Origin of the sequence: Facklamia sp. P12932, from assembly GCF_050409545.1 — a bacterium.
Classification (GTDB): Bacteria; Bacillota; Bacilli; order Lactobacillales; family Aerococcaceae; genus Facklamia.
Genome location: NZ_JBNUPG010000005.1, coordinates 57,234 through 114,904, shown reverse-complemented (window position 1 = coordinate 114,904; position 57,671 = coordinate 57,234). Strand labels below are relative to the sequence as shown.

Here is a 57,671-nt window from a genome sequence, read left to right as displayed (position 1 = left end):
GAGGTAGTTTTTCTCTAAAAGAAAGTCTTTCAACTGATTGGGTTCTAATTCAATTAAGTGATAGGGATAGTTCCCAATTCGTTGGTGAATAGATTGGGAATAACTATGACCTAATTTACGTCCGATTAAGCCACAAAGAGTGGGTTTTTTATTTTTTTGAGATGTCTGTAACATAAGAACCTACTTTCTAAAGGCGGCAATTAATTTTTTGTTGAAATAGTTGGCCATTGACCGTCCATCATCATTAGGTCTAAAAGGCAAATAGCGGTCATTGCTTCAATAACGGGAACAACCCGAGGGACGATACAAGGATCATGCCGGCCCTCAATCGTCAATTCTTGATTAACTTGTTTATCAAGGTTGACACTTGCTTGGGATTGACCGATAGAAGAAGTAGGCTTAATTGCTACTCGCATAATCAAGGGCATGCCAGTGGTCAAACCACCGATAATACCGCCGTGATGGTTGGTCAGCGTTTTAACCATCAGGTTATTATCCAAATAATAAGGATCGTTGTGCTGGCTGCCGCGTAAGTTTGCTCCAGCAAAGCCCGTTCCGAATTCTACGCCGCGAGTGGCGGGAATGCCAAACATGGCATGGGCTAATTTAGCTTCACACGAATCATAGAGGGGTTGACCGATACCAACTGGCAAGCCGTCAACGATTACTTCGATTTGCCCTCCTACAGAGTCTTTATCTTCTTTAGCGGCTAGGATAGCTTCCTTCATGGCTTGGCCTTGCAGGTCATCAATTACGGCAAATTCTTTATTAACTAATTCACTTAAGGCTTTAAAATCAGGTTGCGCAAAATCAACTAACCGGTCTTTTATACCAGCGATTGAATGAATGTGGCTATAAATTTGGATGTCGCTTGTTTCTAATAAATAGCGGGCAATACTACCAGCCATTACAATTGGAGCAGTCATGCGCCCTGAAAAGTGTCCGCCCCCACGAATGTCATGGTGTCCCTCATATTTAATGAAAGCAGGATAATCAGCATGTGAGGGGCGAGGGAGATAGTGATGTTGGGCATAATCCTTGGACTGCATATCTTGATTCCTAATTTCTAAGCAAAGGGGCGCCCCACAGGTTTTACCGTCTACAATACCTGCTTTGACTTCAAATAAATCAGTCTCGTTACGGCTAGTTGACCAAACCTTTTTACCAGGACGACGACGTTCGAGAGCTGTTTGAATGGCTGCATAAGGGAAATCTAAACCGGCAGGAAGGCCATCAATGACTACCCCAATCGCTTTAGCATGGGATTGTCCGTAAACAGTGAGACGAAAATTTTGACCGAGACTAAAGGACATGATAGATACCTCCTAATTTTTGAAAATCATCGAAGAAGTGGGGATAAGATTTAGAAACACAGTTCGCCCCTTTAATAATCACAGGTTCTTGGGCAAAACTACCCGCAATGGCAGCTGTCATTGCAATACGGTGGTCTTGAAAAGTATCCACAATTCCGCCATGAAAGCCTTGCCCTCCTTGCAAGATGAACCCATCAGCTTCAGCTTGTATGTAGACACCTAAAGCTTGCATAAGAGCTACGGTAGATTCTATTCGGTCACTTTCTTTTAAGCGGAGGCGTTGGCCGTTAACGATGCGAGTAATCCCAGTTTTTCTAGCGGCTGCTAGGGTAAGGATAGGAATGGCATCGGGCAATTGACGGGCATCGATTTCCACTATTTGATTACTTGCAGTTGAAGTCTTACTGGGATGATAGTCAGTGGATTGTCTTGCCGGCTCGGGGATGGGATAGCCCAATTTATCCAAATAGGACAAAGCCTGACGGTCTGCTTGGAGACTGTCAAAAGTAAGATTTAAGACCTGGACGCCTGCTACTAAGAAGAAAAGGGCGTTGGACCAATCGCCTTCTACTTGGTAGGGCGCTGCTTGTATAGGTCCAGCGAGTAAGTGATAGGCTTGAGTTTGATGAGAAAAATCAATCCTTTTACTAAATTCTTTTAAGCTAGCTAAGGTCATGTCGACATAGGCAGCGGATTCCAAAGGCGAAGTTAATTTTATCTGACTTGCTTTATTTAAATGAGCGAGAGCCAAAGCTAATCCTGAAATAAATTGAGAAGAAACATTACCTGGAAGTTGGTAATTTCCTGCTTCTAACTTGCCTGAAAGCCAGATACTAGGGCCTTCTTCTTGCCAATAAATACCTAATTGGTCAAACAAGTCCCAATAAGGTTGGTTGGTTCGATTGATCAAACTCCCTTGGCGAAGGATTTCGACCTGTTGGTTCTTTTCTAACCGACTAGCTAAGATAGGAATTAGAAAGCGTAAGCTTGTTCCCGACTCGCCCACATTGAAGTGGCGCTTCATAGAATGAGCATCTGGCAGGATATGGTATGCTTTTTGATCTGAATCATGGTGAACCAGGCAACCTAGTCCTTCAATACAAGTCAATGTTGCTTCTAAATCTTTTGAAAGACGGTCTAAATAGATGGTAGAGGGACCATTGGCTAAGCTGGCTGCAAAGAGTGCTCGATGAGCGTCTGATTTAGAAGGAATTGCAGAAATACTGCCTTTTAAAGAGTGAGGCATAATTTGAATATCCATCTACAATCGACTCCCTGCTTCAATCCATTGGCCTAATTCATGAATAGGAATGGCTTGTCGGACACAATTTCCTATTTCAACAGGAATAATTAAGTGAATCGTTTGGTCTTGTTTTTTCTTGTCGTGATTAATGGCGTTCAGTAAATCATGGTTATCACAGTAATAAGTCTGGAATAGTCCTTGTTTTTGGTATAAATCTTCAAGAAGAGGAACAAATGATTGGCGGGCCCAACCCAATTTAAAACTAGCACGAGCCATCCATAATAGGCCGATTGCGACTGCTTCACCATGGTTCACTTGGTGGTTGCTAATACTTTCAATGGCATGGGCGAAAGTATGACCTAAATTAAGGAATTGTCTTTTACCTTGATCGTGAAAATCATTAGCAACATAGGCGTGTTTTATTTCTAAAGACCGTTTAATTAGATTCAAGTAGTTGAGTTGACTTTTATCTCGTCTGATGTCCTCCAATAAAGCGGGGTCAGTAAGGATCGCATATTTTATAATTTCTGCTAACCCATTGTTAATTTGTCTGATATCTAAGGTGTCTAAATAGGCAATATCGATATGAACCCAAGCGGGATGATAGAAAGTACCCACTTGATTTTTATAGGCACCAAAATTAATGCCATTTTTACCCCCAATGGCAGAGTCAACCATAGCTAAAAGAGTCGTCGGAACTTGTATAAAGTTGATTCCTCTTAAATATGTGGCGGCTAAAAAGCCCCCTAAGTCACCAATGACGCCACCACCAAAGGCGATTAGGCAATCAGACCGAGTAAGTTTTTCTTCTACCATACGATTCATCACTTCTTGATAACAAGCTAATGACTTTGACGCTTCACCGGCAGGAACAATATGGTAAGAAAAGGATGCTAACTGACCAAGTTGATCAATTTGTTCTTGGTAAAGGGTCGCCACATTTTGATCCGTTAGTAGAAACTTTTTTCCGCTCATTTGGCTTAAGCGTTTTTTTAATTGACTAAAATGATGGTGTTCTAGATAGATTGGATAAGGAAAAACATTCAATTGGATGTCCAAAATGTACCCTCCTAAACAAAAATAGGAGCTCTGAGAAATTCAGAGCTCCGCTAAAGATGGATAATAAAACAGCGGAAGATAAAAGGCATCGCATGATTGTTCATTTCGTTTTACAGCAACTTCCCATCTGTAAATACTTTACGCACCTTTTATACTCTGTTCAAAGTTCTCCTTCATTATAGGTGAATGATAGCACTTGTCAATCATTGACAAGGATTAAATGCTATTCTTTTTAAATTACTTTTCAGGTATTTTTACTAACTACAAATTGTGATAAAATAGGACAATAACCAGTTGCATAGATATCGTTGAAAAAAATGTTAGGAGAAACCATTATGAAGTTTGTTATCATTGATAATTATGATTCCTATACTTATAATCTGTTTCAATTAATAGCCAAAGTGACGCAAGAAGTTCCGTTGGTTATTAAGAATGATCAAATGTCATATGAAGAATTCAAATTGTTAGATTTTGATGCGGTGGTTATTTCACCAGGTCCTGGAAGTCCTGAAAATCCTGAAGATTTTGGTCTTTGCCGTGAAGTAATCGAAAAAGAAGAACGTCCCATATTGGGCATCTGTTTGGGTCAGCAAGGAATTTACTATCTGAATGGAGGAGAAATTATATTGGCTCCTCAGCCTGTTCATGGGCGGCTGAGTGAAATCAGACATAATAATCAAGGGCTTTTTAAAGGACTACCGCAAGATTTTAAAGTGACCCGTTACCATTCTTTAGTCTGTAAAGAAGAGAAATTGGAGAACATTCAAGTGGATGCGAGAACGCACGATGGCTTAATTATGGGGATTTCTCATCGTAGCAAACCTCAATACGCCGTTCAGTTTCATCCAGAGTCAATTGCTTCACAAGAAGGTGAGCGTCTAATTGAGAATTTTGTAGACTTGATCCACACCTTCCAAATACAGACAAATCCTTTGCGTGTTACAAAAGTTCCTTATCAAGGCAATGCACAAGCGTTGTTTAATCAGCTTTATCAAATTAATAAACAAACGCAATGGTTAGACTCTAGTCAAGTGACAAAAGCTTTGTCTCGTTTTTCTATAATTGGACAAGCGGGTCCTCGCCATGGCCATCGTCTGACCTATGATATTACGGATAATTTGGTTATCAAGACAGATATAAAGGGAAGAGAAGAAAGAATTCATCAAGATATATTCACTTATTTAGAAAAACATCAACCTCAATGGCCAATCCATCAAGATTTACCATGTGATTTCCAATTAGGTTATATTGGTTATTTTGGTTATGAGCTCAAAAGTTTAATGGAAGGGCCTAATCAGCATCAGTCATCGTATCCTGATGTCATATTAGATTATATTGATCGAGCGGCTGTTATCGATCATCACGAAAACCAACTTTATTTACTATCCTATAAAGATGACAAAGACTGGATCAAAGATTTAGATTTTTCACAGGCTTATATTTCAGTAGGTGAAAAAGAAGAGCTTATCATGGAGGCCTTCGATCAACCAACTATTGCTTGGGCTATGGCTCGCAGTGACTATTTGAAAGCTATCCACCAATGTCAAGACTACATTCGAAAAGGAGAGTCCTATGAAATATGTTTGACCAACCGCTTGGATATCAAAGACCAGCTAGATGCCTATATATATTACCAAACCTTACGCCAAGCCAGTCCAGCCCCTTACGCAGCCTTTTTAACTTTTGATCATTTTGCTGTTGCGTGTTCTTCTATGGAAAAATTCTTAACCTTGAATCGTGATGGTAGAGTTCAAACCAAGCCCATCAAAGGAACGGCTAAAAGGGGTCAAAACCCAGCAGAAGATCAAGCGATTATTCATGCTTTAGCAACCGAGGAAAAGACCATGGCTGAAAACTTGATGATCGTAGACCTATTGCGAAATGATTTAGGTAAGGTCTGTCAGATTGGAACAGTAACGGTTCCCAAGTTGATGGCTGTTGAGAGTTATTCAACCCTTCATCAATTAGTGACTACCGTTCAAGGCTTTCTTGCAAAAAATGTTTCAGCTATTGATCTGTTTAAAGCTTGCTTCCCTGGTGGTTCAATGACTGGAGCGCCGAAGTATCGTACCCTCGAATTAATTGATCAATTAGAAGGACGTCCACGAGGTATCTACTCAGGGGCTATTGGCTATATTGCTAATAATGGTTGTATGGATTTAAATATTGTTATACGCACGGCGGTTATTGAAGAAGAAAAGACTAGTCTCGGTCTAGGGGGAGCAATTATTGCCCTTTCAGATCCAGAAGAAGAGTACCAAGAAACTTTAGTCAAAGCCCAAGGAGCTCTTAATGCCTTAAAAGCCTATTACCATCTACCTTCAACTTACGAATTTAAAATTGAAGGGGCCTAAAAGGATTCATTAAAGATAAATGAGTTTGTTAAACGAAGAAAACCAGCAAGCATACCATTATTATGCTTGCTGGTTTTTTTATTATTTAACTTTCCCAAGTGTTCGCAAACTATTAAGAACTGCAAGGATGGTCACACCAACATCGGCGACAATAGCCATCCACATGGATGAGAAGCCTAAAGCGGCGAGGCTTAGGAAGAGTACCTTAATTCCAAGTGCAAAGGCTATATTTTCTTGAGCAATGCGTAAAGTTTTTTGAGCAATTTTAATAGCTTGAGGGAGTTTAGCTAAAGAATCATTCATAATGACAATGTCTGCTGATTCAATAGCTGCGTCAGATCCCATTCCTCCCATGGCAATTCCAATATCTGCACGGGCAAGAGCCGGGGCATCATTGATGCCATCACCGATAAAGGCTACATTAGAGGATTTTTTATTAGACGTTGATTGCTTAACGTTAGCTAAAATATTCTCCAGTTCGATCATCTTTTCTTGTGGAAGCAAGTCACCTTTTGCTTGATCAATCCCAACAAGTTGAGCGATTTCGTCGACGGTTGCTTGATTGTCACCAGAAAGTAAGATGGCAGAGGAAATACCCAATTGATGTAATTCTGTCAGCGCGGACTGAGAATCTGGTTTGATCTGGTCTTTAATGAGGACATAGCCTTGATATGCTTGATTAATACTGAGATAAACGACAGTGGCAGCAGTCTTTAATTCTGGCACTTCGATCTTGAATTGATCCATCAAGTCCTTGTTTCCAGCAAGTAAACTTTTACCGTCCACAATTCCTTTAAGACCTTTACCGGTGATTGTTTCTACTTCTTGCACACGATGAGGATCTAAGGGCTGATTATAGGCTTCTTGAATGGAGAGTGCAATAGGATGGTGGGATTGGCTCTCCAAGTGAGCCAGTGCTTCTAAAAACTCATTTTTGCTTAAATATAAGGCCTCTACTTTGTCAATCGCAAAGTTACCTTGAGTGATTGTTCCGGTTTTATCTAAAACTAAGGTCTTAATCTTTGTTAGGGTTTCGAGGAAATTTCCGCCTTTAACCATGATACCTTCACGTGCTGCTGCACCAATTCCACCATAAAAACTCATAGGAACAGAGACAACTAAGGCACAAGGACAAGAGATAACTAAAAATTGTAACGCACGGTAAAAGCTTGTTGACCAAGAAATGTCACTAAAAAAGATAGGAGGCAAAGTAGCCAAAAGAACTGCTAAGGCAACTACAACCGGTGTATAAACGCGTGCGAACCGAGTAATAAATTTCTCAGTAGCTGCCTTTTTGGAAGAAGCATTTTCAACTAAGTCGATAATTTGGCTGACCGTTGAATTTTGGAAGGTCTTAGTGACTTTAACTTTCAGCTGAGAACTTAAGTTGATCGAACCTGAGTAGAGGGTGTCGCCTTCTTTTAAACTCTGAGGAAGAGATTCTCCAGTAATAGCTGAGTGGTCTACTTGAGATTGACCTTGGATAATTTGTCCATCTAGAGGGACCTTGTCTCCGACAGCTACGATAAACTCTTGACCTTCAACTAACTCGCGGGGGTCAATTTTGGTTAATGTACCATCAGTTTGTTGAATACGGGCAAAGTCAGGACGAATTGCCATCAAGGATTGAATTGATTGGCGAGATTGGTTAACGGCACGGTCTTGAAACCATTCTCCGATAGAATAGAACAGCATAACGGCAACTGCTTCAGGGTACTCACCAATCACAAAGGCACCTAAGGTAGCAATCGTCATTAAGAAATTTTCTTCTAACCAGTCCTTATTTTTAATTTTATTCCAAGTAGTTTTAAGTACATTCTGACCTATGAACAGATAGGTCAGACCAAAATAACCCACTAGAAGCCATTCAGAAGAAATATAATTTGTTAAAAAGAATCCTAAGATAAATAAAGGAATGGTAATTAAAATACGCCAGCCTTCGCTATCAAGTAAGCCTTGACTGTCCTTATTTTTATCAAGGTTTAGATTTGATTTTTCTTCTAGCTCAAAGAGCGGAACCAATTTTATCCCTTGTTCGACTTCTTGTACATTTTGTTCCAAGCTTTGAATGAGATTAGACTCCATCACTTGGTCCGTGTCGATTGTTAATTGTCCTTGTGCGAAATTAACGGTCGCTTCAACTTGATCCGAATTGTTTAAGCGAGTTTCAATTTTTTGAGCACAGTTAGCACAAGACAAACCCTGCATTTTAAATTTATAAGTCATTATTATCATTTCCTCCTTCTGCTGCATGTTCCAATGCATTGTGATATAAAATACGCACATGGTCATCAGCAATTGAATAATAAACAATACGTCCTTCTTTGCGCTTTTTAACTAAATTTAATTTAAATAGATAAGCGAGTTGATGAGAAGTGGCAGATTTGGACATGCCTATTAGATGGCCTAAATCGCAAACACACAATTCTGTCTTAAGCAAATACCATAAAATTTTTGCTCGAGAGGGTTCTGCTAATGCTTTAAAGAGTTTGATTAGAATTTTAAAATGTTCTGGATTGAGAGGCACTTCTTGAGCTTTCTTAATCGCTTCAGGATGAATTGCATTCTCTTGACAGCTATCCATGGCATGACCTACTTTCTGTTTATAAATAGTAAAAATTATCATTTATAGTTGAACAGCCGTTCAACCTTTACAACTTAAATATACCACGCACTATTATTTTTGTCAAATGAATACTAATGGTTGATAAACGGCTTGCTAAACTATAATAAACTGACCTCTAAATGAATAGAAATCAGGTAGAAAGAGTAAACGATTAAAAAATAATAAGTAAAATAGTATATAGATTGAGGGCCTTTGAGTAGACGTTAGTGAGTTTAATTGACTGTTTTAAAAGGAAATTTAATAAAGTAGAGGTTAGTTTATGAATCTTATTTATCATTTCATTGAAATAAGATTCTTTGACTAAGAGCCGGTTGACTGATAATGATACAAGCCAAATCGCCAAACACCATAAACAGGTATAGCAAAAACTAGACTCAAAAAAGGAAATAGAGCTAATCGCCAATCATTACTCTTACCTACTAAATATAAAAAGGGATAATACTGGACCAAAGCCAGAGGGAGAATAAAGGTTAGAAACTTTAATATCTTCTTTCCATAAATAGAGAAGGGATATTGACCAAATTCACGTCCGCCATCTGTAAAAATATTCATAATCTCTAATCCTTGAATGGTAAAAAAAGAAAGGCTTGCTGAAAGAAAATATAATAAGGAAAATAACAAGCTGGCTGTTAAGATCATTATGAATAAAGTAGCAATCTTATTCCACGACCATACCATCTTGCCTCTTTCAATGACGAAAACTAGTAGTAAGGCTGCTTGGATTAAGCGTCCTATACGTGAAAACTCAAATTTTGATCCAATAACTTGGAGTAAGGGGCTTTGGGGGCGAGTGAGGACACGATCAAATTCACCATTAGCAATCATCTGAGGAAAAGAATCGAATCCCCTGGCTAGCATTTCAGCTAAGGCGGCCGCAAAAGTGAAAATTCCAGCACATAAAAGCACTTCATCTTTTGAAAACCCTTGTACGCTGTGAAATCTTTCTAACATAAAATAAATGCCTAGTACAGAGACAAAGGTTGCTAAGAATTGCCCCATAATTAATAACAACATAGAAACAGGGTATTGCCATTGAGCCTGCCAATTGAGTTTAAAATAAAGACCTAAAATTTTAAACACTGCATTTAACCTCCTTGAATAACGAATTTAGATAGAGCATGTTGCATCAGCCACCAACCGGCCACCAACAGAAGAATCAGCCAAAAAGCTTGAGGAATGATAATATTCCAAGAGCTAATGTCTAGAGAATAGACTCTAAGAGGAATGTTTTGCATATAGGCGAAGGGTGTCCAATGGATAAAGGTTTGTAAAGGCTGGGGTAAAAAGGGTAATGGAATGATTGCTCCGGTTAGAAATTCCCCGATCGTAGCAACAATCACTCGAATTCCCACGTCCGTTAAGAAATAAAAGACACTAATATAGACTAACATTAAGAAGGCAATGATTAATAAAGTAGACAGAATCATCGTCACTATAAAAAGTAGGAGGTGGTTTGGCGGCAAAAGCTTATAAGGTTCTGGCAGAAAGCTTGCTACAATTATCATTGGCAAACACCGTAATAAAGTGCGAGCAATTCGCATGGCAAGGTTAGATATAAACCAATGGGGATAGAGACCGAGAGGACGCGTCAATTGATAGGCAACATTGCCTGAAATGATTTCTTCGAAGATAGTACGGTCATAAATCCATAAAGCAAACAAATTAAGACCGGCTTGTTGGATCCATATATAAGCGCAGACTTGTTCAAAAGTCATAGGTTGACTTTGTGCGTTGGTTTGATAAAAAGATTCGAACATTTTGATGAGAAGTAGGCCCCAAGCAAATTGGGTAAGAATACCTGCTAAAGCAGCCGTTCGATATTGAATGGCTGATTGAAATTGAATGCGAAATATTGCGCTATAAGTTTTCATAATTGATACTCCCGATAAAGCTGGATTACTAGGTGATCAAGGTTAGTAGCATGAGGGCTTATAGATTGTAAATCAAGATTTTGATTTAATAAAGCAATAAATTCATTTTTGGATAGAAGATCCGAATCAAAAGATAATAAAGCTTCTGATTCAGTCGCTTGATAAATTTGAATACCCGGGTGATGAGGTAGTCTTCCTTTATTAAATTCAATGTTCCAAATCTGTTTTTGTTGATTTTTGTTCTTTAATTCCTCCAGGGAACCGTCGAGCAGTATTTTTCCTTGACCAATCAATATAATCCGTGAAGAGAGTGCTTCAATATCTTGCATGTCATGCGTGGTTAAAATAACTGTTGTCTGTTCTTCTTGATTAAGATCGATAATGAATTTTCGAACAGCTAATTTAGAAACTGCATCTAAACCAATAGTAGGTTCATCTAGAAATAGAATGGCTGGCTGATGAATTAAAGCAGCGGCAATTTCACACCGCATTCTTTGGCCTAAACTGAGTTGTCTAACGGGAGTATCCAGTAAGTTTTCGATAGCTAAAGCATATGCTAACTTATCAATTTGTTGATGATAACGCTGTGGATCCACACGGTAAAGGTCACGGATCAGGTCAAAAGAATCCTTAACTGGTAAATCCCACCATAGTTGAGAACGTTGTCCAAAAACGACGCCGATATTTCTAACATGGTCTATCCTGTTTTTCCAAGGCGTTAGGCCCATTATTTGGCACTCACCAGTATCTGGATGGAGGATACCTGATAGGATTTTAAGTGTGGTACTTTTACCAGCTCCGTTTGGGCCAATATAGCCTATCATTTCGCCTTTTTTAACATTAAAAGATACTTGGTCTAATGCCTGATAGTATTCAGTCTCTCTCTTTAAATAAGATAAACCAGGCATTGAGGAGTGTTTTTTTCGTTTGGCTATTTTAAATTGTTTTGAAATGTTTTCAACCTGAATCATCTAATCTCTCCTAAGTTTTTTGATTATTTGAATTATATAGCTAGCGAACTAAAGAAGTAAAATTGAGCCTTTGAATTGTATAACAAGAAGCCTTTCAAGTCAACGAAGAGAAGGTTTTCAATCATAATCTGTTAATAAAGATGATATAATAGGTAAAAGTGGAAAGGGGTGGATCAATGACTTCTGTTTCCATCGAAAAATTGTATACTTATCTTCTGCAAGAAATGGGTCCCAGTGGTTGGTGGCCGGGGGATTCTAAATTAGAAATCATTTTAGGTGCTATTCTGGTTCAAAATACCAACTGGTCGAATGTTGATAAAGCCTTAACTCAATTAAAGCTGGCGACTGGGTTTGATCCGCAAAGGATTCTAAGGTTGGAAAGTAGTCAGTTAGAACAGCTGATTTATTCAGCTGGTTTTTATAAAAATAAAGCCCTAGCTATCCAAGCCGTTTTGAATTGGTTCCAAGAACACCAGTGGAATTATAGCCATATAGTAGAAAAATACGGATCTGATTTAAGAATAGAATTACTTAAGCTTCGAGGTATCGGCCAAGAAACGGCTGATGTCTTCTTAGTCTATATTTTTGACCAAGTCGCCTTTATTTCAGATGCATACGCTCGCAAGTTGTTTTCTTATATCGATCAAAAAGACTATAAAAGCTATCAGCAATTACATGCAGTCGTGCAAATGCCTGAATCATTCACTTATCTTCAAGCTCAAGACCTGCATGGACTGATTGATGAATTTGGTAAAAATTATTTAAAGGATCCTGTTAGGATGGAACGGATAGCTGGAGAGGTGAAGAAAAAGTTACTGTATTTTTATGATCGATGCTAAAGCATTTTAGTCGGAGATGAAGGGCTGTTAACTTATAATTTGAAAAAGGAGTGGTTTGATGAAAATTAAAAATTGGTTACTTGTAGGAGCTCCATTGGTCGGTGGAACAATTATTGGTCGTTTAACGGCCGATAATGCCAAAGCAGACTATGAAAAGTACAAACAGCCCCCATTTGCACCTCCCAAAGAGACTTTTGGCATTGTTTGGCCATTATTATATACCATGATGGGGATTGCCCGAATAATCATTGATGAAAGTAAAGAAAAAGACGAAGCCATTATTGCCTATCGAACGCAATTAGGCCTTAATTATCTTTGGTCACTCTTATACTTTAAGTATAAATATCGCGGCACCGCTGTAATTGAAAGCTTTTGTTTATTCACAGCTGTTCTAGTCACAGCCATTAAATTTTATCAAAAGAACACTTGGGCGGTATTACTCTTATTGCCCTATGTAATTTGGTCGGCTTTTGCTTCTTATCTTAATGGAGCTACTTGGTTCTTAAATCGAGATTAAGTGTCTTATTGCAATGAATAAATTAGGAGGGAAACAATGCGTTTATGGCATGAAGATTTGATTCCCTTATTACCTCGACAACAACTCTTAGGACAACATCGAGAATGTTGTGCCTTAAGAGGGAAGGGGTGGGGCAAGCCACATTCTACTGTAAACTATGTTTTTAGTTATCATCCCTATAAATTATACCAATACCATGTTTTAGTAATGGAAGAAATGATAGCCAGAGGCTATCAGCCGGATAGCCTCTGGCTAGATCCCAAATACCGTGGCAAATCAGCTCCGTCTTATAAGGATTTAGAAGAACGCTAATTAGATTGTCCCATCTATCCAGAACATGATGAAGTTTATCTTCAAGCTTGTTTGATGAATTTAAAGGATAAGGGGATTGCTATTTAAATAAAAAACAATTAAGACTGTTGCAAAAAATTTTCTTTTGAGAATAATTTTGTTTAATGGGCTAAGAATAACTATTTATTGACAAAAAATTAGTTATAATAGTAAATTGAAAAAGAGGAGGTAGACTATTAAAATAGTGGTTTATTGTGGTGCTTCCTAATGGAACAGGGATATCGGATGAAGTAGTGGAAGCCGTCTCTTGGAGTCGGGTGGGTCAAAACACGAATCCCTGTATATTCATGAATGTTAATGGTTATTACAATGGACTACAAAAAGTTTACCAACAAATGGTTGAAGAAGGATTTCTCTTAACGGAAGATTATAAGCAAATTGAAGGATTCATTAAAAACGAATCACGATTGTAAATAAGTGAAAATCAGCCTCTAGTACAAGTCGCTTAGTAATTGATTCTGGTAGAATAGATATACTATTAAGAAAAGGAGACTAAAATGAAAAACAAACACACTTTTAAATTATCTATCCTATTAATAATGGTTTTAGCTTTGACTGGCTGTCAGGCTATAAGTGAATTTGTTTCTGGCTTTAAACAAGATTTTATTGGTTTGACTATGACCGTCCAAACTTATGATGAGCAAGCCCAGATCATTGATTCTATGACGGGAAAATCAGTTTCAATTGAACGAGATGAAGAGTTCGATTCACAAACAGCTGAAGGCTCAACCAAAGCTGACTCACAGGTTTTAGATATTCAAATTGGTGGGCACACGATGACTCATGTAGGATCATCTTTGATTGCTGCTGAGAAGGGGTTAAATGACTTGACGATGGAGGTAGATAATCGCGTTGAACTTTATGATACGAGATCGAACCTTCCATTCATTTCGCGCTTACAGGACAATTTAGGCCAAACCTTTTTTGGTAAAAAGAAGACGATTATGGTGCGAAGCCAAAACGGAACACCTTTAGCCGTTTATTCAGGGAATAAGGTCTCCTATTTTAAAACGGATGTACCTAAGTCGACAGGACTCATAATAGATGGCAAGTATCTCTTTATTTACCGTTGTGATTACACGATCTATGACAATGAGTTACTCGAAAATAGTTAGTTATTTAAAGCGATTTTTGAAAATAAAAAAGAGGCGGACGTCAGTCACAGCCTCTTTTTAAACTTTCCATCCTCGGGCATGTTTCATTTCTTGCCCTTGATCATCATATTTCTTTCTTTTGCTCGAAAGGTGCTCTATTTCGATAGCATAGACTTGAACATAATCGAAAGCTGTGTCAATGGCTTTATCAACTAGTGAATAATGTTTAGGGACATATTTTTTGGCGATCAGACGTAAGGCCTTGAGCAATTCTTTTTCGTTAGTAACTTTGCGAATTTTACCATAGATAATGGCCGACTCAAATTCAGTAGTAAAAACAGTACGGGCTAAAGTGCCCCAAGCAGTGGGATCAGCAGCAATCGTTTCGACTTCGCTTTCGCTATATAGATTTGGAACCTGAACCTGTCCAACAAAAGTGACACAGACAGCCATACCGTCTTCAAGTAAATCAACCTTTTTACCGGCTCTTGCACTATGAAAATAGAGGGTTTGATTGTGACGTATCATTGACAAAGGAATTGCATAAGGATAGGGTTGATCGGGCATACTTAGTACACCGTATTGAGCTTGATCGATAACTTTTTCAGCAAAATCATTGGGCATGGCACGGTCTTGACGGCGCATGGCTTGATGGATATCAGACATTTGAGACCTTCTTTCTATGGAGGTAGAGGATAAAAGCGACTTCTAAAAGAAAACATCAGGGGGTTTAGACCTGATGTTTTCTATTGATAGCTTATAAGTCTTTGAATAGAGTGTCAATAATTTGTTGATTACTGATGTTGTGAATTAAATCTTGCGGATAGTTATCATTAAAATGGTCTTGCATGGTTTTTTTATTAAAGCTAATCCCTTTTACAGAATGCTCAAAACCCCTTAAATCGTGCGTGCTAAAGAAGTCTCCTTCAAAAAGGAGTGATTGAATGACACCTTTTTCCACTTTGCAATGAAGTTTGAGGAGACCTCCGGGTAATACCGCTTCGTTAACTAAAGAAAACGATGGATTACGGCCGAAGACCCACTCCCAGGACTCAAATTTTTCTTTTTTAAGTTTTTGAACGGCTAGTTCGTCTGCTTCACTAAGGTAGAAAGAGTTAGGCTGATCTCCTACTATTTGTTTAATCAAAGCTTCTTTAAAAGACAAGGCTGTCCAATCGTCTGGGCAGTAATTCTTAATATTAGTGGTTCGGACTTTCACAGATTTGATCCCCTTGGAAATTAATTTATGTTTAGCTGGATTGAGATAGTTTGCCATGGCTGTCAAGTCAGTCTCAAATAAAAGTGATCCATGATGCAGAATGGAATTTCCTTTAAAACATTGTGCATTGCCGGAAATCTTTTTACCATGAATCATTAAATCATTGCGGCTATTCATTTCAGCAGGGATTCCTAAACTTTGCAATGCCTGAATGATGGATTGCATGAAGCGTTCAAAATTAATTGCTTCATGCCGCTTGTCGCCTTGAGGACGAGGTGTGATAAAACTAAATTGCCAGCCACCTCGGTCGGTGAAGATAGTACCGCCCCCTGTATTACGTCGTGTAATAGCGACTTGATCTTTTTCTAGTTCTGGTAAGTTCAGTTCAACATATGCATTCTGGTAATTACCCAGCATGACTGTAAAATCGGTTTGCCAGATCATGAAAAGGTCTTCTTTTAAAGCTTTTTGGGTCATTAAGTATTCTTCTAAGGCAAAGTAATAGTTAGGATCAAGTGAATCAGTCGGTAAATATAACATGGGTCTTTATGCTTCTTCTTTGGCTAATTGAGCCACTAAGCTATTTTCAGCATCAAAGTTATGGTCAACACCGACGGCATCCAAGGATTCATGAGCCTTGTAGGAGCTTCTTACTTGAGGTCCAGAGGCTACGAACTTGAAGCCCTTTTTCATCCCCATTTTATTGTATCTACCAAATTGTTCAAGCGAAATATATTCTTCTAGTTTGTAATGCTTAGGGGAAGGCTGAAGGTATTGTCCAATTGTAAAGAAATCTACGCCTACCGCTAAACTATCATCCATAGCTTGAGCAACCTCTTCTTCAGTTTCACCTAAGCCTAGCATTATCCCTGTCTTTGTATAGATATGGGGTGCTTGTTTTTTAATATATTTTAAAACGTCAAGAGAACGTTCATAGGTAGCGCGGTGACGAATTCTTGGAGATAAACGCTCTACCGTTTCGATATTATGATTAATAATTTCAGGATTTGCTTCAATAACAAGGTCAAGACTTTCTTTGTTACCTAGGAAATCTGGTATAAGCACCTCGATCGTTGTGTCTGGGCATTTTTCTTTAACAGCACGAATTGTGCGAGCAAATTGTTCAGCTCCACCATCTTCTAAATCATCACGTGCCACACTGGTCACTACCACATGGCGAAGCCCCAGTGTTTTACAAGCATCGGCTAAGTTTTCAGGCTCCTTGTCATTCACTTCTTCCATATTGCCTGTCAGAATATCACAAAAACGACAAGCTCTTGAGCAATGGCTACCAAGGATCATGAAGGTGGCTGTACCATTTTTGTAGCACTCACCTAGGTTAGGACAGGTAGCTTCGGCACAAACGGTATTAAGTTGTAGGCTAGAAAGTAAGTTATTAACTTGATCGACGGATTCATTGTCAAAGCGGATACGTGGTTTTACTTGGGTTGATGAAGAGGCAGTGATTTTCATTTAAGCTTCCTCACTTTCTTCAATGGTCGCAATTAAATCACCAGCAGTCACTTTGTCACCTAGCTCTTGATGGATAGCTATTAGCTTTCCAGAAAAAGGCGACTCAATCTCATGAACAGCTTTATCGGTTTCGACTGAATATAATACTTCACCTTTTTGAATGCTTTGGCCAACCTCTGTGGTCCATTCAATAATGACCCCTGACAATACTTTTGAACTTAATTTTGGAAATACAATTTCTTTTTTCAAAATGACTCCTCCAATCAATTAATTTAAAGTTATTTCCTAGGAAATCTCTACGCTCCATTGTAGACATTCCGCTATAAATGTTCAATACTTTTCACAAAAATTTAATCCAGTTCTTGCCTTCCCACCCAAGTTCATAAAACCTAGCGTACAGGCATTTTTATACCAAATACACTTAAGTTCGTGAAAAAAATAATAAGAAAAGTCCGAAAGATTGTGATAAAAATTCAAGAACTAGGTCTTGATTAATCATCATAAAGAGAGGTAAGAATTTATTTTGTGAATGTCTACTTGTGGAATGGGTAAGAATGTTCTATTCTTAATGGAAGATAGAGTGAAATGAGGAAAGGTGCATATGATAGAAAGCTTAAAACTATATTTTGAAGATCAAAAATCTTGGTGGGTATTTGTTTATAATGTTATACTTGCTTTCTTTTTAGCGGTACTTGTTATGTTAATGGATGTGCGCTATTGGGGAGACCTAGATGCGCTACCGAGTGTGTTACTAACCAGTCAAAACTTTGCGCAAATGATATTAAGTTCTTTAGCAGGCTCCCTTTTTGCTGTGGCAACTTTTACTTTTGCTACCATGCTGAGTGTGATGTCCTATTATACTTCTAGTTTTGGGCCGCGAACAATTGAAAATTTTCTTTTTCGTAAATCGTCTACTCAAACTTTGGGTATTTATTTAGGTGGTTTTGTTTATTGCCTGGTTTCCTTATTTTTCATGCGCGAATCTCAAGGCGAATATTTAGTGATGTCGGGGACAGTGGCTTTAATGTATGGGATTACAAGTGTTTTATACTTTATTCGTTTTGTTTTTGATATCTCACAATCTGTTCAACACAATCAGGTCATTAAAGGACTATTTGAAAGAGCTTCAAAAATTATCTCGGAAAATAAAGCCTTTTTTGAAGCAGCAACATTTGTGGACCAATTGCCTTCTATTAAAGGGGCAGCCAGTCAAAGTGTGCAGTCTTTGAAACAAGGTTATCTAGATTTTGTCGATATTGATCGTTTATTTGATTTAGCAAAAGAATGTAAATGTGTGATTGTTTTGAAGGTTAGAAATGGTGATTTTGTAGGTAAAGGAGCTGTTTTAGCTGAGGCTTATTCTTTGAAGAAACAAAAAGATTGGGAAAAGTTTGAAGAGAAATTGAATCGGTCTTTTATTTTTCAACACGAACCTTCTTCTATGTACAATCCTGATTTTGCTCTTTCGAAGTTAACAGATATCGCTTTGCGGAGTGCCTCACCTTCTATAAATGACCCCAACACCATTAGTCATGTTTTTCGTTACCAGTCCATTTTATTAGGTGAATTAGGGCAAGCTCCGGCCAGGTATGCAGTCTATTTAGAAGAAATAGAATTACCTTCGTCACAAACACTAGAAGTAGGCGTTTGTTATGACTACTGCCCTTTTCAGAAGATTCTATTCCAAAATTTTGGTCAATTGGTTCAGTATATTAATCAAGACGCCTATTTAATTCGTGATCTTTATGAAGCCTTATATTTCATTGGCCTTAATTCTTCTCATAAGCATCAAGAGGTTATTAAAGGGTTTATATCATACTTATCAAATAAAATAACCGACCATTTTGAGTCTGAATATGACCAAAGAATGTTTAACGAAGTGATGGAACCTATTGCTAGGTTAAGGCCTAAAGAAACTGAGAAAAATGAGGAATAAAGGTGTAAAAAATTGCTGTAATTTGTTAGACTATTGGTGTGAGCAAAGATTTTAGTTTTTTAATGAGGCCGATCACAACGAATCAGCTTTATCAGTTTTAATGTGCGATTAAAAGACACCGTTAGTAAATAATGGCACTGTTTATCAAAAAAAAGCATAAAGCCGTTGAAAACGCTTAAATAATCAGCTAATATAGATTCTATAAGAGTAATTATTTGTGATTTATTATATGGAGGGTGACTAATGAGTAAAAAAACAATTATGTTGGTGTGTGGTACTGGAATGTCTACAACCATGTTGGTTAATAAGATGAATAATATTGTAAAGACTGAAGAACTAGATTATGAGATTATTTCATCTTCGGTCCATGAAATGGAAGATTATGTAAACAATGAAAATATCGATGTCTTATTATTAGGACCACAAGTTTCTTATTTATCAGAAGGTTTGTCTAAACGCTATGCTCCAAAGCAAATCATTGTTGAAAGTATTGATAAAAATGATTACGGCTTAGCAAACGGTAGAAAAGTCTTGTTGCAAGCCGAATCGCTTTTAGACTAAAATGAAAGTAGAAGAAGTACAAGAAATTGCCATGCTAATGATTGCCAATGGTGGCGATGCGCGCAGTCAATCAATGGAGGCTATCCGCTTTGCTAAAGAAGGCAATTTTGATTTGGCTCAGCAGAAGTTCGCATTAGCCCAGGAGTCAATCTTAACTGCTCATCAATTGCAGACAAAGTTATTGGTAGGCGAAGCTCAAGGGAATAGCTCGGAATTATCTTTATTAATGATTCATGCCCAAGACCACCTGATGAACGCAATGACTGTTAACGATATGGCAAAAGAAATCGTCGATTTATATCAATTAATCCTACCGAATCATAAAAACTTTAAATAAATATTTATTTAAACCTTCTTTTTCTTTAAGAAGGTTTTTCCTTTCCATGGGAGAAGTTCACCAGCCCTATGTTGAAGCTAGCAGCGATAATTGATAAAATAAAGAATATCAAAAATGATAGGAGTGGTTAGATGTTATCTGAATCGATTCAAAGATTAAAAAGACATTATGGCTATTTTATGGGGACTATTCTTATTGCAACTGTAGGATCCTCCGTAATCAATAGAATTCTCAATATGTTCTCTCCGGTTAATGATCAATTGAATACATTTATTACCAGTGTTAATGAAACGATGACACCCGATCAATTAGTTCAATTTAGTCAAGATTTTTTTAAAGCACAATATACAGGTGTAGGAGGCTTAATAGCCTTAATCACTATGATATTATCGGTATTCCTACGCATTATGCAAAGAAGATCCTATTTTCAAAAGCTAAATTTTCCTGAAATGCGAATAGCAGATTCAGCTTTCTTTCATACCTCTCCTGTAAAAATCATTACACTTCCGATCAAGTCATTTTTTGCCAATGTCTTGGGTTGGATCGCCGGGTTCTTACTATTATTTGTTTCTGGCTTGATATTTTTTCAACTAAGCCAATATGGCAATACGGCTAGCTTAGTTTTTGTTTTGATATTTATGCTGTTGGCATTGGCCTTAAGCGTGTTTTTAGTACCTATTTCATATCTAATAGCATATGATGTGGAAGGCAAGTATAATTTCTGGGCAACCTTTACTAAAAGTTTAACGGTAGCTAAAAATAATTTTGGCCGAATCGCAAAAAGCCTAATAGTTATTCTTTTAATCTTTATTGTCTTTTTTATTTTGATAGGTCTTCTAGGCTTCGTTATGATGGATGGAGTTGGAGCGATTGTTACTGTAGGGTTGTTAGGGCTTCTAACAATAATTGGGTTAATTTTTTGGGTAGGTCCTTTAGTTGAAGTGTATATGGCTCAAACTCTAAATCATATTTTTAACAGAGAATATTAATTTCAATTGTTTTTTAAGGAGAAAAAAGATGAACATCGAAAAAATTATGGATATATTTCAAAATGATATGAAAGTCGCTGTGCTAGCAACGGTTGACAATGAAAATAAACCGCATGCTCGACATGTTCATGTTGGTCTAGCAAACGATAAAGGAATCTTTTTCATGACCAATCCTAAAACAAAACTTTATCAACAACTCCAAGACAATAAAGCTGTTGCAATGACAGCTATGAAGGAAGAAGATTATTTGATTCAGGTGATTCGGATTGAAGGGAAAGTACGAGAGTTAGGTAAAGAAAAATTAACAGAAATTTTAGGTAACAATCCTTATGTCGAAATAGTTTACCCTGATCAAGCAGATCAAGTGGGTGCCCAAGTGTTTCAAATATATGAAGGTAAAGGCTTCTACCACTCAATGACTCAAGGTCATAAGTATGAGTTTGAAATTGGTGGAAAATTATCTAAGATGTAATGATAAAGCCCTTTGAAAATGTAGAAGTTACATTTTCAAAGGGCTTCACTAATTGTTCAATTAGAAAGAATGCTGGAGGGATCTTGCTCTCAGTCAAAGATAGGTGGAGCTATACTTTATTAAAGCCAAAATCTCTCAAAGGTAAAGATTTTTTCATATAGCTATTTAGTAATCGAAGTGATTTTATTTAATCGGTTTTTAATCCTAACAAATGTTTTAAAAGGTCCTCTATTACGCTAGCAATTATAAAGGTCACCCAAGAAATTGCCCAAGCGCTACTGATAAACGACCAGAGAAAATAAATAACAGTGACCAATGGCCAGTATATATCATCAAATATTTTATCTGTTTTTTTAAGACGCTCTCGACTGTTGATTTCTTGAGGGCTAACCTGTGATGAAAGGCCAGATTCCAATAACTTTTTATAAGTTGATTGATTTCCTCCTAAATAGATGAAAAGGAAGACTGCGCTAGCAACACAGATCAAGAGTCCGGAAATAGTCAAATCTGCTAGACTAGTTGCTACATTTAGACTGTCAACTATAACGATAGGTATAATGGGTAGAAGAATTAAGGCGATACCAGCAATGAATCCATAAGAGCTAACTTTCTCTTGTTGTTTCAAGTCGTTTTTTAGTTGCCTTTCTAAGTTCTTAGATAAACGATATTCTCCCTTAGCTACTTTTTTTGGTTTGCCATTAAATTGGCTAGCTGTTACATAGAAACCAACAGCAATTACAATTGACACTATGATGATACTAATTCCGAAGCTATCGGCTAAGGTGCTGTTTTCACCTAAGACACTTTCTAAAGTCATGAAGACTGATGAAGAGGCAATCATCAAAAAGGTACCGAGGGCTGTTAATAAATTTGACTTGGTGCTATTGGTAATAAAAGCATTGATTTCTTCTTCTGTGAGTAAGGGATAGTGTGGCAGTTTGTTTTTATCTTGTGTTTTGAATTGATAAGCATCAATCAGTTCCTCAATACTGCCAAATTCAGTAATCACTTTACCAACGGCTTCATGCTCACTCAGACCTGAATCAATTAAGTCTTGGTATTTGTCTTCCATATTTGCCAAGATTTCTGCCTTCAGTTGAAGCATTTCATCATTGACTTCAATCTTGTTAAACATAGAATCAAGATAGGTTTTTATTACGTCCATAATTAAGCTCCTTTAATAATATTTTCCACGATTGCTTTAACGATTGTCCATTCTTTGACTTTATCTTGTAAGACTTCTTTCCCTTTTTGCGTTAATCGATAGTAGGTTCTTGGACGACCATTTGTTTTCTGGCCGGGATAGTCTTCGATTAAACCATCTTTTTTTAAGCGGTTAAAAATGGAGTAAAGAGTTGTTTCTTTCATGATGTATTTTTCATTGGATAAATGAGAAATTGTTTTGCCAATTTCATAACCATAGGAATCACTCTTATCTAAAATAGCTAGGATGAAAAGGTCGTTATACCCTCTAAAAATATCACTATTTATCAATGAATCACCTCACTCTTTTTACTGTATCTGATGGAGTATTTAAATTATAAAACAATTACTACGGCAGATAAAGTAGTTTTTTAAAAAATCAGACCATAGTCCTAGGAAAATAGGAATAAAACAAGCGCCTCTCGATTATTTAATCGAGAGACGCTTTGATTTTATTATTTGGCTTAGATTTAAAATAGGAATTAAGCTTTAAATAGTAATTGGTGTAATTTCAATGGTTCAATATATTGGCCGTCTTTATAGACACGCATATTACCACCAGAGATTTCATCAATTAGGACAACTTCATCGTTGTTTTGTAAAGTACCAAATTCAAACTTAATATCATAAAGATCAAGACCATGAGCTTTTAATTCATCAGATACAATGGTTGTAATTTGACGAGTGAGCTCAACGGTGCGGTCTACTTGTTCAGCGGATAAAATATCAAGAACAACTAATCCGTCTTTAGTGATTGGTGGATCTTGACGATCATCATCTTTAATTGTGAACTCCACGTATTGAGGAAGATCACTGCCTTCTTCAATATAATCACCGTAGCGACGGAAGAAAGAACCCACTGCTTTTTGGCGGCAAATCACTTCTAAACCTTTACCAAACACTTTAGCAGGCTTAACCTCCATTGTTTGTTCATCCATGTTTGCATTAACAAAGTGTGTTGAGATTCCAGCTTGATGGATTTTATCAAAGAAAAATTGAGACATTTCTAAACCAGCACGACCAACGCCTTCGATAGATAGACCAACAGAGTTCGCCCCAGGGTCAAAGACACCGTTTTCTCCAGTGACATCGTCTTTAAATTTTAAGAGGTAGTTTCCATTTTCCAAGGAGTAGACGTCTTTTGTTTTGCCTTTATAAACTAATTGCAATTTCAACACCCTTTCTTATTAACATAAGTTAATTTTAGCACACCCCTATCTTAAGGAGTATAAAAAGTTAGATGAATAAACGAAATTCCAGTTAAACGTTCGGGAAAACATACGAACAAATTTTCTGGTTTAGAAAGTGACCTGTGTTATAATGAGGTGAAGAGTTTTTTTACGGACAGAGAAGAGAGGGATTATTTTGACTAAAGATAAAATTACCATCAAGGGTGCAAGAACCCACAATTTAAAAAATATAGACATAGAAATACCTCGTGATCAATTAGTTGTAGTGACTGGATTATCGGGGTCTGGCAAGTCATCACTTGCCTTTGATACCCTATATGCAGAAGGCCAAAGAAGGTATGTAGAAAGTTTGTCAGCCTATGCACGTCAATTTTTAGGGCAAATGGATAAACCGGAAGTCGATTCGATTGAGGGTCTGAGTCCCGCCATTTCAATTGATCAAAAGACAACCAGTAAGAACCCGCGCTCAACCGTAGGAACAGCTACTGAAATTAATGATTTTTTACGTTTGCTTTATGCCAGAGTAGGGACTCCCTACTGTCCTCGTCACAACTTACCCATTGTTAGACAATCTGTTGAACAGATGGTGGATCGCTTATTGGAATTACCAGATCGCAGTAAAATTCAAATTCTTTCACCACTTGTAAGGAATCAAAAAGGGCAGCATAAAAGAGTGTTGGAGCAAGTAGCTAAAGAAGGTTATGTTCGTGTAAGAGTAGATGGAGAAATATTTGATTTAACCGAAGTTCCCGAACTTTCAAAAAAAGTCAGTCATACTATTGAAATTGTGGTCGATCGAATTGTGATTAAAGAAGGGATTCGATCTCGACTTTATGACTCCGTTGAAACAGCAGTGAATGCTTCTAAAGGTTATTTAGTTGTAGATGTAATTGATGGAGAGGAACTTTATTTTAATGAGCATTATACTTGTCCATACTGTGATTTTTCTATTGAAGAGTTAGAACCAAGACTTTTTTCTTTTAATGCACCCTTCGGTTCTTGTCCGGCTTGTGATGGTTTGGGTGCTCGTTTAACTCCTGATGAAGATTTAATTATTCCTGATCCAACCTTAACTTTGCGTGAGGGAGCCTTTTTACCTTGGGGCAAAGAAGGTTCGGGCTACTATGCTTCTATGCTAGAACAATTTGCTAAAGCTTACGGTATCCCAATGGACCTTCCTTATGAAGAATTAACCAAGGACCAACAAGAAGCGCTCAAATATGGGCAACCTAACTTTCACTTTAAATTTACCTTTGAACCCATGCACGGTGGTAAGAAGCGAACGGTTGATCAGACATTTGAAGGGATCTTTAATAATGTTGAAAGACGCTATAATCAAACAAGTTCAGATTATATGCGAGATGTTTTGCGTAATTATATGCAAGAGTTAGAGTGTCCAACTTGTAGAGGTCAACGCTTGAACGAAAAAGCTTTAAGTGTAAGAGTGGCTGATAAAAATATTGCTCAAGTGACAGCATTGTCTATTGATATGGCAAAAATACATTTTGAAAATATACAATTTGATGAGCATGACTTGATGATTGCTCAACCGATTATGAAAGAAATCAATGATCGTTTGACTTTTCTAGATAATGTGGGATTGGAGTATTTGACACTCGATCGAATTGCAGGCTCGTTGTCAGGAGGAGAAGCTCAAAGGATTCGTTTAGCTACCCAAATTGGCTCGCGACTAAGCGGCGTGCTTTATATACTGGATGAACCTTCAATTGGCTTGCATCAACGAGACAATGATCGCTTAATTCATTCATTAATGGAGATGCGTGATTTAGGGAACACCCTAATTGTTGTTGAGCACGATGAAGAGACCATGTTAGCAGCTGACTACCTAATCGATATTGGGCCTGGTGCGGGCGATCAAGGAGGAAAAATTGTAGCTGCTGGAACCCCTCAAGAGGTAATGGGGAACCCTGACTCTCTTACTGGTAAATACCTAAGGGGCGAAAAAGGGATTGTTGTGCCTAAAAAACGTAGACAGGAAGACTTAGGTTGGATTGAGGTCAAGGGTGCTCGTGAAAACAATTTAAAAAATATCGATGTTTCTTTTCCAATTGGTCGCTTAACTTGTGTGACTGGCGTTTCCGGTTCTGGCAAATCGTCCTTAGTGAATCGCATCTTAAAAGTTGCCTTAGCTAAGCGGTTAACCTCTACTCAGGAAAGACCGGGTAAATTCAAAGATATCAGTGGATTTGAAGAGCTAGAAAAAGTGATTGAAATTGATCAAAGTCCAATTGGTCGAACTCCAAGGTCTAACCCGGCAACCTATACTTCTGTTTTTGATGACATTCGTGCATTATTTGCGAATACTAATGATGCTAAAATTCGCGGTTACAATAAAGGAAGATTTTCATTTAATGTCAAGGGAGGACGTTGTGAATCTTGTGGTGGAGCAGGTATTAAGAAAATTGAAATGCATTTTCTCCCAGATGTTTATGTTCCGTGCGATGTCTGTCATGGCGCCCGTTACAATTCAGAGACACTCGAAATTAAATTCAAAGGACAATCGATAAGCGATGTCTTAAATATGACAGTCGATGAAGCAGTGGAATTTTTTGATGCGCATCCAAAGATAGCGCGCAAAATGAAAACGCTGCAAGACGTAGGTTTAGGCTATATCCAGTTAGGACAATCGGCAACCACTTTATCGGGTGGAGAAGCACAGCGAATGAAATTAGCCGCTGAACTTCATCGTGTTTCCAATGGCAAAACGCTTTATATTTTGGATGAACCGACTACTGGATTACATGTTCATGATATTGTTAAATTAATGAATGTTATTAATCGATTAGTAGAGGCTGGCAACACGGTAGTTATTATTGAACACAATCTTGATGTAATTAAAACGGCAGACTATATTATTGATATGGGGCCCGAAGGTGGTAGTCACGGAGGTCAAGTAGTGGCTGTTGGTACTCCGGAAGAAATCGCTAGAAAACGAAAGAGTCATACTGGCAAATTTTTAAAAGATATTTTGAAGCGCGATAAAGATAAGGGTTTTCGATAATAGAGAGCATAGGCTGGGAAACTAAGACGTCCGGCCTATGCTTTTTTAATAATAACCGCTATCCTAATAACAGGAATCAGATAACGATTTCTTTAAAAACAAATATCAGCCTAGGGACCTATGATTAAAGAGTAATTAACTAGCATAATAGAAGATGAAGAGGGTCAGTATAAATTAGGAGGATTATTATGAACGAGAAAGAAAGAATTATCGAATTAGTTAGACAAAAAATTATATCTATGGATGAAGCCTTAAGATTACTTGAAGCAGGTGGTATGGCAAACGATTCATCAGAACCTACTGAGGATAGCGCTAAGACAAAAGACACTAAAATTGAGAGCAAGACATTGGTAAAAGATGACCTCAACCGCCTGGTTCGTTCAATGGTAGATCAAGCAGTGAATGCAGGGACAAGTGTAGTGAAAGAAGTAGCTCAAGCAAGCAATCAAGTCGTTAAAGAGGTCAATGATTCACTGGAAAACCGTAAAGAAACAAAAGACAGACCTTCTTTTAAAGAACAGACCAGTGATCAAGAAGAACATGCTTCTTATCAAGCAAAGGCTGAAGCTTTTGAAACAAAAGGGCAGGCCATTCAGCAAGAAATTGAAGAGGTTAATGAGCGACTTCATCAATTTAATGAAGAAAAGATTATTATCCAACAGCGGTTAAGAGAACTAGAAATTCTGGCTGAAATTGAAGAACTGACCACTGAGATGAAAGATCAGGTCAAAGATTTTACCTTACAAGAAAGAGCGATTGACAGTGAAATTAAACATTTAGAACAGCAAGTCGAAGGACTTTATGATCAGCAAGAGGATCTATATGAAGAATGTAAAGAAAATCAACAAGCTGACCCTGAATTTAAACGGTTTATTTCTAATTCCACCCAAGTTCTTACTGAGCAAGCGCACCAATTTAAAGAAGAAGCAAGCAGAGAAGGTAAACGCCTTGGCAAGCAAGTGAAGGATCTGATAAAATCCTCACTCAATAATTTCACCACTAAGGATGTTAATGTATCTTTCAATGTGCCTTGGATTAAGAGTCAAGTATTAGACCATACTTTTTCCTTTGATGGAGCAACTTTAACAGCGATGGATTTTAATGTATTAAATGGTGATTTACAAGTAGAATTCCATGAAGGCGACGACATTTTAGTAGAGGCTGCTATTAAGCTGATGGGTGGACAAGATAAGCTAACGGTTGACTTGTTCAAAGAAAAAGTAACTATAACCACCATTGAAAATAAATTGGTTTTTCATGTGGATGCTATGAATTTAGCTATGGATGCCAAGATCAGCTTGCCTCATAAGCTATATCATTCAGTTGTTTTAAATACCCTTAATGGAGATATAAGAGTCAAACAAATGGAAGTAAACAATCTAATCATTTCTAGTAAGCGAGGAGACATCCGTCTTGCTGATACCAAGGCAGATGAAGTGAATATTGACACAAAATTAGGAGATGTTAAACTTAAAAACATCTCAACTGATATATTAGGTTTGAATCTAGTCAATGGTGATGTAAAAATTAAAAACTCAACCATCCAAACAACTAGTCTTAAAAATATTAATGGAGACTTCCGAATTGTTGGACCAGTTGGTAATATTAAGGCCAGTACAGTTAATGGAGATTGTTACATTACTAAAAAAGATATCGAACCAGCTAACATCTCACTTTCAGCTGTTCATGGCGACCTTAAAGTCAGCTTACTAAAAGAACAGGCTTTCACCGCAAGAGGTAATCTCTCTGAAGGACAAATTAAGCATCGAATGTCTGGCTTAGACCGACAAGAAATTTTTGATGGTGGTAAATCATTTATATACAATCGTCCCGGTCATCTGGATCAGAAAGAAGTTCAGATTGATGCAAGTATTACCTTTGGAGATTTGTACCTAAAAGATGGAGATTCTGAGACAGGAAAGGAAGGTAAATAATGCAACGATTAACACGCTCATCATCCGATCGCCGCATTTTTGGTGTTTGTGGTGGTATAGCAGAATACTTTAATATTGATTCGACTTTAGTCCGTTTAATTTTTCTGATTGCTATGTTTTCAGCAGGAGTGGGTTTTTTCCCATACATTTTAATGGCGGTTATTATACCCTATGATTATCAAGTTGGCAAACCCTCTTTACGTCGTAAAGGAAAGAAATATTCAGAAACTAATTCTCATCAGGTGATTAAAGATATTACTCCTCAAGATGACGATAACTGGAGTGACTTTTAGAAAAATAAAACGAGCCCTCATCTTATTAGGTGAGGGCTCATTTTTAATGATAGCGCCATTTGCTAGTCAGAAGGCTCTTTCTATGATACCATTTTAGAGAAAAATGAATGGAGGATCGGACCGTGGGAAAATATGTGACAGTCCAAAAATTAACTGAAACTTTAGATGTGGAGATTGTCTATGGTCATGAACATGTCGATAAGAAAATTGTTTCCAGTGAAGTTTCAAGACCAGGACTTATTCTGGCAGACTTCAAAGAATTCTATCCGAGTGATCGGATTCAATTAATCGGTCGAACAGAAACAGCTTATTTAGATACCTTGACTAGCCAAGAACGTATTGAGAAATTCCGCTCTATCTGTCGTGAAGATACGCCTGCTATTGTAGTCGCTCGAAAAATATCTATACCTTCAGAACTTATTTTAATAGCTAAAGAACGTCAGGTGCCACTACTTTCAGCTCGTTCTCGTACTAGCCGGGTCTTGGCAAATCTAACCAATTATTTAGAAGGACAATTAGCAGAGCGTTTTTCAAAGCATGGAGTCTTTCTTGAAGTATTTGGGATGGGAGTCTTGTTAACAGGCACCTCTGGAGTCGGCAAATCAGAAACCGCTTTAGAGTTGATTCAAAGGGGTCACCGTCTAGTAGCCGATGACCGAGTAGAATTTTTTATGGTGGATGAGCTAACCCTAATTGGTGAAGCGCCGGAAATTCTACAAAACTTATTAGAAATTCGTGGCTTGGGAATTGTTGATGTAATGAGTCTTTATGGAGTCTCGGCCATTGTACGTTCTAAAAAGTTAGAATTAATTATCGAGATGGTATTAGATGATGGACAAATTGAATATGATCGTTTAGGGTCTGGTCAACAATACGACCGGATTTTTGATGTTCAAATCCCAAGAACGAGAATACCGGTAAAAACAGGACGGAACTTAGCAGCTATTATTGAAGCAGCCGCTATGAATTTCAGAGCCAACAGTATGGGCTTTGATGCTACAGATGCCTTTAATGCTAAATTAGATGCTTTGATCATGTCTAATCGTGAGGTGACTAATGATTAATTCTTTCGGCTCAATTTTTATGAAGATAGATCGCATCGCCTTTCATATTGGAAGTTGGCCTGTCTATTGGTATGGGCTAATCATTGGTTTCGGAATGTTATTGGCCTATTTCTTATATATAAGGGAAGTTAAACGTAAAGGGGCCGATCCAGATAAGGCCTTTGATCGCCTTTTTTGGGCAATTATCATCGGTTTTATAGGGGCTAGAATTTATTATGTAGCCTTTTCTTGGCAGTCCTATCAAGATAATTTGTTGAGTGTTTTTGCTATTTGGAACGGTGGTATTGCAATCTATGGCGGAATTATTGCGGGCTTTCTAACCTTAATATATTTTATTCGTAAAGATAATTTAAATGCAGCATTAGAAATGGACATGGCAGCACCTGCCTTGATGTTGGCACAAATTGTTGGGCGGTGGGGTAATTTTATTAACCAGGAGGCTTACGGAGGGATTGTGAGTCGCTCCTATTTAGAAAATTTAAGATTACCTACTTTTATCATTGATCAAATGGAAGTCCAAGGGCAATATCGTCAACCCACCTTCTTATTTGAGTCTTTATGGAACTTTATCGGTCTTGTTTTAATTATGACGATAAGAAGGAAGCGTTTCTTAAAAGAAGGAGAAGTCGCAAGCTTTTATGCAGTTTGGTACGGTATAGGTAGAGCTTGGATTGAAGGTTTACGAACAGATAGTCTTTATTGGGGACCTTTTAGAGTCTCACAAGTTTTTTCGTTAATTATCGTTGTAAGTGCTATTTCAATTATGATTTATCGAAGAGTCCACTTGACACTTCCCTTCTATAAGGAATCAGATATTGCAAGATAAGGAGAAAAAAATGAACATTACAATTCTAGGATCAGGTTCGTGGGGGTCTGCTCTAGCAAAAGTCTTATCAGACAATCAACATAGTGTTACTATTTGGAGCATTGATCCTCAGGTGGTTGATGAGATTAATCAACAACATACCAACTCGCATTTTCTTAAAGAATTTGAGCTGAATGAGACTGTTAAAGCAACGCTTGATTTAGCACAAGCCTTAAAGAAAGCAGAAGTCTTGCTTTTTGCAGTACCCACCCAAGCAATTCGTAAGGTTTCTAAAGAAGTAAATAAACTTTTAGTCAAAATGGAGCGACCTCCTTTAATTATTCATGTGTCTAAAGGACTTGAACAAAAAAGTCACTTGCGTATTTCTCAAGTGCTTCAAGAAGAGCTGACCACAGATCTTTACAGAGCTTTAGTCGTCTTATCCGGTCCTAGCCATGCGGAAGAGGTCGCACGCGAAGATCTTACATCCGTTACCGCGGCCAGTGAATCGCTAGAAGCTGCTGAAACTGTTCAAGAGCTCTTTATGAATAATTATTTCCGTGTATACACTAACACGGATGTGATAGGGGTTGAATTAGGCGCTGCCTTGAAAAACATTATTGCTTTAGGCGCAGGAATTCTTAATGGTTTAAACTACGGGGACAATGCTAAGGCCGGTTTAATTACACGGGGCTTGGCTGAAATATCGCGTTTGGGTATACGCTTAGGGGCAGACCCGCTAACTTTTCTTGGTTTAAGTGGAGTTGGAGACCTCATTGTAACTTGTACCAGCATTCATTCACGTAATTGGCAAGCTGGTAATTTGTTGGCTAAAGGCTTAACCGTTGAAGAAGTGACAGAAGAAGTCCAGATGGTGGTTGAGGGTATTTTTACTTGCCTGGCAGCTTATGAGTTGGCACAAGAATATCAAGTCGATATGCCAATTACTAATGGCCTCTATCAAGTTCTTTATCAAGGAGCGGATGTTAAAGAAGTGGTTAGTCAATTAATGAATCGCTCTGGCAAACAAGAAGCCTCTTTAGCCCAACACAATGAAGTGATCACCTCAGAGAAAGGAAGATAAGATGGAAGATACGATTGAAAAGACAATGATTAATGTCGATGTTGTGATAGTAGGCGCTGGCCCTGGAGGAATGACGGCAGCCCTATACGCTTCACGTGCCAATTTAAAAACAATTATTCTTGAGAAGGGTCTACCAGGAGGAGAAGTTAATAATACGGCTGATGTAGAGAACTATCCAGGTTTTTCTAAAATAGCCGGTCCAGAATTAGCTCATAAATTTTTTGAATCTGCTATGGAGTTTGGCGCGCAGCATTCAATGGAAACGGTGGTTGGAATTGAGTTACATGACCAAGTAAAACATGTCATTACCAGCAAGAACATCTATGTAGCACCTGTTGTCATTATTGCTACTGGATCTCAGCATAGAAAGTTAGATATTCCAGGGGAAAATCTTTTAAGTGGTAAAGGAGTTTCTTATTGTGCTGTTTGTGATGGCTTCTTTTTCCGTAACCGCCACTTAGTGGTTGTAGGAGGGGGAGATTCGGCTGTCGAAGAAGGAATTTACCTCACTCAGTTTGCTGATAAAGTAACCATTGTTCACCGTCGAGACAGTCTTAGAGCTCAACAGATATTACAAGAGCGTGCTTTCAAAAATGATAAAATTGACTTCATTTGGGATACGACTGTTGAAGAAGTTATAGGTGATCAATCCGTAGAAGGCGTGTTCTTACGAAATAGAAAAACCGGCGAACGCTACACATATCCTTGTGAGGGAGTCTTTATCTACATTGGCTTAGTGCCGAACTCTTCGTTGGTTAGCCATCTAGATATTACGGATGAAGAAGGATGGATTATCACCAACGAAAAAATGGAAACGCGGATTCCGGGCATTTTTGCTGTAGGAGATGTTCGCCAAACACATTTACGTCAAATTGCCACGTCTGTTGGCGACGGGAGTCATGCAGGCCATATGGCTTACCAATATATTCAAACCTTAGCAGACTAATTTTTATAATTAATCAGACTTAGCTATTTTTAAAGGTAAGTCTTTTTAAGAAATAACTAAAAACGTGGGAGATTAGTCAAATTTCTACTATTTTATCCCAATCATGATATAATAAATAACAATGAGAAAGGTGGCGAGAATATGCCTTGGCGTGAATTATATAAAAAATGGAAAAACAAAGAAAATCTTGACCAAGCGGTCAAGAAATCTCTAGAAGAACAAGCTGGCGATGAAACAAAAGATGCTTTTAATAATGTTTTAAGCTTTGGTACGGCAGGGATGCGCGGTATTATAGGAGCGGGCCCGAACCGAATGAATATTTATACAGTTAGACAAGCAACAGAAGGTTTAGCCATGTTAATCAATGAAGCAGGTCAAGAAGCAAAAGAGCGTGGTGTTGTTATTGCCTATGATTCGAGACACTATTCCCCCGAGTTTTCAATGGAAGCCGCTTTAGTCTTAGGTAAGCACGGAATTAAGGTTTATTTATATGAAAGCCTACGTCCAACACCTACCTTGTCCTTCGCTGTGCGTTATTTACATGCTTATGCGGGTATCATGGTAACGGCTAGTCACAATCCGGCAGAATATAATGGTTATAAGGTCTATGGTGAAGATGGCGGTCAAATGCCACCAGAAGATGCGGATAAGTTAACTCGGTTTGTACGGTCCATTGAAGATCCACTAGTCATTGAAGTAGGAAATAAGACGGAATTGTTAGGGTCAGGTAAAGTTGAAATTATTGGTGATCGTGTGGATCAAGCTTATCTAGCTGAGATTGCTAAAGTAACGATTGATTCTAATCTAATTGCTGAGATGGCAGAAGAAGTAAAAATTGTTTTTACTCCACTACACGGTACGGGAATGTATCTAGGGATGCAGGCTTTAGAACAAGCAGGGTTTTCTAACATCCATGTTGTTGAAGAGCAAGCAGAACCAGATGGAGGTTTTCCAACTCTTAAATCCCCTAATCCTGAATCGCCTGAATCATTTGACTTGGCTGAACAAATTGGGCGAAATATTGAAGCTGATATTCTTTTAGCAACAGATCCGGATGCTGATCGTTTAGGTGCGATGATTCGTACTCAAGAAGGAAATTATCAATTGCTATCAGGAAACCAAATCGCCTGCTTAATGTTGAACTATATGTTAAAAGCATACCAAGCCAAAGATCAATTACCTGAAAATGGTGTAATCATAAAATCGATTGTTTCAACAGATCTAGCAGAAGAAATTGCTAAAGCCTATAAGGTTGAGACGGTAGATGTTTTAACAGGTTTTAAATTTATTGCAGAAAAAATTAAACAGTACGAAGAATCAAAAGCGCACACCTTCATTATGGGCTTTGAGGAAAGTTTTGGCTATTTATTGAAGAGCTTTACACGTGATAAAGATGCTATTCAAGCCTTAGTAATGTTGGCTGAAATTACAGCCTTTTATAAAAAACAAAACAAAACCCTCGCACAAGCGCTAATGTCAATTTATGAAGAATATGGTTATTATAAAGAAAAAACTTTATCCATCTCTTTTACATCACTTGATGGAAAGCAAGAAATGGAAGCGTTAATGAATGAAACGCGGGCTAATCGCTTGACGGAGGTAGCTGGTATTCCTGTTGCCGAAGCCTACGATTATTTAAATAGTAATTTGATTTATGCAGATGGTAAACAATCCAGTCTTTCATATCCTAAATCCAATGTTTTAAAATATAAATTGAAAGACGGATCATGGATTGCCTTAAGACCAAGTGGCACAGAGCCAAAAATAAAATTATATATGGGCGCTAAAGCTAAAAGTGAACAGGCTGCAAATGACAAAATAGTGAGTTTAGAGGCCTTTTTGAATCAATTGATTAAGTAAGTTAAATCTCTGCTGAAATCTTTTTCTTTTTAAGAAAGTGGATTTCAGCAGCTTTTTTAGCTAAAAGATTCATAGATAGAGTAGAAATTAATTTGTGATATAATAGAGAGTAATAAATATTCACCAAGAAAAGAGGGAGACCATGTCAAATTTGGAATTAGTCATTATCACTGGGATGAGTGGTGCAGGCAAAACCGTTGCTGTTCAAAGTTTTGAAGACCTTGGATATTACTGCATCGATAATATGCCGCCAAGTCTTTTGCCAACCTTTTGGCAATTGATGCGAGAATCAGGTAAAATCACTAAAATCGCTATGGTAATTGATTTAAGAACACGGGAGTTTTTTGATGAGTTATCGGATATAATCGGTACGATGGATAATAATCAAGATGTTACTTCAAGAATTCTCTTTTTAGAAGCCAATGACCAAGAATTGGTTTCTCGTTATAAGGAGTCACGTAGACATCATCCATTATCACAAGCAAATGAAGTCTCAACATTGAGTGCGATTGCTAAAGAAAAAGAGTTATTACGCGATTTAAGAACGCGTGCTCAAATGATTGTAGACACTTCTGAAATGAAACCCAGACAACTAAGAGCTTATATTATGGAACATTTTGCTGAAAAGGAGCAAGTTACCTTTAGAATAGATGTAGTCTCTTTTGGTTTTAAGTATGGTCTTCCAATAGATGCAGATGTTGTCATGGATGTGCGTTTTTTACCTAACCCTTATTACATTCAAGATTTAAGAGGATTAACTGGAGTGGATAATGCGGTTTATGATTATGTTATGAGTCAACCGGAAAGTCAAATTTTTTATAATAAGCTAATCGACTTATTAAATTATTGTGTTCCTGGCTATAAACGCGAAGGCAAAAGTAGGGCTGTGATAGCGATTGGTTGTACAGGGGGGCAACACCGTTCAGTGGCCCTAGCTGAAAGAATTGGCGAACATTTTACTCGCATGAATTATTGTACAAATGTTAATCACCGTGATATGGCAAAAAACCAAAACCAAGTATTAAAGAAGGTTGCTAGAAATGAATCAGATGCGTCAAGCTCGTTATAAAGTTGCGGTAATCGGTGGGGGAACCGGCTTGCCTGTAATTTTAAGAGGACTAAAGAAATTAGATGCCAACATTACAGCAATCGTTACTGTTGCCGACGACGGAGGGTCATCTGGCGTTATTCGTGATTATATTAACGTTGTTCCACCGGGAGATATCCGTAACTGTATGTCAGCTCTTTCCGAAGCAGACCCAGTCTTACTTGAACTCTTTCAATATCGCTTTAACACGGATGATGATTTTTTAGCAGGCCATGCCATTGGAAATCTTTTGATTGCCGCTTTAAAGGAAATGAAAGGCTCACTGTCGGAAGCCATTGATATCTTATCGCAATTTATGAATATTAATGGTCAAATCCTACCAGCAGCTCCTGAACCATTAATTTTGCAAGCTTTATTTGAAGACGGAACGATTGCTGTTGGCGAGTCGAAAATAGCCCACCATCGTAAACGCATTCAAGAAGTTAATGTAATGACTATTGAAGGAAAACCTGCCGTTAAGGCTTCTTCAAGGGTTGTGGAAGCAATCATGGAAGCAGACTTAATTGTATTAGGTCCAGGCAGTTTGTATACTTCTATTTTGCCCAATTTAATGATTGATGAGATTGGACAAGCGATATCAAAAACCAATGCTCAGGTAGTTTATATTTGTAATATTATGACTCAATTAGGAGAAACAGAAAACTTTACGGATGCAGATCATATTGAAGTATTACATAATCATTTGGGAGTTCGATTTGTCGATACCGTTTTGGTTAATACTACAGAAGTTCCCAAAGAATATATTATCAATCAACCAAACAAAGAGTATCTGCTTCAAGTAAAACACGATTTCAATGGTTTGCGTCGTTTAGGATGTCGGGTTATATCTAGTGAGTTTTTAAGTATGAAAGAAGGCGGCGCTTATCATGATACGGATAAGGTTGTTGAAGAATTAGGGCACTTATTGAATAGTGTGCGTTTGCTTGATAAAAATAGTTCTGATTCAAATAAGCACTCAGTTTTATAAATGGACTAAATGTTGGTTAAGGAGAGAGTAGGATGACATTTGCAGCAGAAGTAAAAAAAGAATGTACATTATTAGAAGTTCACAAAGAGCATGCCAAAGCAGAATTAGCGGCATTGATCCGCATGAATGGTGCGGTTTCTATTTATCAACAAAAGCTAATTTTAAATGTACAAAGTGAAAATGCTGCAATCGCAAGAAGGTTATATACCTTACTCAAGGACTACTTTGATGCTGAAAGCGAACTGATTGTTCGGCGCAAAATGAAATTAAAAAAGAACAATGTCTATATTGTGCGCTGTCGTTATCATGTACAAGAAATTTTAGAAGATTTAGAAATTTTTGATCAATTAAGCCTCATCTCAAGAGTGGCTCCCGAAATAATGCAAAACGACCCAAAGAAGCGCTCTTATTTGCGAGGAGCCTTTTTAGCGGGAGGCTCGGTGAATAATCCGGAGTCAAACTCTTATCATTTAGAAATATACTCGAGTTATGAGGATCATAATGAAGATCTTTGTAAAATGATGAATGATTTTCATTTAAATGCAAAAACAATTGCTCGTAGAAACGGATATATCACCTACTTAAAAGAGGCAGAGAAAATCGCTGACTTTTTAGTAATTATTGGAGCCAATCGAGCAGTCTTAAAATTTGAAGATGTGCGGATTGTTAGGGATATGAGGAATTCAGTTAATCGCTTAGTTAATTGTGAAAACGCTAATCTTAATAAAGTAATTGATGCTTCGCAAAAACAAATTGCAGCTATTAAACGGATTGAAGCCAAAAAAGGATTGTCCTCTTTACCGGAAAAATTAGAAGAAATGGCACGTTTTCGTATTGAAAATCCAGATATGAGCTTAAGAGAGTTGGGAGAGCAAATTCCTAACGGACCTATTTCGAAATCGGGAGTTAATCATCGGTTGAGAAAAATTGTTGAATTGGCCGAAAAAATCTAAATAATATATTTGCTTAGCACTTTTAAACTTCTTTTTTGGTATTTAATATTAACACCATTAAGGAGGAATTATATGAATCAAGTAACTTTTGTTGGTAGATTATGTCGAGACATACAGTTAAAAGAGGTTGGCGATTCAGCGGCTGTTACTAATAATGTCATTGCAATCAAACGTCCTTTTCGCGATCGTAATGGTGAATCAGTGACTGACTTTATTCCTTTCGTCGCTTGGAACGGTTTGGCAAAATTGATTCACAAGTATGCATGCAAGGGGCAACGCATTGCTTTATCAGGAATGATGCAAAGTCGCAGTTATCTCAACGCTGAAAAAGAAGAAATTTATGTTATTGAATGTAATGCCAGCGAAATTACTCTCTTGGACAAGCCGAAATCTAAGGCGGTTTCTAATCAAGAGATGGAGATGAAGGCGAAAGATATGCAGGTGTCCCAAGAAACGATTCAGCAAGTGTTAAATGATATTTCAAATTGATTAGCTGTTTTAAAAAAAGTTGCCGAGCAAATACTTGCTCGGTTTTTTGTTTTTATAAAATAATAAGCCCAAAAACTATAATTGTTATATACTACCTTGGACTGAGTGGAGAAGACCTAGTGTCTCTTATAATAAGATTTGTGTATAATAGAAAAAACAGTAGGTTCTTAAAAAGGGGGAAGCCAAATGAAAATATTAATGATTGAGGATAATGAATCCGTTTGTGAAATGATGGGGATGTTCTTTGAAAAAGAAAATTTTGAAGCAAGCTTTCATGGTGATGGAAAAGAAGGATTTGAAGCCTATCGGACGCAACCTAACATTTGGGACATTGTTATTCTGGATTTAAATCTACCTTCTATGGATGGAATGACCATTTGTCGCAAAATTAGACAGATTTCTAAAGAGACGCCTATTATTATGCTAACTGCTCAAGATTCTGAAAGCGACCAAGTGATTGGTTTAGAAATGGGCGCGGATGATTATGTAACCAAACCCTTCAGTCCCTTGACGTTATTAGCGAGGATGAAAGCTCTGCATCGAAGAGCTCAAGTAGTTTCAGCTGATGCAGCTGTTAAAGAAGAAAATGAGTTTGATATTGAAACAAAAACTGTCAAAATCAATACTTCTACACGTGAAGCTTACTATCACGATAAAAAAATAGAGAGTTTAACACCTAAGGAATTTGATTTATTTGTAATGTTTGCTCAGCATCCTAAGCGAGTGTTTACCAGAGAGCAATTACTCAAGAGTATTTGGGAAGATCCCTTTTTTGGTGATGAAAGAACAGTAGATGCACACATAAAAAAATTAAGACAAAAAATAGAGCGTTATGGTTCCCAGTTGATTCAAACAGTTTGGGGAGTTGGTTATAAATTTGAAGAACTAGGTGATTAATTATGAAGTTCTTATGGCAGCAAATAATTGTTTTCTTAATAGTATTATTGACTGCCCTAACGGTTTCTGCATACCGTATTTCCGATTATATGGAAAAGAAGATCTATGAGGATCGTGAATTGCAGCTCTTGCGTTATGGTGAAAATATAGTTGATAATTATTTTTCGAGAGAAGATTTGGTTCGTGCATCCCAGTTACTGTCAAGTGAAAAAATAATTATCCAAGTGAATTTGTCCGATGGACGAATAATTTATCCTACTTATGATCAGCGCTTTGGTTCGAAGTTGAGTAAAGAAGATCTGGAACAGATTGCTAAGGGTGGAAATGTTGGTTTACGCTACTCACAAAGATACGTAGACCCAGACACGCAGTTACAAATGGCAACGGTCTACATTCCTTTGAAAGAAAATCAAGTAGCAGGTTTTCCTCCGGGTTTTATTAGTTTAGGGGCACCACTAGAAGATTTAGAAGAAAAAGTGACGGCCATGCAAGAAAAAGTATTATTTGCTTATTTATTAGCAGGTATTGCAGGCTTAGGGATGAGTGTTCTCTTTTCAATCTATCAGACTAATAAGTTAAAACAGCTGCGAAAAGCCAGTCAAGAAATTGCCTCTGGAAATTATGAAATTAAGGTGAATACCAAAGGTCAGGATGAATTTGCTGATTTATCTAAAGATTTTCAAAAGATGGCAGATTCTCTTGTTCAATATGAGTCGGAAGTTGAAAGACAAGAGACATTAAGGAAACAATTCATGATGGATGTAGCTCACGAAATGCGAACCCCTCTAACAACCATGAGTGGATTATTAGAAGGTTTACGTTACGATATGATTCCTGAAAATCAAGTGGATCGCAGTTTGGAACTCATCCACTCTGAAACGCAGCGCTTGACACGTTTAGTTAATGAAAATTTAGATTATGAACGAATACGTAACAAACAAATCAGCCTAAATAAAGTTTCTATCAATACCGAAGTTTTATTTGAAAATATAAAAACCCAATTACAAGTAAAAGCTAAAGAAAAGAATGATCAATTAGTTAGTCAAATTGCACCAGATTTCACTTTATGGGCAGACTATGATCGTATTACTCAAGTTTTGATTAATTTAGTAACCAATGCCATTCAATTTTCGCAAGATAGTGAGATTGTTTTAGAAGCTAAAATGGTAGACGCAGGTTCTCAAATAAAAGTGATCGATCATGGTATTGGGATTGACACCGATCAGATTCGTTCCATATGGGAAAGGTTTTATAAAGTTGATGTTTCAAGAAAAAACACAAAGTTTGGGGAATCTGGCATCGGTTTGGCTGTTGTCAAATCCTTGGTTGAAGCTCATAATGGGAAAATAGAAGTTGAGAGCGAACTCAATAAAGGGTCAGTTTTTATAATAACGTTGCCACGTCAAAACAAATAAGCTATAATGTACCCTTGTTAATGATAACTAACAAAACTGACATGATAAGGAGGACTATCGAGTGGGGAAAACTTTAAAAGGCATAATATCTATTGCTCTTATTTTAGGTTTAGTAGGAGTCATTACTTTGAACGCTTACGTAAATTCAAATTCAAAAGCTAATCTTGTTCAAAAGCCTAACCAAGAATTCACCAACATTTTGGACGATATTCAATCTCAAATTGATGAGCTATATTATGATGAAAACCAAGATTTCTTAAAAGAATCATTCCAAGTGGAAATGATAGACCCAATTAAAAAGAATATTAATAAGTTGAATGAATCAACGACTGTTAAGAATCAATATCTTGATCAGTTGAAAGAAATTGAAAAACGTTTCCAAGCACAAAATGAGGTCAATGACTTCTTTGCAGGAACCAAAGATGCTATCCGTGGAAATGAAGTGAATGAAGATTTAATGATCCGCGAAGGGCTCACTAAAGAAAAAGTGCTCAAGGTAAAAGAAGAATATTACTATGAAGAAATTGGAATTGATGAGCAGACTTCGGATTCAAATCAAGAAGTAGAATTAGATGCTTTTCAAAAGGCGATTAATCTTCTGATTGATCAAGTGGAAGAAAGTGTTGTTGAAGGTGATGAACTTTTAGAACTTTTCAAAGATGTAGAAAAAATTGATATCGTTGATGGTAATATTGGTAAAATAGCACAAGCTATGCGCAAATTCGATCAGCGATTATTAGAAGTCAAAGATTCACTTCCTTCTCTGTATAAAACAATGAATAAAAAAGCGGATACTTATACCCATAAAGTGATTAAAGAAGTGGCAAAAATAGCTAAAGATGTGCCACAATACTATCAACTCTTAGTTAGCTCTTTGGAACCATCTGAGCGTTTAAGTCAAGCTCTTGAAGATAATAAGGAACTTTTCGAAGGATCAGAGGAAACAACGGTTGAAGTAGTTGAAACAACTCAAAAGATAGCTGAAACTGTTGAGACTTCTAACGATTATTATTACGAGGAACCAGAAAACTCATGGACTAATCCAGAGCCAACACCTCCAAGTACAACTGTTCGACCAGGAACATCTGAACCAGTTGAATCGACACAAGTAATCGAGACATCTGAAGTTAATGACGATAATTATTACTAATATGCCTTTGATTTTTAATTAAGAAAAGCACTTCACCTTCAATTCATGCCTTTTATTAAAAGGTTATTTATTGGAAGTTGGAGTGCTTTTGTTAAAATAATTGGATATAAGAAATAAGGAGGAAAGATATGGATGTTTTATGCTTTATCGCCCATGATCAGCTAGCAAATTCTTCTAGCCAGCAATTTTTATTAGCTAGTGGCCAAGCGCTCACCCAAACAGACTACGTTGATTTAACGGCTGAGTGGCAAGACAAAGGTTTTTTTGATTCCAAACAAGAGCTTTTAAGAATGGCTGATTATGAGCGTATTTTATTTCAATTTCCTCTGTATTGGTATCAAGCACCGGCTATCTTAAAGGTTTGGATGGACCAAGTGTTTAATGATCAATTAAACTTTAAACAGACAATGAAAATTTTACAAGATAAAGAATTTGGAATTGTATTAACGGTAGGTTCTAGACTCGAAAGTTTTCAACCAGGTGAACGAACGGGAGTTAGTTTAGCGGACTTAATGTCACCTTATTATGCTTGGGCAAACGATTTTGCTATGAAGTATCGTCCACCTTTTATTATTTCACAATTTCATTATTTAACAGAAGAAGAAAAATATCATTTAATGATTGATTACGTGACTTATTTAAAAACAGGTCGACTTTATTTACTAGAAGATAAGGTGAATGTTTTGTTAGAAGAACTTGATCGACTAAAATTAAATTTAGACCCGCTTGATCAGCATATATATGACCAATTTATTCAGAAATTAATTGACCAAGCAGACGAGCTAAAAGAATTAGAACTTTTTGATGAGGAGTAGTAAAGATAATATGCAAAAAGCAAAGATGTTCCAAGTTCCTATTGAAAAATGGGTAGAAAGTTGCAAAGATTATCCAAGTCGTGCTGTTTTAAAGGTAGCTTTAGCTGTTTTGAAAGAGCAAGAGAAGAGAATTGAACAAAATAGAGACCAATTAGATGCTAATGCATGGAGTCCCAAAGCTTGGTCTTAGATAGGCTTGCAAGATAGTAGAATAGACTTTATACTAAAACGAAAGAACGAGTGGGAGTGAATGTGATGTCAATAATTGAAGATTTAAAGTGGCGAGGCGCTATCAATCAACAAACAGATGCAGAGGGTTTAGAGAAGCTATTATCTAAAAAAACGATTGCCTTATACTGCGGAGTAGATCCAACGGGGGATTCTATGCATATTGGGCATTTAATTCCTTTTATGGTTTTAAAGCGGTTTCAATTAGCCGGTCACCAACCGATTGTCTTGATTGGAGGGGCAACAGGATCGATTGGCGATCCTTCAGGTCGAACCAGTGAAAGAAGCTTACAAACAATGGAAGTAGTCCAAAAAAATGCTCAGAAGCTGACACAACAAATGGAAAAACTGTTCTTAAAAGGGGATTCGGCTGATAATACTTTCAAAATAATGAATAATTATGATTGGTTAAGTAAACTCTCTTTATTAGAATTTCTGAGAGATTATGGTAAACACTTTAATGTTAATACGATGTTGGCTAAGGATGTTGTAGCCAGTCGACTTGAGAATGGAATTTCATTTACTGAATTTTCCTACCAAATTCTTCAATCCGTTGATTTTCATTACCTCTTCCAAACACAAAATGTTCAATTACAAGTCGGTGGTGGTGACCAGTGGGGAAATATTACAGCAGGTTTAGATTTTATCCGTCGTATGGAAGGAACAGAAGCAGAGGCCTATGGTTTAACTATTCCTTTAATGCTTAAGTCAGACGGTACTAAATTTGGCAAATCAGCAGGAGGAGAAACTGTTTGGTTAGATCCAGAAAAGACGACTCCTTATGAATTTTATCAATTCTGGCTTAATCAAGCAGATGATGATGTTGTTAAATATTTAAAATATTTCACTTTCCTCGAGCAATCAGAAATTGAAGCTTTAGAAAAAGAAGTGGCTGAACAACCGCATTTAAGAAAGGGACAACGTCGTTTAGCTGAGGAAATCACACGGTTTGTGCATGGTCAAGAAGCATTAGAAGAAGCCGAAAAAATTACTCACGCTCTGTTTACCGGTAATGTGGGTAATCTAACTACTCAACAAATTGAAGCAGGATTTAAAAATATGCCGCATGCACTAGCGAATAAAGAAGCAATGAATATTGTAATCTGGCTAGTGGAGACAGGGATCGTTCAGTCCAGAAGACAAGCCAGAGAATTTGTTAGCAACGGTGCTATATTAATTAATGGCACAAAAGTAACTGATTTGGATTATGAAATCAGTCAAAAAGATGCCATTGGAGACCTTTATATTATTGTCAGACGCGGGAAAAAACACTATACACTGGTCACTTTAAAATAGCGGTTGGTTCAAAACATCCTTAGAAAATTTCTAAGGATGTTTTTATCTGTTCAAATGTTTCAATAAGGTTACAAGTCTTATACGATTCAACGAAAACGCCCTTTTTTGATGTTTAATGTGTTAATATCATTCTTGTTAAGAGAAAAGTATCAATAGATATATTTAAATAAAAGTTCAAAGAGGAGCTAATAAGAATGAAAATCAAATTTTCTAAGAAGCTATTAACGACATTATTAACTTCATCAATTATACTTTCATCAGTTGGTAGTTTACCAATCTATGCTCAAGATATTGAGGGTGTTAATGCAAACATTGATTATCAAGTAAATAATTTAAATGCTGAACAAACTCAGCTATATGCTCAGTTAGTAAATTCATACAATCAAATTGAAACAATTAAAGAAGAGGCTGAGCAACTTCAAAATTCGATTTCAGACGATAACCAAACAATTGAATTATTAAACCAAGAAATTGAAGAACTACAAGAAATGATTGACAAGCGTCAAGAGTTAATTGCTGAACAAGCGGTTGCTATTCAAGAAAAAGGTGGAACTACCAACTACCTAAATATTTTAGCATCTTCAGAATCACTTTCTGATTTCGTTGGACGAATGGATGTAATTATCAAGCTGGTTTCTTCTAATAAGGATTTATTAAATAGTCAAAAAGAAGACATGGCAAGTGTTGAAGCTAAAAAAGTAGCGACTGAAAAAGCTAAAGCAACAAAAGTTGATAAAATGATCAGCTTAGAAGCATTAAAAGGTGATTTAGAAGTTGAAACAGCTTCAGCAGAATTAGCTTACGCAGAATTAACTAGACAAGCAGAATTAGCTGAAGAAAACCGTCTAGCTCTAGAAGCAGAAGCAGCGGCCTTTGAAGCGGTAACTCAAGTAGCAATTATTGAGAACACACAAGCAGTTGAAGAAGCAGTTGTTGAATCTAGTGAAGATGTTGTAACTTCAGAAGTAGCACCATTAGAAACAATTGAAACATCTCAAGAGACTACACAAACAGCAGAAGTTTCATATGAAGTAGTTGCTTCACTAGAGACAATTGAAAGTGAAGAAGCAGTTGTTACAACTCAAGCAGTAGAAACAAGTTTAGAGCCTATTGAGACAACACAAGCTATCGAAACCACTGTTGCGCCAGTTGAAACAACACAAGTTGTTGAAACGAGTCTTGAGCCATTAGAAACAACAGCGGTTGAAGTGATTGCAACCACTGCAGAAGTAATTGAAGAAGTCCAAGCGCCAGACTTGTCTTATAATACTGGATCATTAATCGGAAATGCTGAAAAATATATTGGTATCCCTTATGTATGGGGAGGTAAATCTCCAGCAGGATTTGACTGTTCAGGGTTTGTTCAATATGTTTTCAAAGAGACCTATGGTATGGAAATTGGTGGATGGACTGGTGCTCAAGAAAATGCGGGCACTAGAATTTCAATAGACCAAGCACAAGCAGGTGACTTATACTTCTGGGGTAGTCCTGGAGGAACTTACCACGTTGCTTTAGCAACTGGTGGAGGAAATTATATTCATGCTTCTCAACCAGGCACACCTTTAGGTTACTCAAACATTTCAACATTTACCCCATCGTTTGCGGTAAGAGTCTTATAAAAATTAATGAGAGTCAGGAAACTGACTCTTTTTTTATACAATCATTTAATTAAGCAAAAGACTGCTTCTAATCTATGATATAATATGAGAGATAATTTATTTGAAAGGGGCACTCATCCGTGACCGAACAAAAAACTTTTTATATTTCAACACCGATTTATTATCCCAGTGGTAAATTGCATATAGGAAATGCTTATTCCACTCTAGCTGCTGATACCATGTCACGCTATAAGCGTTTAATGGGTTACGATGTTTTCTTTGTAACTGGAACTGATGAACATGGTCAAAAGATTGAACAAAAAGCTGAGGAATTAAATTTAGAGCCCAAAGCATATGTTGATGAAATGGCTGAAGAAATTCAAAAGCTTTGGCAAAAACTAGAAATAACTAATGATCATTTTATTCGTACTACTGACGACTATCATGTTCAAGCGGTTCAAAAGATTTTTGACCAATTATTAGAACAAGGCGATATTTATTTGGGTGAATATTCAGGTTGGTATTCAGTCAGTGATGAGGAGTATTTTACCGAAACGCAGCTAGCGGAAGTCTTTAAAGATGAAAAGGGTAATGTCGTGGGAGGAATTGCTCCTTCCGGCCATGAAGTAGAGCTAGTAAAAGAAGAATCTTATTTCTTTAAATTAGCCAAATATACGGATCGGTTAATTGAATATTACGAATCCGATGATCAAGTGATTTTACCTGAATTTCGAAAAAATGAAATGATTAATAACTTTATCAAACCTGGTTTAGAAGACTTAGCAGTATCAAGGACCTCCTTCAGTTGGGGAATCCCAGTGAAGACAAATCCTAAACATGTTGTTTATGTATGGATTGATGCACTATCTAATTATATCACCTCTTTAGGTTATGGTAGCGATAATGATGAAGCTTTTAAAAAGTTTTGGCCTGCGGATATTCACGTCTTAGGCAAAGATATTTCGCGCTTCCATATGATTTATTGGCCCGCCTTATTAATGGCTTTAGATCTTCCTTTACCGAAACGTATTTATGCCCATGGTTGGATTGTTATGAAAGATGGCAAGATGTCTAAATCCAAAGGGAATGTGATTTACCCAGAGACTTTGATTGAACGATATGGTCTTGATGCGACTCGTTACTATCTTTTAAGAGGGATGAGTTTGGGGAGTGATTCTGTATTTACACCAGAAGACTTCGTTAAAAGCATCAATACTGAATTAGCCAATGACTTAGGAAACTTGCTCAACCGTACTGTTGCGATGATTAATAAATACTTCCAAGGTGCCGTACCTAACAAGCAAGTTTTGCAGTCACAAAATGATTTGGATAAAGAGTTCACTAATTATTTAACAGATCATTTAGAAGCATACCATGAAAAAATGGAATTAATGGCTTTTGATAAAGCGATTGACGCCTTAATGGCGATTGTTTCTAGATCTAACAAGTATATTGATCAAACTGAACCTTGGAATTTAGCAAAAGACTCACAATTAACAGATCGTTTAGCCATTGTAATGTTCCATTTGGCAGAAAGCTTACGCATCATCGGTCATTTATTAAGACCTTTTATGACACAGGCTCCATTGGAAATCTTCAAACAATTGGGTGTTGAGGAAGAAATAAACGCTAATTTAAGCGATCTAGTTTTTGGTCAATTTGCAGAAAATGCGCAGGTAATTAAAAAAGGTGTTCCTATCTTTCCTCGTTTGGAAGTGGAAGAAGAGATTACTTATTTACAAGAAGCCATGTCTCTTGAAAGTCAAAAGGATATTTCTTCAGCTAATTTAACAGTATCTGATCCTGACTGGGACCCGGAAGCAATTCAGTTAAGCTATGCTGAAACGGCAGAAGTAGCATTTGATGATTTTATTCAAACTGAAATTAAAGTAGCAGAAGTTATTGATGTCGACGAAGTAGAAGGCTCCAATAAGTTGTTACGCTTTAGACTGGATGCAGGTGACCAAGGTCATCGTCAAATCTTATCGGGTATTAAAAAATACTATCCGGATTTCAAAGAGTTAATTGGCAGAAAAGTCTTGGTTGTGGCAAATCTTAAACCGAGAAAGATGATGGGTCATATTAGTCAAGGTATGATTTTATCTGCTGAAAGTGGCAAAGATTTACATTTAGTTTTTGCCCCAGATCAAGCCAAAAATGGTTCACTGATTGGGTAAAAAGAATAAAAAGGACAAGTATTCGCACTTGTCCTTTTTATGTTTAATGAGCCTATCTGTTTGAAAAGAACGAGTTATGTTAAAATAACAAAAGATTGGAGAGGAAAAAATGAAATTATTTGATACACACACTCATCTAAATGTCTCCCAATTTCATGGGAAAGAAGAAGAATATTTACAAAGAGCTAAAGAAGCAGGCGTCGGTTTTTTAGCAGTTGTTGGTTTTGATCGTCCTACCATCGAGCGCAGTCTAACGCTTAGCCAAGAGCATAAGCATTTGATTAGTGTGGTAGGTTGTCATCCCACCGAAACCATTTATTATGATCAAGCTTTTGAAGACGATTTACATAAGTGGTTAGAATTAGATCGTGTCAAAATGTTAGGTGAAATAGGTTTGGATTATCATTGGGATACCTCTCCCAAAGATATTCAAGCTAAAGTCTTTAGAAGGCAAATAGCCATTGCCAAGGAACATAATCTACCAATTACTATTCATAATCGCGAAGCAACCAAAGATTGCTACCGAATTCTTAAGGAAGAAGGGCTTCCAGCAGCTGGGGGAATTATGCACTCTTTTGGAGAAGGACCTGAGGAGGCGAAGCGCTTTTTAGATTTAGGTATGCACTTATCTTTTAGTGGGGTGGTCACTTTTAAAAAGACGGAAGATGTCCGTCAAGCTGCGGCCATTACACCACTAGATAAACTATTGATCGAAACAGATGCTCCTTACTTAGCCCCTGATCCAATGAGAGGAAAGCAAAATGAACCAGCTTTCGTTAAGTATGTAGCGGAAAAGTTGGCTGAAGTTAGAAACCTTTCCGTCGAAGAAGTTGCCCGGATAACAAGTGAAAACGCCTTTAAGCTATTTAATTGGCAACCAGAAGAGGAAGCTTAATGAAAGAAATAGAAGTGCCCACCGAAGTGGTGGTAGTAGAAGGTCGATCTGATACCCAACGTCTTAATCAGATTTTTGGCCCAAGTATTAAAGTGATTGAAACCAATGGGTCGGCCATTGATCAAGAAATCCTCAGCCGAATTGAAGAAGCTAATAAGCAATTTGGCGTAATAGTCTTTACTGATCCTGATTATCCTGGCGAGCGCATTCGCAGAATTATTCGTACTCAAATTCCAAGCGTTAAAGAAGCTTTTTTAAGTCAAGAAGCTGCAAATTCACATCGTAAAAAAGATTCTTTGGGAATTGAACATGCCAGTGCAGCCGATATTCAAGCAGCCTTAAGTAAAGTAACAAAGATGTCGCCTCAAAAAGAATTAAAACCGATACCCATGGCAGAACTGGTGGCTATGGGTCTAGCTGGAACAGAGCAAGCCAATGTTTTAAGGCAGACAGTAGCTAATCATTTTAATTTAGGACACGTTAACGCTAAGCAGTTACAAAAGCAATTGGCTAAGTACCAAGTAAGTCGTCAAGAGATACTAGCTTATTTAAAAAGGAGGGAAGAAAGTGAATAAAGATATTGATCATAAACTAATAGCAACACCCAGTCGTACAAGTTCGATTATGAAGCAGTATGATATAAAAATGAAGAAAAGTTTAGGGCAAAACTTTTTAGTAGAGCCTCAAATTCTACAAAGGTTAGTAGAAGTAGCAGAGATTGATTCAGAAACAACCGTTATCGAAATAGGTCCAGGAATAGGTGCTCTGACAGAGTTTTTGGCCTTATCTGCTAAGAAAGTGTTGGCATTTGAAATAGATCAACGTTTTGTAAATATTCTTCAAGATACCCTATCTCCCTATGAAAACGTTGAAGTTATTCATCGAGACATTTTAAAAGTTGATTTTAGTCAATCAGATTATGCTTACTTACACCAAAGTAAACGCTTAGTGGTGGTCGCTAATTTACCTTATTATATTACGACGCCTATCATTATGCATTTACTAGCTAGCCAGTTGTCCTTTGATTCTTTAGTCATGATGATGCAAAAGGAAGTAGCTGAGCGCATGACTGCGCAAGTAGGAACCAAAGCTTATAATTCACTAACAGTGGCTATTCAGCTTCAAATGAAAGCGGAATTAGCATTTATTGTCCCTCCCACTGTTTTTATGCCCAGACCCAATGTCGATTCTGCTGTGTTAAAATTAACGAGCTTAGAAAATCCATCTCACAACTTTAAAAACAGTAGGTCATTTCAACAGTTTGTTCAAGCTTGCTTTAAACAACGTAGAAAAACCTTGTGGAATAATTTAAAAGTTTATTATCCCAATCAAGAAGCAACTTACTTAGAAAGTTGCTTTGCTAAGGCGGATATTTTACCTAGCCGTCGCGCTGAAACATTAAATTTGGATGAGTTTATTAAGCTTTTTAACATTTTAAGTGAAAGAAATTAATAGAATAATTGTTAGACGATAATACATTGCAAGTTATTCTTACTTATGTTATATTGTAAAATTTAAGAATTTGTGATATAATATGGTATGAGGTGATAAGATGCCAAAAGACCTGATTGAAATCAAGTCAATGCTTGATGGAAGAGTTGGAGAAGAGATTGTTGTAACTGTTCAAATGGGGCGTAAGAAGAAACGAGAGCGTCGTGGAACACTTGCTGAAACTTATCGGTCAATTTTTATTGTTGACTTAGATGAGGAAGACAATGTGGATCGTGTATCATTTTCTTATCGAGACATATTAACTAATGCGGTTGAAATCGAATTTTAAACTTTCAAGTTTTAAAGAGGCTTACTTGTTATTGAGTAAGGCTCTTTCTTATTTTGTGATGCAAGCTATGGTATAATTAATTGTATATCTTATGGAGGTGTCGCTCTTGAAAATGATTGTTGGTCTCGGTAACCCAGGTGAACGTTATGCCAATACGCGACATAACGCTGGCTTTGAAGCAATCGATCGTTTAGTAGATAAAGAAGGCTTAAACTTTACTGATCAAAAATTTGATGCAGATTTTACCATTTGGCGGAATCAATCAGATAAGATTTTATTAGTTAAACCCTTTACCTATATGAATAATTCGGGACAAGCTGTTTTACCCTTAATGTCTTATTATGGTATTGCGGTAGAGGATTTAATAGTAGTCTATGACGATTTAGATCTCGAACCAGGGCGTATTCGCCTTCGTGAAAAAGGTTCTGCCGGTGGGCATAATGGCATGAAATCGATTATTCATATGCTTGGAACGAATGACTTTAAGCGTATAAGAGTTGGGATTGGCCGTCCACAAGCAGGTTGGAAGGTCATTGATCATGTTTTAGCTCCTTTTGATAAGGACAGCTTACCACTTGTTACTCAAGCAATTGATCATGCAGCGAATGCTTTAACAGACTGGGTTGGTGGAAAACCTTACAGTGAAGTAATGAATTTTTATAATAGAAAATAATCATGGAGTAAGGATATCCCTGCTTCATGTTTTTGTGTTGGATGTATAAGGAGAGATTTGATGTTAGATAAGTTGCAAACGGCAGCCTTTGATCAAAGTATAAATACTATAAATAAAGCAAATAATTCTAATCTTCCTCATTTAGTGACGGGTCTAGATGGTAGTGGGAAAGCAATATATATCGCTAAACTATATCAAGAGGCTCCGAGTCAAATGATTATACTGGAAAGCAATCCGAATCACTTAATCCAAATGTTTGAAGATCTTTCCAGCTTGCTACCTAATGTCGCTATATATTCTTTTCCTGCGGAAGAGAGTTTGGCGCTAGAATATTCTACAGCTTCTCTAGAAGGTCGGGCGCAAAGAGTAGAATGTTTACAAGCCTTATTGAGTAAAGAGCCTGTTATTGCTTTAACCAATGTGTCTGGTATTCGTAAGCGACTTTCGCCAGTTGAAGATTGGTTAGCCAACCAATTGGAATTGACGATTGGTTATGAGATTGAAAGAGAAGACTTAGAAAATATTTTATTTGAACTAGGTTATCAAAAAGTAGCAATGGTTATGACCCCCGGGGAGTTCTCTGTAAGGGGGAGTATCATTGACTTTTATCCTCTAACCGCTCCCTCTCCTATTCGCTTAGATTTCTTTGATGTGGAACTCGATTCTATCCGTTACTTTGATGCAGAAAGCCAAGTTTCAAAGAAAAACCTTCAAACGATAAAGATTGAACCTGCTACTGATGTGCTATTTACTAAAAAACAACAAGAAAGTATTAAAGAGCAATTGGATGAAGCAATTAAGAAGGCGAGTAAAAAAATCAAAGATGAAGAGATGAAACAAAAGCTAAAGCAATTTATGGGTGAGCAGCTTGAAGGTTTAAACCATAATCAAACACTTGATAAGAGCCAAGCTTTTTTATCTTTTTACGATCCTAAGGGGCATTCCCTTTTGGATTATATGCATGTTTCAGGGCGTTTAGTAGTCAATGAGTTCTCAAAAATTCATCAAGAAGAAATCCAATTAATTGAGCATGATCAATTTTGGTTGGAACAGGAAACCTTAAAGGGTCATCTATTTCCCAATCAACCATTAAAGTTATCAGCATTCGATCAAATTAATCAAAGTAAGCATGCAGTCATCTTCTTTGATTTGATTCAAAAGAGTATGGGCAAGCAGGCATTAGCTAGTATTCATCATTTTTCTTACCGGACAATGAATGCCTTTTATCATCAGATGCCATTAATAAAAGCAGAGATAGATCATTGGTTGAATCAAAATCAAAATATTCAAATTATTGTTGAATCAAAAAAGCGGGCCGAAAAGGTGCGGCAACTATTTGCTGAATATCAAATTGATCCGATACATATCCAAGAACAAGATGATTTTCTGCCAGGCCAGGTAAACCTGCTCATTGGAAACCTAAGCCATGGCTTCGAGTTACCAAATGATAAATGGGTTTTACTGACAGAAAAAGAATTGTTTAATCGTATGAAGAAGAAAGTGATTAAACAACAAAAACTTTCTAATGCTGAGCGAATAAAATCTTATAATGAACTGGAAACTGGCGATTACGTGGTCCATATTAATCATGGGATTGGCCGCTATACTGGAATGGAAACCATGGAAATTGCTGGTTCCCATCGTGATTTACTAGTTATTGAATACCAAAATAACGCCAAAGTGATGGTGCCCATTGACCAATTGCATCTTATTCAAAAATATGTTGCCTCTGGTGAAGCTAAAACACCTAAAATTCATCGTTTAGGTGGTACAGAATGGACGAAAACTAAGCAAAAAGTTTCAAGTAAAATTGAAGATATTGCGGATGAGTTGATTGAACTCTATGCTAAACGTGAAAAAGACAAGGGCTTTGCCTTTAGTGAAGATAGTCCTGAACAGCAAGAGTTCGAAAATGCTTTTCCTTATGTAGAAACGCCTGACCAGCTACAATCAGCTTCAGAAATAAAGAAAGATATGGAAAAAGAAAGACCGATGGATCGTTTATTAATTGGGGATGTTGGTTATGGAAAAACTGAGGTAGCCATGCGAGCCATTTTTAAGGCGGTGATGGATGGTAAGCAAGTAGCCTTCTTGGTGCCAACAACTATATTGGCTCAACAACATTACAATTCATTGATTGAACGATTCGCTGATTATCCATTCAATATCAGGATGCTTAGTCGTTTTGTGACCAAGACTAATCAAAAAGAGACAATCAAAGACTTAAAGGTAGGCGCTTGTCAAATTGTAGTGGGAACTCACCGGATTTTATCGAAAGATATTGAATTTTTAGATTTAGGCTTATTAGTCGTCGATGAGGAACAGCGTTTTGGTGTGAAACATAAAGAGCGATTGAAGCAATTAAGATCGCAAGTGGATGTTTTAACATTAACAGCTACTCCAATACCTCGAACTCTTCATATGTCGATGATTGGAGTGAGAGATTTATCTGTGATTGAAACACCGCCGAGTAATCGTTATCCTGTCCAGACCTATGTAATGGAACGGAATGAAGGGGCCATTAAATCTGCCTTGGAACGTGAGATTGCTCGCGGAGGACAGGCCTTTTATCTTTATAATCGTGTAGCTACTATCTATCATCGTGCAGAAGAACTCGCTCAATTAGTTCCTGAGGCACGTGTTGCGGTTGCTCACGGTCAAATGAGTGAAATTGAATTAGAAAATGTTCTATATGACTTTGTTCAAGGAGACTATGACTTATTAGTGACGACTACTATTATTGAAACGGGAGTCGATATTCCTAATGCCAACACTTTATTTATTGACCATGCAGATAAAATGGGCTTATCCACTCTTTACCAACTAAGAGGAAGAGTGGGGCGAACCAATCGACTCGCTTATGCTTATTTAATGTATGATCCTATGAAGCAATTAAGTGAAGTCAGTGAAAAACGACTGAATGCCATTCGTGAATTCACCGAATTGGGATCTGGTTTTAAAATTGCTATGCGCGACCTTTCAATTCGTGGAGCAGGCAATCTTTTAGGGGCACAACAATCTGGCTTTATCGATTCCATCGGGTTTGATTTATATTCTCAATTATTGAAAGAAGCGGTCGACAAAAAGCAAGGTAAAGAAAACCAGCAGGCAGTATTCAATCAAAGTGATACTGAAATTGACTTAGCCATTGATGCCTATCTACCTGCTAGTTATATTGAAGATGAACGCCAAAAAATTGCAGCTTATAAAGCTATCCAACGAATTGATTCCTTAGATTCTTATCGCGAGGTTCAAGATCAATTAATTGATCGCTACGGTGAATACCCTGACCAAGTAGCTGACTTATTAGATATCGCTTTACTCCGGTATTTAGCTAGTCAAACGGGCATGCTTACTATTAAAAGGCAGCACCAATATGTCGTTTTGACTTTCAGCGAAGAAGCCACACAATTTTTCTATGGCCCTAATATTTATCAAGCCCTGCAGGATGTTCAAGCGAGAGAAACAGTCACTAAACCTAAAGATCGAATGCTGGTTAAATTGACCATTCAAGGAAAAGAGAGTTATGAAATTTTAAGTCTCTTAAAGAAATTATTAGAGCAAGCCTATCAAATTAAGCAAAATTATCAACAGCGTCAAAAAGATTTAAATCATGCACTAAAGTAAAAAGGAGTATTAAAGTATGCGTTTAGATAAATTTTTAAAAATATCGCGAATTATTAAGAGAAGAACCGTAGCTAAAGAAGTAGCAGACCAAGGAAGAGTTCAGATTAATAGTCAAGTTGCTAAATCAAGTTCGACTGTCAAAGTAGATGATGAAATAACCATTACTTTTGGTAACCGTGTAATGACAATAAAAGTAAAAGAATTACAAGAGTCAACTAAAAAAGAAGACGCAGCGAAGATGTATGAATTAATTAGTGAAGAATTCACTAAAATTAATTAAAAACCAAATATTATAGGGTGCATTCTTATTAAATTACTGCTATACTCAAAAATGAGAGAGTGGTGAAAAAATTGAATGAAAAAAATAATCAGTCAGCCAATCGTAAAATCATCCCCTTTGATCAAAGCGCAGGTCATATAAGCCCTTCAAAAAGCAAACAGGAGTCTTTATTAAAGTATATAGCGTTTTCAGTAGGGGTCTTTTTGACTTGTTTATCGCTTTTCTCGCTTCTTCAAGCGCTTCATAAGCAAAGTGAAGTCAACAGTCAATTGGTTCAAGCGGAAGAGAGATTGAATAAGGTTAAAGCGGAAAACAAGCAGGCAGAAAAAGAGTATATTTTATCAAAAGACAAAGATTATATTGCCAAATTGGCCCGCAAAGATTACTTTTTTTCAAAAGATAACGAAATAATCTTCGATCTAAACGAAGAGTCAAGTGAACAGTAAAAAAATTAAAGTATTAATAGGAGGAAAAAGAATTATATGGCGGTAGAAGTAGGACAAAAAGTTACAGGTAAGGTTACAGGAATCAAAAATTTTGGAGCCTTTGTTGCCTTAGATAATAATCAATCAGGATTAGTCCATATAAGTGAAATCTCAGATGGGTTTGTTAATGACATCAACGAAGTATTATCATTGGGAGATGAAGTCACCGTGAAGGTGGTTTCGGTAGCTGATGATGGAAAGATCGGCTTATCAATACGCCAAGCAGTTGATAAACCAGCCAACTCTTATCAAGATAAAAAGAATAATGATGGGTCTACTGCCAAGTATCGTAAACCAAAAGAAGCTGCTCGTCGCAATTTCCATCAAGAATATCCAAAAGTTCCGCAAGGCAAGGGTAACTCTTATCCTAACCAAAATGTTTCTGGTAAATATGCTCAAAAAAACAATGATGATTTCGATCAATTAATGAGTAATTTCTTGAAAGATAGTGAAGATCGTTTAATTTCACTGAAACGTAATACTGAAGGAAAACGAGGCGGACGTGGTGGACGCCGTAGTTAATTGATAAAATATTGCCGACTGCAATAGACTTTAGCCAGTCTATTTGCAGTCTTTATTTTGAACGAGGCAGAGGTGGTAAGCTATGGAAGCAACCTTTCGACAATTTAAGAATAAAGTAGAATCTTGGCCCGGTTGGGAAGAATGCAAAACGATTGTTTTAGCTATTTCTGGAGGCGTTGATTCGATGGTTCTCCTCCATTTAATGATAGAGTTGGTTCAATTAAATGAATATAGGGATCGGCAATTAGTAGTGGCTCATTTTAACCATCGACTAAGATCCCCCGAAACTCATGATAAAGAACAGACCTTAGTTGTAAACACGGCTAAGAGTCATCAATTGGTTTACTTTGTATCTAAGTGGGAGAGTCCAAGCAAGTCAAATATTGAAGCAAATGCTAGACAAGCACGTTATCAATTTCTAGCTGATGTTTTAGATGCTAGTAAAGGGGACTGTTTAATGACCGCCCATCATCTAGACGATGCTGTTGAAACTATGTTTATGCGAATGATTCGAGGGACTTCGTTAAAAGGATTGACGGGAATACGTGATAATTATCAAAGAGTCATGAAAGCTAGTAATAATGAAATTACTGTGACAGCCTTGATGCGTCCTTTAATTAATTTTAGAAAAGCAGAGCTCTATCAATACGCTGAGAACCACCAGATTGTTTACTATGAAGATGAAAGCAATCATGAAACAGAATATTTAAGAAATCGTATTCGCAAGCAGTACTTACCTAAAATTGAACTTGAAAATCCGCAATTTTATCATAATTTATTTGCGATGCAACAACAGCTGACCTCTTCCTACCAAGCACATTATGAGACTTATATGTGTCAAGAACCATTATTATTAGCTAAACTTGAAGACAAGCGTTGGGCCTTTGATGTTAAAAAATGGCGTGAATTGTCTGATGATTTTAGAGAAGTCTTTTTGACCATTTTTTTCGAAGAGCGCTTTATAGAAGTGGCTGGTCAATATGATAAAGAGGCTATCAGTCACTTGCTGGATCAAATTTTAAATACTGAAACACCAAATTACCGCTTTAATTTAGCTCCAGGATGGGTGTCGCGTCGAGAATATGATTACATCTTTATCGAGCCGGAAGAAAGAAAAGCACCAGCTCTTTCTGATTATCGAGTGGACTTATCTACCAATAATAAGTGGTTTAGCCTAGGGAATGGGCTATGGATTGGTCTTTTCAACCGCTCTTTTGTTAATAATCAAATGCGTAAGGCAGTAGATGATTTCTTGGCACTTGACCTATCAGAAGAAGAGAATCCCCCCGCCTTTCATATTCGTCATCGTCAAGACGGGGATTTGATTGAGTTGAAGTCAAGCAAAGGAGCTTATCACAAGAAAATTTCTAGAATCTTAATTGATGAAAAAATCCCTTCATCCGTAAGAGATAAAATTTGGTTAATTGTTAATGACACTAACGAAGTGATTTGGATGATTGGTCATCAGAGTTCCTCTAAGTACCAACCACAAAAACCAGAAAATATTACACATTACCTTTTGATTCAAAAGATGTACTAAAAAGGTGCAAGAAAATAAAGAGTTATGTTAAAATACATTAATACACTTTGAGAAAGAAAAGGAGTCAATATGTTAGAACAAGATGTTTTAAAAGTACTTGTAACAGAAGAAGAATTACGAGCTACTGTCCAACGACTAGGTAAAGAAATT

57 protein-coding genes, 1 pseudogene and 1 riboswitch (2 of these 59 cut by a window edge) are annotated in these 57,671 nt (G+C 37.1%); of the genes and pseudogenes, 42 read left to right on the top strand and 16 right to left on the bottom strand.

Going from position 1 to position 57,671, the window contains the following annotated elements:
• The 4 genes in view from ACQV2P_RS03940 to aroB are tightly spaced (at most 26 nt apart) and all read right to left on the bottom strand, a layout consistent with a single transcriptional unit that may run on beyond the window.
• Positions 1 to 174: the 5' end (the start) of a shikimate kinase gene (locus ACQV2P_RS03940; protein ID WP_428882206.1), read on the bottom strand. 1,113 nt of this gene lie to the left of the window's left edge; the window shows 174 of its 1,287 coding nt (coding positions 1-174); it begins with the start codon at positions 172 to 174; its stop codon lies beyond the left edge, outside the window.
• A 26-nt stretch (positions 175 to 200) separates the two neighbouring features.
• Positions 201 to 1,313, bottom strand: a complete 1,113-nt coding sequence (aroC, locus tag ACQV2P_RS03935) for a chorismate synthase (protein WP_428882204.1) — start codon at positions 1,311 to 1,313, stop codon at positions 201 to 203.
• Positions 1,303 to 2,574 carry a 3-phosphoshikimate 1-carboxyvinyltransferase gene (locus tag ACQV2P_RS03930; protein WP_428894645.1) on the bottom strand — a complete coding sequence of 424 codons (1,272 nt, stop codon included), beginning with the start codon at positions 2,572 to 2,574 and terminating at the stop codon, positions 1,303 to 1,305. The genes aroC and ACQV2P_RS03930 overlap by 11 nt, the downstream gene beginning before the upstream one ends.
• Complete coding sequence (gene aroB / locus ACQV2P_RS03925; protein ID WP_428874355.1) at positions 2,575 to 3,615, bottom strand: 3-dehydroquinate synthase; 1,041 nt, start codon at positions 3,613 to 3,615, stop codon at positions 2,575 to 2,577.
• A 67-nt stretch (positions 3,616 to 3,682) separates the two neighbouring features.
• A riboswitch (THF riboswitch) is annotated at positions 3,683 to 3,776 on the bottom strand.
• Positions 3,777 to 3,950: 174 nt separating this feature from the next.
• Here aroB and pabB point away from each other — a divergent pair.
• Positions 3,951 to 5,969, top strand: a complete 2,019-nt coding sequence (gene pabB, locus ACQV2P_RS03920) for an aminodeoxychorismate synthase component I (RefSeq protein ID WP_428874354.1) — start codon at positions 3,951 to 3,953, stop codon at positions 5,967 to 5,969.
• Positions 5,970 to 6,050: 81 nt separating this feature from the next.
• Here the strand turns inward: pabB and ACQV2P_RS03915 are convergent, their stop codons facing one another.
• The 5 genes from ACQV2P_RS03915 to ACQV2P_RS03895 form a co-directional block, all read right to left on the bottom strand.
• Positions 6,051 to 8,195: a heavy metal translocating P-type ATPase gene (locus tag ACQV2P_RS03915; protein ID WP_428882199.1), complete on the bottom strand. Its 2,145-nt coding sequence runs from the start codon at positions 8,193 to 8,195 to the stop codon at positions 6,051 to 6,053.
• The gene (locus ACQV2P_RS03910) at positions 8,185 to 8,553 is read right to left on the bottom strand and encodes an ArsR/SmtB family transcription factor (RefSeq protein ID WP_428875159.1); all 369 of its coding nucleotides are present in this window, start codon (positions 8,551 to 8,553) and stop codon (positions 8,185 to 8,187) included. Before ACQV2P_RS03910 ends, ACQV2P_RS03915 begins: the two co-directional genes overlap by 11 nt.
• 342 nt (positions 8,554 to 8,895) lie before the next feature.
• Complete coding sequence (locus tag ACQV2P_RS03905) at positions 8,896 to 9,675, bottom strand: ABC transporter permease (protein ID WP_428874351.1); 780 nt, start codon at positions 9,673 to 9,675, stop codon at positions 8,896 to 8,898.
• 5 nt (positions 9,676 to 9,680) lie between these two features.
• Positions 9,681 to 10,466, bottom strand: a complete 786-nt coding sequence (locus ACQV2P_RS03900; RefSeq protein WP_428876276.1) for an ABC transporter permease — start codon at positions 10,464 to 10,466, stop codon at positions 9,681 to 9,683.
• On the bottom strand, positions 10,463 to 11,437 hold the full coding sequence (locus ACQV2P_RS03895) for an ABC transporter ATP-binding protein (RefSeq protein WP_428874349.1): 975 nt from the start codon (positions 11,435 to 11,437) through the stop codon (positions 10,463 to 10,465). Before ACQV2P_RS03895 ends, ACQV2P_RS03900 begins: the two co-directional genes overlap by 4 nt.
• A 176-nt stretch (positions 11,438 to 11,613) precedes the next feature.
• On the opposite strand from ACQV2P_RS03895, the gene ACQV2P_RS03890 reads away from it, so the two are divergent.
• The 5 genes and pseudogenes from ACQV2P_RS03890 to ACQV2P_RS03870 all read left to right on the top strand — a co-directional run bounded on the left by ACQV2P_RS03890 (position 11,614) and on the right by ACQV2P_RS03870 (position 14,259).
• Complete coding sequence (locus tag ACQV2P_RS03890; protein ID WP_428882197.1) at positions 11,614 to 12,276, top strand: endonuclease III domain-containing protein; 663 nt, start codon at positions 11,614 to 11,616, stop codon at positions 12,274 to 12,276.
• 58 nt (positions 12,277 to 12,334) lie between these two features.
• The gene (locus ACQV2P_RS03885) at positions 12,335 to 12,793 is read left to right on the top strand and encodes a TspO/MBR family protein (protein ID WP_428876277.1); all 459 of its coding nucleotides are present in this window, start codon (positions 12,335 to 12,337) and stop codon (positions 12,791 to 12,793) included.
• Between the two features lie 36 nt (positions 12,794 to 12,829).
• A pseudogene (locus ACQV2P_RS03880) lies at positions 12,830 to 13,192 on the top strand (TIGR02328 family protein).
• Positions 13,193 to 13,338: 146 nt separating this feature from the next.
• Positions 13,339 to 13,557, top strand: coding sequence for an LOG family protein (locus ACQV2P_RS03875; protein ID WP_428875164.1), 219 nt, complete (start codon positions 13,339 to 13,341; stop codon positions 13,555 to 13,557).
• Between the two features lie 84 nt (positions 13,558 to 13,641).
• Complete coding sequence (locus tag ACQV2P_RS03870) at positions 13,642 to 14,259, top strand: DUF5052 family protein (protein ID WP_428875165.1); 618 nt, start codon at positions 13,642 to 13,644, stop codon at positions 14,257 to 14,259.
• A gap of 57 nt (positions 14,260 to 14,316) precedes the next feature.
• On the opposite strand, the gene ACQV2P_RS03865 is transcribed toward ACQV2P_RS03870, so the two are convergent.
• The 4 genes from ACQV2P_RS03865 to ACQV2P_RS03850 form a co-directional block, all read right to left on the bottom strand.
• Positions 14,317 to 14,904 (bottom strand): pyridoxamine 5'-phosphate oxidase family protein, encoded by a 588-nt coding sequence (locus ACQV2P_RS03865; protein WP_428875166.1) that lies wholly within the window; start codon positions 14,902 to 14,904, stop codon positions 14,317 to 14,319.
• A 91-nt stretch (positions 14,905 to 14,995) separates the two neighbouring features.
• Positions 14,996 to 15,997: a lipoate--protein ligase gene (locus ACQV2P_RS03860; RefSeq protein WP_428894644.1), complete on the bottom strand. Its 1,002-nt coding sequence runs from the start codon at positions 15,995 to 15,997 to the stop codon at positions 14,996 to 14,998.
• Positions 15,998 to 16,003: 6 nt separating this feature from the next.
• Positions 16,004 to 16,930, bottom strand: coding sequence for a lipoyl synthase (lipA, locus tag ACQV2P_RS03855; RefSeq protein WP_428875168.1), 927 nt, complete (start codon positions 16,928 to 16,930; stop codon positions 16,004 to 16,006).
• Positions 16,931 to 17,179 (bottom strand): biotin/lipoyl-containing protein, encoded by a 249-nt coding sequence (locus tag ACQV2P_RS03850; RefSeq protein ID WP_428873171.1) that lies wholly within the window; start codon positions 17,177 to 17,179, stop codon positions 16,931 to 16,933.
• A 352-nt stretch (positions 17,180 to 17,531) separates the two neighbouring features.
• Here ACQV2P_RS03850 and ACQV2P_RS03845 point away from each other — a divergent pair, with 352 nt between their 5' ends.
• From ACQV2P_RS03845 to ACQV2P_RS03825, 5 genes are all read left to right on the top strand, one after another.
• The gene (locus ACQV2P_RS03845; protein ID WP_428894643.1) at positions 17,532 to 18,866 is read left to right on the top strand and encodes a DUF2254 domain-containing protein; all 1,335 of its coding nucleotides are present in this window, start codon (positions 17,532 to 17,534) and stop codon (positions 18,864 to 18,866) included.
• Positions 18,867 to 19,109: 243 nt separating this feature from the next.
• Positions 19,110 to 19,427, top strand: coding sequence for a PTS sugar transporter subunit IIB (locus ACQV2P_RS03840; RefSeq protein ID WP_428894642.1), 318 nt, complete (start codon positions 19,110 to 19,112; stop codon positions 19,425 to 19,427).
• A gap of 1 nt (position 19,428) precedes the next feature.
• On the top strand, positions 19,429 to 19,764 hold the full coding sequence (locus tag ACQV2P_RS03835) for a PTS lactose/cellobiose transporter subunit IIA (RefSeq protein ID WP_428882194.1): 336 nt from the start codon (positions 19,429 to 19,431) through the stop codon (positions 19,762 to 19,764).
• A 131-nt stretch (positions 19,765 to 19,895) separates the two neighbouring features.
• Entirely contained in the window at positions 19,896 to 20,753 is an 858-nt protein-coding gene (locus ACQV2P_RS03830; RefSeq protein WP_428882191.1) for a hypothetical protein, read from the top strand.
• Between the two features lie 28 nt (positions 20,754 to 20,781).
• The gene (locus tag ACQV2P_RS03825) at positions 20,782 to 21,225 is read left to right on the top strand and encodes a pyridoxamine 5'-phosphate oxidase family protein (RefSeq protein WP_428894641.1); all 444 of its coding nucleotides are present in this window, start codon (positions 20,782 to 20,784) and stop codon (positions 21,223 to 21,225) included.
• 187 nt (positions 21,226 to 21,412) lie between these two features.
• On the opposite strand, the gene ACQV2P_RS03820 is transcribed toward ACQV2P_RS03825, so the two are convergent.
• The 3 genes from ACQV2P_RS03820 to ACQV2P_RS03810 all read right to left on the bottom strand — a co-directional run bounded on the left by ACQV2P_RS03820 (position 21,413) and on the right by ACQV2P_RS03810 (position 23,597).
• A complete protein-coding gene (locus ACQV2P_RS03820; RefSeq protein WP_428893084.1) occupies positions 21,413 to 22,390 on the bottom strand; it encodes a permease prefix domain 1-containing protein in 978 nt (325 codons plus the stop codon).
• 2 nt (positions 22,391 to 22,392) lie between these two features.
• Entirely contained in the window at positions 22,393 to 22,719 is a 327-nt protein-coding gene (locus ACQV2P_RS03815) for a PadR family transcriptional regulator (protein ID WP_428873178.1), read from the bottom strand.
• 191 nt (positions 22,720 to 22,910) lie between these two features.
• Entirely contained in the window at positions 22,911 to 23,597 is a 687-nt protein-coding gene (locus ACQV2P_RS03810) for a phosphoribosylaminoimidazolesuccinocarboxamide synthase (protein ID WP_428873179.1), read from the bottom strand.
• A 196-nt stretch (positions 23,598 to 23,793) separates the two neighbouring features.
• Between ACQV2P_RS03810 and uvrA the strand changes: the two genes are divergently transcribed.
• From uvrA to hpt, 31 genes are all read left to right on the top strand, one after another.
• Positions 23,794 to 26,640, top strand: coding sequence for an excinuclease ABC subunit UvrA (uvrA, locus tag ACQV2P_RS03805; RefSeq protein ID WP_428875175.1), 2,847 nt, complete (start codon positions 23,794 to 23,796; stop codon positions 26,638 to 26,640).
• Between the two features lie 188 nt (positions 26,641 to 26,828).
• Positions 26,829 to 28,574, top strand: coding sequence for a DUF4097 family beta strand repeat-containing protein (locus ACQV2P_RS03800; RefSeq protein WP_428873181.1), 1,746 nt, complete (start codon positions 26,829 to 26,831; stop codon positions 28,572 to 28,574).
• Positions 28,574 to 28,867: a PspC domain-containing protein gene (locus tag ACQV2P_RS03795; protein ID WP_428873182.1), complete on the top strand. Its 294-nt coding sequence runs from the start codon at positions 28,574 to 28,576 to the stop codon at positions 28,865 to 28,867. Before ACQV2P_RS03800 ends, ACQV2P_RS03795 begins: the two co-directional genes overlap by 1 nt.
• 122 nt (positions 28,868 to 28,989) lie before the next feature.
• Positions 28,990 to 29,931, top strand: a complete 942-nt coding sequence (hprK, locus tag ACQV2P_RS03790) for an HPr(Ser) kinase/phosphatase (RefSeq protein ID WP_428873183.1) — start codon at positions 28,990 to 28,992, stop codon at positions 29,929 to 29,931.
• Positions 29,924 to 30,757 (top strand): prolipoprotein diacylglyceryl transferase, encoded by an 834-nt coding sequence (gene lgt, locus ACQV2P_RS03785; protein ID WP_428875177.1) that lies wholly within the window; start codon positions 29,924 to 29,926, stop codon positions 30,755 to 30,757. The genes hprK and lgt overlap by 8 nt, the downstream gene beginning before the upstream one ends.
• Positions 30,758 to 30,767: 10 nt before the next feature.
• Positions 30,768 to 31,820, top strand: a complete 1,053-nt coding sequence (locus ACQV2P_RS03780) for an NAD(P)H-dependent glycerol-3-phosphate dehydrogenase (RefSeq protein WP_428875178.1) — start codon at positions 30,768 to 30,770, stop codon at positions 31,818 to 31,820.
• A gap of 1 nt (position 31,821) precedes the next feature.
• Entirely contained in the window at positions 31,822 to 32,766 is a 945-nt protein-coding gene (gene trxB / locus ACQV2P_RS03775; RefSeq protein WP_428875179.1) for a thioredoxin-disulfide reductase, read from the top strand.
• A gap of 141 nt (positions 32,767 to 32,907) precedes the next feature.
• Positions 32,908 to 34,626, top strand: a complete 1,719-nt coding sequence (locus ACQV2P_RS03770) for a phospho-sugar mutase (RefSeq protein ID WP_428873187.1) — start codon at positions 32,908 to 32,910, stop codon at positions 34,624 to 34,626.
• A gap of 142 nt (positions 34,627 to 34,768) precedes the next feature.
• A complete protein-coding gene (gene rapZ, locus ACQV2P_RS03765; RefSeq protein WP_428873188.1) occupies positions 34,769 to 35,695 on the top strand; it encodes an RNase adapter RapZ in 927 nt (308 codons plus the stop codon).
• Positions 35,667 to 36,701, top strand: coding sequence for a gluconeogenesis factor YvcK family protein (locus ACQV2P_RS03760; RefSeq protein WP_428873189.1), 1,035 nt, complete (start codon positions 35,667 to 35,669; stop codon positions 36,699 to 36,701). Before rapZ ends, ACQV2P_RS03760 begins: the two co-directional genes overlap by 29 nt.
• A gap of 32 nt (positions 36,702 to 36,733) precedes the next feature.
• Positions 36,734 to 37,654, top strand: coding sequence for a DNA-binding protein WhiA (whiA, locus tag ACQV2P_RS03755; RefSeq protein ID WP_428873190.1), 921 nt, complete (start codon positions 36,734 to 36,736; stop codon positions 37,652 to 37,654).
• Between the two features lie 72 nt (positions 37,655 to 37,726).
• Positions 37,727 to 38,143, top strand: a complete 417-nt coding sequence (locus ACQV2P_RS03750; RefSeq protein WP_428894640.1) for a single-stranded DNA-binding protein — start codon at positions 37,727 to 37,729, stop codon at positions 38,141 to 38,143.
• Positions 38,144 to 38,329: 186 nt separating this feature from the next.
• A complete protein-coding gene (locus ACQV2P_RS03745; protein ID WP_428873193.1) occupies positions 38,330 to 39,040 on the top strand; it encodes a response regulator transcription factor in 711 nt (236 codons plus the stop codon).
• 2 nt (positions 39,041 to 39,042) lie between these two features.
• Positions 39,043 to 40,455 (top strand): ATP-binding protein, encoded by a 1,413-nt coding sequence (locus tag ACQV2P_RS03740; RefSeq protein ID WP_428873194.1) that lies wholly within the window; start codon positions 39,043 to 39,045, stop codon positions 40,453 to 40,455.
• A gap of 61 nt (positions 40,456 to 40,516) precedes the next feature.
• The gene (locus ACQV2P_RS03735) at positions 40,517 to 41,605 is read left to right on the top strand and encodes a hypothetical protein (protein WP_428875181.1); all 1,089 of its coding nucleotides are present in this window, start codon (positions 40,517 to 40,519) and stop codon (positions 41,603 to 41,605) included.
• A 128-nt stretch (positions 41,606 to 41,733) separates the two neighbouring features.
• Complete coding sequence (locus ACQV2P_RS03730; RefSeq protein WP_428882181.1) at positions 41,734 to 42,420, top strand: NAD(P)H-dependent oxidoreductase; 687 nt, start codon at positions 41,734 to 41,736, stop codon at positions 42,418 to 42,420.
• 10 nt (positions 42,421 to 42,430) lie between these two features.
• Positions 42,431 to 42,610 carry a hypothetical protein gene (locus ACQV2P_RS03725; RefSeq protein ID WP_428875182.1) on the top strand — a complete coding sequence of 60 codons (180 nt, stop codon included), beginning with the start codon at positions 42,431 to 42,433 and terminating at the stop codon, positions 42,608 to 42,610.
• A gap of 65 nt (positions 42,611 to 42,675) precedes the next feature.
• Positions 42,676 to 43,944, top strand: a complete 1,269-nt coding sequence (gene tyrS / locus ACQV2P_RS03720) for a tyrosine--tRNA ligase (RefSeq protein WP_428873200.1) — start codon at positions 42,676 to 42,678, stop codon at positions 43,942 to 43,944.
• A gap of 194 nt (positions 43,945 to 44,138) precedes the next feature.
• On the top strand, positions 44,139 to 45,563 hold the full coding sequence (locus ACQV2P_RS03715) for an NlpC/P60 family protein (RefSeq protein WP_428894639.1): 1,425 nt from the start codon (positions 44,139 to 44,141) through the stop codon (positions 45,561 to 45,563).
• A gap of 119 nt (positions 45,564 to 45,682) precedes the next feature.
• Complete coding sequence (gene metG / locus ACQV2P_RS03710) at positions 45,683 to 47,719, top strand: methionine--tRNA ligase (protein WP_428882178.1); 2,037 nt, start codon at positions 45,683 to 45,685, stop codon at positions 47,717 to 47,719.
• A gap of 109 nt (positions 47,720 to 47,828) precedes the next feature.
• The gene (locus ACQV2P_RS03705) at positions 47,829 to 48,614 is read left to right on the top strand and encodes a TatD family hydrolase (RefSeq protein WP_428882176.1); all 786 of its coding nucleotides are present in this window, start codon (positions 47,829 to 47,831) and stop codon (positions 48,612 to 48,614) included.
• The gene (rnmV, locus tag ACQV2P_RS03700; protein ID WP_428873205.1) at positions 48,614 to 49,189 is read left to right on the top strand and encodes a ribonuclease M5; all 576 of its coding nucleotides are present in this window, start codon (positions 48,614 to 48,616) and stop codon (positions 49,187 to 49,189) included. Before ACQV2P_RS03705 ends, rnmV begins: the two co-directional genes overlap by 1 nt.
• Before the next feature lie 49 nt (positions 49,190 to 49,238).
• Positions 49,239 to 50,066 (top strand): 16S rRNA (adenine(1518)-N(6)/adenine(1519)-N(6))-dimethyltransferase RsmA, encoded by an 828-nt coding sequence (gene rsmA, locus ACQV2P_RS03695; RefSeq protein ID WP_428873343.1) that lies wholly within the window; start codon positions 49,239 to 49,241, stop codon positions 50,064 to 50,066.
• A 100-nt stretch (positions 50,067 to 50,166) separates the two neighbouring features.
• Positions 50,167 to 50,394, top strand: a complete 228-nt coding sequence (locus ACQV2P_RS03690) for a Veg family protein (RefSeq protein WP_428873206.1) — start codon at positions 50,167 to 50,169, stop codon at positions 50,392 to 50,394.
• 106 nt (positions 50,395 to 50,500) lie between these two features.
• Positions 50,501 to 51,067 (top strand): aminoacyl-tRNA hydrolase, encoded by a 567-nt coding sequence (pth, locus tag ACQV2P_RS03685; RefSeq protein ID WP_428873208.1) that lies wholly within the window; start codon positions 50,501 to 50,503, stop codon positions 51,065 to 51,067.
• Positions 51,068 to 51,127: 60 nt separating this feature from the next.
• On the top strand, positions 51,128 to 54,694 hold the full coding sequence (gene mfd / locus ACQV2P_RS03680; RefSeq protein WP_428894638.1) for a transcription-repair coupling factor: 3,567 nt from the start codon (positions 51,128 to 51,130) through the stop codon (positions 54,692 to 54,694).
• A gap of 16 nt (positions 54,695 to 54,710) precedes the next feature.
• Positions 54,711 to 54,974 carry an RNA-binding S4 domain-containing protein gene (locus tag ACQV2P_RS03675; protein WP_428873211.1) on the top strand — a complete coding sequence of 88 codons (264 nt, stop codon included), beginning with the start codon at positions 54,711 to 54,713 and terminating at the stop codon, positions 54,972 to 54,974.
• Between the two features lie 62 nt (positions 54,975 to 55,036).
• Complete coding sequence (locus ACQV2P_RS03670) at positions 55,037 to 55,420, top strand: FtsB family cell division protein (RefSeq protein ID WP_428873212.1); 384 nt, start codon at positions 55,037 to 55,039, stop codon at positions 55,418 to 55,420.
• Positions 55,421 to 55,456: 36 nt separating this feature from the next.
• Positions 55,457 to 55,981, top strand: a complete 525-nt coding sequence (locus ACQV2P_RS03665; protein WP_428873213.1) for a S1 domain-containing RNA-binding protein — start codon at positions 55,457 to 55,459, stop codon at positions 55,979 to 55,981.
• A gap of 82 nt (positions 55,982 to 56,063) precedes the next feature.
• Positions 56,064 to 57,521: a tRNA lysidine(34) synthetase TilS gene (gene tilS / locus ACQV2P_RS03660; protein ID WP_428873214.1), complete on the top strand. Its 1,458-nt coding sequence runs from the start codon at positions 56,064 to 56,066 to the stop codon at positions 57,519 to 57,521.
• A 69-nt stretch (positions 57,522 to 57,590) separates the two neighbouring features.
• Positions 57,591 to 57,671 carry the 5' portion of a hypoxanthine phosphoribosyltransferase gene (gene hpt / locus ACQV2P_RS03655; protein ID WP_428873216.1) on the top strand. 462 nt of this gene lie beyond the right edge of the window, so only the first 81 of its 543 coding nucleotides appear in the window; the start codon lies at positions 57,591 to 57,593; its stop codon lies beyond the right edge, outside the window.

What these genes read in the sequence shown, in the direction of transcription:
- aroC (WP_428882204.1), bottom strand. Translation starts at nt 1,313, where the DNA reads ATGTCCTTTAGTCTCGGTCAAAATTTTCGTCTCACTGTTTACGGACAA.
- ACQV2P_RS03930 (WP_428894645.1), bottom strand. Translation starts at nt 2,574, where the DNA reads ATGGATATTCAAATTATGCCTCACTCTTTAAAAGGCAGTATTTCTGCA.
- pabB (WP_428874354.1), top strand. Translation starts at nt 3,951, where the DNA reads ATGAAGTTTGTTATCATTGATAATTATGATTCCTATACTTATAATCTG.
- ACQV2P_RS03915 (WP_428882199.1), bottom strand. Translation starts at nt 8,195, where the DNA reads ATGACTTATAAATTTAAAATGCAGGGTTTGTCTTGTGCTAACTGTGCT.
- ACQV2P_RS03910 (WP_428875159.1), bottom strand. Translation starts at nt 8,553, where the DNA reads ATGGATAGCTGTCAAGAGAATGCAATTCATCCTGAAGCGATTAAGAAA.
- ACQV2P_RS03900 (WP_428876276.1), bottom strand. Translation starts at nt 10,466, where the DNA reads ATGAAAACTTATAGCGCAATATTTCGCATTCAATTTCAATCAGCCATT.
- ACQV2P_RS03895 (WP_428874349.1), bottom strand. Translation starts at nt 11,437, where the DNA reads ATGATTCAGGTTGAAAACATTTCAAAACAATTTAAAATAGCCAAACGA.
- ACQV2P_RS03890 (WP_428882197.1), top strand. Translation starts at nt 11,614, where the DNA reads ATGACTTCTGTTTCCATCGAAAAATTGTATACTTATCTTCTGCAAGAA.
- ACQV2P_RS03885 (WP_428876277.1), top strand. Translation starts at nt 12,335, where the DNA reads ATGAAAATTAAAAATTGGTTACTTGTAGGAGCTCCATTGGTCGGTGGA.
- ACQV2P_RS03870 (WP_428875165.1), top strand. Translation starts at nt 13,642, where the DNA reads ATGAAAAACAAACACACTTTTAAATTATCTATCCTATTAATAATGGTT.
- ACQV2P_RS03865 (WP_428875166.1), bottom strand. Translation starts at nt 14,904, where the DNA reads ATGTCTGATATCCATCAAGCCATGCGCCGTCAAGACCGTGCCATGCCC.
- ACQV2P_RS03860 (WP_428894644.1), bottom strand. Translation starts at nt 15,997, where the DNA reads ATGTTATATTTACCGACTGATTCACTTGATCCTAACTATTACTTTGCC.
- lipA (WP_428875168.1), bottom strand. Translation starts at nt 16,930, where the DNA reads ATGAAAATCACTGCCTCTTCATCAACCCAAGTAAAACCACGTATCCGC.
- ACQV2P_RS03845 (WP_428894643.1), top strand. Translation starts at nt 17,532, where the DNA reads ATGATAGAAAGCTTAAAACTATATTTTGAAGATCAAAAATCTTGGTGG.
- ACQV2P_RS03840 (WP_428894642.1), top strand. Translation starts at nt 19,110, where the DNA reads ATGAGTAAAAAAACAATTATGTTGGTGTGTGGTACTGGAATGTCTACA.
- ACQV2P_RS03835 (WP_428882194.1), top strand. Translation starts at nt 19,429, where the DNA reads ATGAAAGTAGAAGAAGTACAAGAAATTGCCATGCTAATGATTGCCAAT.
- ACQV2P_RS03830 (WP_428882191.1), top strand. Translation starts at nt 19,896, where the DNA reads ATGTTATCTGAATCGATTCAAAGATTAAAAAGACATTATGGCTATTTT.
- ACQV2P_RS03825 (WP_428894641.1), top strand. Translation starts at nt 20,782, where the DNA reads ATGAACATCGAAAAAATTATGGATATATTTCAAAATGATATGAAAGTC.
- ACQV2P_RS03820 (WP_428893084.1), bottom strand. Translation starts at nt 22,390, where the DNA reads ATGGACGTAATAAAAACCTATCTTGATTCTATGTTTAACAAGATTGAA.
- ACQV2P_RS03800 (WP_428873181.1), top strand. Translation starts at nt 26,829, where the DNA reads ATGAACGAGAAAGAAAGAATTATCGAATTAGTTAGACAAAAAATTATA.
- ACQV2P_RS03795 (WP_428873182.1), top strand. Translation starts at nt 28,574, where the DNA reads ATGCAACGATTAACACGCTCATCATCCGATCGCCGCATTTTTGGTGTT.
- lgt (WP_428875177.1), top strand. Translation starts at nt 29,924, where the DNA reads ATGATTAATTCTTTCGGCTCAATTTTTATGAAGATAGATCGCATCGCC.
- ACQV2P_RS03780 (WP_428875178.1), top strand. Translation starts at nt 30,768, where the DNA reads ATGAACATTACAATTCTAGGATCAGGTTCGTGGGGGTCTGCTCTAGCA.
- trxB (WP_428875179.1), top strand. Translation starts at nt 31,822, where the DNA reads ATGGAAGATACGATTGAAAAGACAATGATTAATGTCGATGTTGTGATA.
- ACQV2P_RS03770 (WP_428873187.1), top strand. Translation starts at nt 32,908, where the DNA reads ATGCCTTGGCGTGAATTATATAAAAAATGGAAAAACAAAGAAAATCTT.
- rapZ (WP_428873188.1), top strand. Translation starts at nt 34,769, where the DNA reads ATGTCAAATTTGGAATTAGTCATTATCACTGGGATGAGTGGTGCAGGC.
- ACQV2P_RS03760 (WP_428873189.1), top strand. Translation starts at nt 35,667, where the DNA reads ATGAATCAGATGCGTCAAGCTCGTTATAAAGTTGCGGTAATCGGTGGG.
- whiA (WP_428873190.1), top strand. Translation starts at nt 36,734, where the DNA reads ATGACATTTGCAGCAGAAGTAAAAAAAGAATGTACATTATTAGAAGTT.
- ACQV2P_RS03750 (WP_428894640.1), top strand. Translation starts at nt 37,727, where the DNA reads ATGAATCAAGTAACTTTTGTTGGTAGATTATGTCGAGACATACAGTTA.
- ACQV2P_RS03745 (WP_428873193.1), top strand. Translation starts at nt 38,330, where the DNA reads ATGAAAATATTAATGATTGAGGATAATGAATCCGTTTGTGAAATGATG.
- ACQV2P_RS03740 (WP_428873194.1), top strand. Translation starts at nt 39,043, where the DNA reads ATGAAGTTCTTATGGCAGCAAATAATTGTTTTCTTAATAGTATTATTG.
- ACQV2P_RS03730 (WP_428882181.1), top strand. Translation starts at nt 41,734, where the DNA reads ATGGATGTTTTATGCTTTATCGCCCATGATCAGCTAGCAAATTCTTCT.
- ACQV2P_RS03725 (WP_428875182.1), top strand. Translation starts at nt 42,431, where the DNA reads ATGCAAAAAGCAAAGATGTTCCAAGTTCCTATTGAAAAATGGGTAGAA.
- tyrS (WP_428873200.1), top strand. Translation starts at nt 42,676, where the DNA reads ATGTCAATAATTGAAGATTTAAAGTGGCGAGGCGCTATCAATCAACAA.
- ACQV2P_RS03715 (WP_428894639.1), top strand. Translation starts at nt 44,139, where the DNA reads ATGAAAATCAAATTTTCTAAGAAGCTATTAACGACATTATTAACTTCA.
- ACQV2P_RS03705 (WP_428882176.1), top strand. Translation starts at nt 47,829, where the DNA reads ATGAAATTATTTGATACACACACTCATCTAAATGTCTCCCAATTTCAT.
- rnmV (WP_428873205.1), top strand. Translation starts at nt 48,614, where the DNA reads ATGAAAGAAATAGAAGTGCCCACCGAAGTGGTGGTAGTAGAAGGTCGA.
- rsmA (WP_428873343.1), top strand. Translation starts at nt 49,239, where the DNA reads ATGAAGCAGTATGATATAAAAATGAAGAAAAGTTTAGGGCAAAACTTT.
- ACQV2P_RS03690 (WP_428873206.1), top strand. Translation starts at nt 50,167, where the DNA reads ATGCCAAAAGACCTGATTGAAATCAAGTCAATGCTTGATGGAAGAGTT.
- mfd (WP_428894638.1), top strand. Translation starts at nt 51,128, where the DNA reads ATGTTAGATAAGTTGCAAACGGCAGCCTTTGATCAAAGTATAAATACT.
- ACQV2P_RS03675 (WP_428873211.1), top strand. Translation starts at nt 54,711, where the DNA reads ATGCGTTTAGATAAATTTTTAAAAATATCGCGAATTATTAAGAGAAGA.
- ACQV2P_RS03665 (WP_428873213.1), top strand. Translation starts at nt 55,457, where the DNA reads ATGGCGGTAGAAGTAGGACAAAAAGTTACAGGTAAGGTTACAGGAATC.
- tilS (WP_428873214.1), top strand. Translation starts at nt 56,064, where the DNA reads ATGGAAGCAACCTTTCGACAATTTAAGAATAAAGTAGAATCTTGGCCC.